A 56,585-nucleotide genomic window follows, 5' to 3' on the forward strand; every position below is an offset into this window, starting at 1 on the left:
GAGCAGGTCAACCTCTTCTACGAACGCCTCCTGAAGCTTACCGGCAACGAAAATATCGCACGTGAAGCAGGGCGCTACGCGGCCTCCCCCGACGCCATCGGGATACTCAGGCTCTATTTTCTCGGGCTCGTCGGCCTTGCGCGCGCATTCAGCCTCATCGGGGATACCGTCAACTGCAACCTCGTCCGCTCCTCCACTTACACCTCGAGGCAGATCAGCAGCAACAGCTATGAAATCATCGTGACCCCAAGGCCCGGCACCCAGGAAGAGCCGTTCCAGTGCCAGAACAGGATGGGCTTTTTCGAGGCGGTGGCGAGCCTGTTCCAGGCAAAGCTTCCCCGCATCGAGCATCCTGAGTGCATCTTCAATGGCGATCCCGTGTGCCGTTACATCGTCACCTGGGAGAAGTCGAGCATCAACTTTTGGCGCTACACGAGAAACTACGCCTTCGTCGTCATCCTACTCGTGATGGGCCTTTGCTTCCGCGCCGGCCAGATGAGGTCGATCTACCTGTTCGCCCCTTGGGCGCTTTCCCTGCTCCTCGCCCTGAAGATCGGCTCCCTGCGCAGCGAGAAGACCGCCCTCTTCACCAGCCAGAAAAGCCTCAAGGACCTGAGCGACAACCTCTTCAAGAAGATGGAGATCAACTACACCAACGCTCTTGTCACCAACGAGATCGGGCAGGTGATCAGCAGACAGACCGCGGTCAACGACATCCTGCAGAACGTGGTGCAGATCCTCGAGAAACGCCTCGACTACAGCCGCGGCCTCATCCTGCTCTCCAACCCCGAGAAGACGCGCCTCGTGTTCCAGGCCGGCTTCGGCTACCACGACGAGCAACTCGCCTTCCTCGGGAAGACCACCTTCCACCTGGACCGCCCCGATTCCAAGGGGGTCTTCGTCATCTCCTTCCGTGAACAGCGCCCCTTCCTGGTCGCCGACGTGAAAGAAATCGAGGGGGCTTTGTCAGGCAAGAGCCAGAACTTCGCGAAGCAACTTCTTTCCCAGACCTTCATCTGCTGCCCGATCATATGCGAGGGGGAATCGCTCGGGATCATCGCCGTCGACAACCTGAAGTCGAAGCGGCCGCTCGTGCAAAGCGACGTCTCCCTTTTGATGGGGATCGCCCCGGTGATCGGCATCAGCATACGCAACGCAAAGCTGCACGAGGCGAAGTCAAACCAGTTCAGCTCGTTTCTCAAGGTCATGGCGGCATCGATTGACGCCAGGGACCCGCTCACCGCCGGTCACTCCGAAAAGGTCACCGAGTACTCGGAGGAGATCTGTGAAGAGCTGGGCCTTGAGCCGGAACAGCGGGAGATGATCAGGGTTGCGGCGCTTCTGCATGACTACGGCAAGATCGGGGTCCCCGACGCGATACTGAAGAAAAACGGACGTCTCTCGGAGATGGAGTACGAGATCGTCAAGACCCACTGCCACAAGACGCGCGACATCCTGGAACAGGTAAACTTCGAAGGGATCTACCGCGAGGTGCCGGAAATAGCCGGCGCCCATCACGAAAAGATCGACGGGACCGGCTATCCAAAAGGATTAAGGGGAAAGGACATACCGCTGGGCGCGAAGATCATCGCCGTCGCCGATTTCTACGAGGCGGTCACTTCGCAGCGCCACTACCGGGATCCGATGAAGACCGAAGAGGCATTCCGGCTGCTCAGAGAGGGGGCCGGAAGCCATTTCGACAGGAACATCGTCGACGCGCTCATCACATGCCGCACGAGAGCGGCAGAGCAGGAAGAGGGTTGCGAGGCTCAGGAGGCCTGAGGTTTGCGTCCCCGGCAGGAGATGATCGGTGTGTAGGTGAAGCGGCGCGGGTTGGCGAAGAAGCTGCGGAATTCCTCTAGAAACTCCTCGTATCCCCCGGCGTACTCGTCGAAACCGTATCCGGACCTCTTGGCGGCGACCTCGACCTTCTTGGTCCAGTTGAACTCGTCGACCTGCTTCAACTCTCCGAAGATCTGGTGATGCGCCCCGACCTGCACGTCGATGTCCTCGTAGCCCAGGTCGTACAGGAAGGAGTAGAGCTTGCGGCCGACGTAGGGGTCGAAGTCGTCGTTCACCTCAAGGCTCCTGATCGTCGCGGCGACGGCCCGCTCCATGCGGGGTGAGTGGCCGAAATGGCTGAGACAGTTGTAATCAAGATCGACGAGACAGAGGATGCCCCCAGGCTTCACCGCCTCGGACATGTTCTGCACCAGTTGGAAGCAGTTGGAGAGGTGGTATTCGAGGAAGAACCTGCACCAGGCGAAGTCGAACTGCCCCAGGTAGTTGAGCGGCTGGTAAAGGTCGCAACGTTCGAAACTCACGGTGTCCGAGCCGTAGTGTTCCCGGGCGTAGGCGATGCGCTCCTCGGAGAAGTCCACGCCGACCGCCCTCCCCCCGGGCTGTACCAGTTCGCCGAACATCGCGGTGGTCTTGCCCGGGCCGCAGCCGATATCGATGACGCTCATCCCCGGTGCGAGCCCCGCCCAGCGTGCCTGCTCCCCGGTAACGGCGTTGTCGGTCTTCATGTCGAGCCGCAGCGATTCTTCCGCGTGCTCCATCAGGTACTTCCGGTCTGACTGCATCAAACGCTCCTGTTAAGTTTTTCGAATTATTAGGGTTTAGCACATCTGCCGCTGATTCGTCAATCGCGCAGATGGGTATGTCCCCTACTGGTCAGCGCACATTCCCGACAAAGCACGGCACATGCAAGCTTTACAAGATTGGTAGGCTATGGTATTTGGAATGCCGCCTGCCCTCGGGCGGAGCAGAAGGTACCGTCGAATGAAATAAATCCTTGAGGAGGATCCATGAACTACAGGAAGAGCCTGATCGCCGGCGTGTTTGCATCGGCGGTCACCCTCGGAGCCGGAGCCTTATCCGCAGCGCACGCCGCCGGTTACGCAGTCTTCACCCACGGCGCGTCCGCGCTGGGACAGGGGAACGCGGTCACCGCCCACACGAGCGACCCGAGCACCATTTTCTACAACCCCGCACTTATGAACAAACTGGAGGGTACCCAGCTCCAGGTCGGCACCACGGCCATAATCTCTTCCCGCGAGTACACGAGTTCCGTCGGCAGCAACTCCACCTCCGATGAGGCGGTCTTCTTTCCGAGCACCTTCTACGTGACCCACAAGTTCAACGACAAACTGAGCGCGGGCTTCGGCGTCTTCAACCCCTTCGGCCTCGGCACCGAGTGGGGCAGCGGCTGGGACGGCCGCTACATCGCGACCAAGTCCGAACTCACCACCTTCGACTTCAACCCGGTCGTCTCCTACCGCGTACTCCCCTCACTCACCGTTGCCGCAGGTTTGGACGTCTTCTATCTCGACGCCACGCTGCAGCGAATGATGCCGTCTTCCGCTCTGTCCGCATATGGGATACCGGGGGGGTACGACATCGGCGTGAAATTCAAAGGTGACGGTACCGGCATAGGATACAACCTTGCCGCAGCCTATGACATCTGTGAGCACCTCACGGTGGGGGCCTCGTACCGCAGCCAGGTACATGTCGACATCTCAGGCGACGCCACCCTCTCCAGCTCGGTGTTGCCGGTAAGCGCCTTTAACAGCGGCGGGAAGACCGACCTCACGTTGCCGCCGCAATTCACCGCCGGTGTCGCCTTCAAGGGTATCGACAAGCTGACCCTAGAGGCGGGGATGCGCTGGGAGGGGTGGTCCAAATTCAAGGAGCTCAGCATCCAGCAAGACAATGGCGTCACGACCGCGACGCCTAGAAACTGGAGGGACAGCTGGGGACTCAACCTCGGCGGCAGGTACCAGTATGACGACACCGTCGCTCTCCTGGCCGGCTACGTGTACGGCGACACCGCGGTACCCGACAGCACCTTCGACCCCTCCATTCCCGATGCCAAGACCCACGTCTTCTGCGTTGGTACGGACCTGAACCTGAAGCCGGTCACCATCGCTCTCTCCTACGCCTATCAGCTCTACGAGAACCGGAGTAAGCACAACACGCTCTACGGAGTTGACGAAACGTCAGCCAACGGCAAGTACGAAAATGACGCGCACCTTGTGGCGGTCTCCCTCGGCTACAAGTTCTAGAGAAACACCTGCTTGAAAGTAAAAAGGCCTCTTCCCTGACGGGAGAGGCCTTTTTTGCATTCAATAAATCTCCAGCGGTCGACGCCATCGCCCCGCCCCTCTCTCAGAGGGAGAGGGAGGGAAGGTCAGACGGTGTCTTAGGCGGGATAGTGCGCCGTCGTCCCAGTTACTTCGCCTTGGCGAGCTTCGGCTCCATGCTGCGCACCAGGTCATCGTAGGCGACCAGCGCCTTGATCTGCGGCGAGGTCTTCTTGACCGTCGAGTCGAAAAACTGGAGCTTCGTATTGAACACCTGGGCCTTGTTCCTGAGGGCCGCAGTGCTCTCGGCGAGGAAACTCTTCTCCGCCTTGTCGTCGCTTTTAAGAAGCGCCTTCGTCTTGTTCCAGTATTCGTCCGTTGTGCCTACGTAGTGGTTCAAGCTCTCCAGGAACGAGAGCGAAGAAGTGGAAAGCTGGGAGGTGGTGGCCAGGCGCTCCTGCACGTCCCCCATCCCCTTAAGAAGATCCTGGTCCGCGAAACGGACGAGGTCGGAGACTTCCTGGTTGTAGTTCGGCTTGTTCGGGTCGAGGGCGTCGGCGCGGTTCAGGAACTGCTGCGAAGTCCCCAGGTACTTGTTGATGGAAACCGATGTGGCCCCGAGTGAAACCGCTGCGTCGGAGACGAACTTGGTGAAGAGCGAGGCCTGTCCCGCGTAGGGGATGGGCAATACCCTGGCGAAGCGCGCCGCGACCGAGCCGGCCTGAATGTACTTGGAATATCCGGCGACGTGTCCGGACATCCACTTGACGTAGCTCTCGAAGTCGGCCATTGACTGACGCTGGGCACGCACGTCAGCGGTGATCTCTTTTAGCCTCTTGCTGTTGCGCGCGGCGAGATCGGTCGAGGTGATGCTGCAGCTTTGCAGCGCCTTGAGCTTTTCCTGGAGGAGCACGTTCTCCTGGGTTAATGCGGCTATTGTTGCGGTCTGGTCGACGGACTGCGGCATGACAACGGCGGCCGGGGTTGCAACTGCAGGGGAAGCGGCCGGGGCTTCGGAAGCCATGGCATGGGACGCGATGAAGCCGGCGCCGAGGATGGATGCGGCGATAACGATGCGGATTTGCACAGGTAAGCTCCTTGGACAAAATCGGACAAACAGTATGGGAAGATACATCAATCGCACCGGACAGACAAACAAAAAAGGGGCCGCGCAGAGGAGTGCGCGGCCCAAGTTCAAGACTGAGGTAACTTCTTTATCTATTTTTCCTTGTAGCTTATGCGGTAGCTAAACCCTTTCGGATCGTACCAGTTGAGCACCTGACCGCCGACCTCGGCATAGGGATAGCCGAAGGTGTTGAGCTGAGCGCCGGCCTGGGGCGGGTTGAGGACAACGTCACGTCCCGAGGCGATCTTGAATCGGTAGGGATCGATGCCACCCCAGAAATATTCGCGGTAAGCGCGGGTCTTGGCGTCGCCAAGCTCGAGCTTCTCGACGAGCATCGCCTTTCTCACGTCGGCAGGGTCCACCGGGACCCAGCCGGTGCCGGGGAGGAAGAACTCGACCCAGCAGTGCTGCCAGGTGGTGATGTCCTCCTCCGCCTTCTTGCCGAGGCGCACGCCGAATACTTCGCGCGCCGGCACCCCAGCGGCACGGGCAAGGGCGATGTAGACCGAGGAAATGTCGGTGCACTTGCCGCCCGGCTTCTTCAGGAGTTCGCAGACATCCCCCTTGCCGCAGCCGACCGTCGCCGGGTCGCGGTACATGTTCTCGCAGGTCCAGTCATAGATCGCCTTCGCCTTCTCAAGAACGGTCTTTTTGCCTTTGACGATCGATTGGGCTAGCTTCTTCACCTCGCCGTCCACCGGTCCCATCGAGGTGGGGGCCAGGTACTCCGCGTAATCGGCGGGGTTCCATGCCGGTTCCTTGCCCGACAGGTTCTTCATCTGGATTTCCTCGCGCTCCACCTTGAAGGTGTAGGTGAGCTTGCGGCTCTTCGCGTCCTTGTCCCACTGAGCAAAAAGCATCGGCGTACCGTTCACCTTGTCGGTGTAGACCGCAGAAGCGGAGAAATCACCGGAAACCTTGACGTCGGTGACGTTCTGGTACCGGTCGGATACGGCGTAGGGTACCCAGAGTTTCGTCTCCTTGCCCGCTTCCTGGCGGGACAGATCGACTTCGACGCTCACGATACCGCTGCGGCTCTGGGCCCAGGCGGCGGGAGCGAGGCAGAGGGAAAGGGTCACTAGCGGCAACAACAACCTTTTCATTACGACTCCTTGCTCAGACAGATATTCAACGGCACGACGCCGTGCCTAAAGCTGCGACTTGACCACAGGCAGGCCCGCCTCTTTCCATTCGGAAAGGATGGCCTGGTAAATGGAGGGATAGGCGAGTTTCATAAGCTTGCGATAGGCGGAGTAGCTGCGACCGCCGCTGTTACAGTAGACGATGATCCCCTTCTCCTTGGGAAGAACGCCCGACTTCGATGCGAAGGTTTCGGCAGGGATGTTTATCGCACCCTCGATGTGCCCCTCGGCGAACTCGAACTCGTCACGTACGTCGACGAGGACGTAGGCGTCCTTTTTCTCTTTCAATATCACGCTCAGTTGCGCCGGCGTAAACTTTGTCGTCTCTATCTTCTTCGCATAATCGGCTCCTGCGACGATCGGGTACCCCTTCTCTTCCCAGACCGGGAAACCGTCCGCGTAGACGACCAGGTTGGTGTAGCCAACGGATTTTGCCTTTGCGGCGACCTTCTTGCTCTTGCCGCATTTCACCCCGTTGCAGTAGAGCACCACGAGGGCTCCCTTCTCCTTGGGAAGGAGTGCAAGGTTCTTATCGAAATCCTTTTCGGTGATGTTCACAGCGGTAACCAGATGTGCGACCTGGTATTCGTCGGCCGTGCGGGCGTCCACCAGGGTGAAGCTTTTCTTTTCATCCAGCATGTCCTTCAGGGCCTCGCTGGAGATGGTCTTGAAGTCGGCGTCCGCGGCAAATATCGGCAGCGCGGTAGCCATCATCAGAAAAAGGACCAATAGCGAGATCACCGACCTGCCCGTTAAACGAGTGATGCTGTTCATTGTTTCCTCCCATTGACTTGCATGAAATTAAAAAATCGACATGGCATCTCTGGTTGTCGAACATCGCGGTCAGACGATACCGTCTCATCGGTCAGCCTCCAAGCCTCGCGCCGATCATCTCCAGGAAAGCCTCGATCCTCACCCTGAGCTGCTCGGTGTCCGACTCCGAATAGTCGGTTTCGATCTGCAGGAACGGAGTCCCGGCCCCCTGCTGCAGGTGGTGCTTCACGCTGAGCGACTCCACGTTGTAGGTATGGCACCCCTGCCAGGTGAGGTCGATGACGCCGTCGACCTGAAACTCGTCGACAAGCCGCTCCAGAAGGGAGAGCCTGCCGTGGTTGGGGGACATGCACGAGCAGGGTATGCGCAGGTACTTCTCCGCGATGCTGCGAAGCAGGTCCGCGCCGGGGACGACGGGGTCCACCTTCTTGTAGGCCCCGCAGCTCTCGAAGCAGACCACTGAACCACCAAGTTCCTCGACCAGGCGAACCACCTTGTCCGACCCGACGCCGACAGGTACGCCGGTGAGGAGGATGCGCGGGGTGGTGTTGTCGAAGGGGGAAACGCCTCGCTCGGCCAGCTCGGTGAGCTCGGCGGTCAAACGGTTCACGAGTTCGATCGCCTCGCGCTTGTCCACCGTGAAGCCGCGGTTGTGAAGCACGGTCAAAAGATCGATCCCGGTGATCGGTGCGGGCTTACGTTTCATCACGTCCTGGAGCGCCTTGAGGGAGCGGCGCTCCTCGTTCAGGAGCATGACGGCGGATGCGAGACGCTCCGGGGTGATCTGCACCGAGAACTCTTGCTCGAGTCGACTTATCAGGCGCTTGAGCTCAAGGATCCAGTACTCAAGTGCCGCCTCATCCTGCACCTGTGGCAGCTGCATCAGGTGCAAGGGCTTCATCTTGCCGAGCAGTTCATACATCTTCTTCTTGCCGTCGCAGGTCGTTTCCGCGAGCAGCAGGTCGGAAAAATGAAAGAACGGGCAGGTATCGGTGAGGGCGAATCCGTAGCTCGACTTGATCAGAGGGCAGAGCGAGCGCGGCAATACCTTCTCGGCCGCCGGTATCGGCGTGGGGCTTGTGCCGCACAGGGAAACCGGGATCGCGCCGGCAGCGACGATGAGCTCTACCGGCGAAAACAGGCAATATGTGCCGACCACCTTCCTGCCGTGATCCTTGGCGACCTTGAGGGCTATCGCATTTCTTTCCCGGAGGGCGTTGATCTTCAGTAGCGTCGGAGTGCAGGGTTCACTCATGCTTCGTATCCAACGAGGGCGGCGCCGAGTGCGCCCACCAGTTGCGGAGCGGCTGGGACGCGGATTTCGACTGCCAGCCCGGAACCGATGGCGCGGCAGATGGCAGGGTTCAGCGCCACACCGCCGCTGAAGGTAATGTCACCCGAGACCGATACTTTCCCCGCAAGCCCTTGAACCCTTGTGGCAATGGCATGAAAGACACCGGCGGCGATGCGTCCCTTGTCTACGCCCTGGGCGAGAAGTCCGATTATCTCCGACTCCGCGAAAACGGCGCACATGCTCGAGATGCGTGCCGGTTCGGCGCCCGCAGCGATGAGCCCAAGCTCTTCAAGGGACAAGCCGAGCACGCCGGCCATGACTTGCAGGAAACGACCAGTTCCGGCGGCGCATTTGTCGTTCATGGCGAATTCGACGACTTTCCCACCGGCGTCGACGCTGATCACCTTGCTGTCCTGTCCGCCGATGTCCAGGACGGTACGGGTTTCCGGGTGGAGGAAATGGGCGCCACGGGCGTGGCAGGTAATCTCGGTCACCTTCTTATCGAACAATGGTAGCGATACCCGTCCGTAACCGGTGCCGACCACCCTTCCGACCGCCTCCTCGGCGATACCAGCGGCGTCGAGAGCCTGGCGAAATGCGGCAAGTCCCGCGCCGGCCGGGTCCCAGCCGGTAGGAACTACCGCGGTGGCGCGGATCTCACCGTCAAAGAGAACGGCCTTGGTACCTGTCGATCCTATATCGATTCCTGCTGCGATCATGGTGCCTCTTTTTTACGTTTCTCTCAGGCGGCCGAAGGAGAATAAGGGCCTGACATCAATAACCAATTGACCATCAAGAGTCAAATTGATAAATTCGATAAAATAGATACTATGGATCGCATCAACCAATAAGGAGGGGGCCGTGAACCTGAAACAGCTCGAAGTGTTCATAAAGGTCGCTGAAAGCGGGAGTTTCTCGAAGGGAGCGGAGGCCACCTTCATCACCCAGTCCACGGTCAGCCAGCACATATCCGCACTGGAAGGCGAGTTCGGCGTGAAGCTTCTGGACCGCACCGGCAAGGGGGCACTACCGACCGAGGGGGGGAAGATACTGCTCGATCGTGCACGCAAGCTCATAGATTATGCGAAGGAGATTCCGGTCGCCATGGCGCGTTTCAAGGGTGTCGAGGAGGCCGAGCTGAATATCGCCGGGAGCAGCATCCCGGGGGAGTACATGATCCCGGCGGCCCTGCCGCTTCTCATCAGCCGTTTCCCCGGGGTCACCATCGTGCTGCGCCAGGGTGACAGCCGCGATGTGCTGGGAAAGCTGATCTCAGAAGAAGTGGAGCTGGGTGTGGTAGGTGGGCGTTTCGAGGAGGAGAGCCTCGAGTTCATGCCGCTTGCCGACGACGAACTCGTCCTGATCGCGCCCGCAGGGCATCGCTGGAGCGGCAAGAAGGGAATCAGCAAGGAGGATTTGCTGGGCGAGCAGGTCGTGCTTAGGGAAACAGGTTCCGGCACCGGAAAGGCTGCCGCTCAGGCCCTGCGCGAGGCGGGGATAGACCCCGCGCGTCTCAATGTGGCGGCGCATCTTGGCAGCAACGAGGCGGTGAAGCGTGCGGTGATTGCCGGAATCGGGGTATCCTTCGTCTCGGCGGTTTCGGTACAACACGAACTGGAGCAGAAGTCACTTGTGCAGGTTCCTGTCGACGGCGTCAGCATAAAGAGGCAGTTTTTCCTCGTGGGCCGCAGAGGTAGGGAACTCTCCCCCGCCGCCCTCGCATTCAGGACCATCATGACGGAGATGTATAAAGGCAATTGACAATCAGCTAATCGTCAATTCTTCTCCCCCTCCCCTTCTTCCTTTCGGATATCGCCTTCTTGTCGGAAAGCCGTTTTTCCTTGGCGCTTCTCGGCACCTTGGTCTTTATCCACTTCTTCGCCTTCTGCGCGCGCCTGCGCAGCAACTCGGCCAGCCGCTCCAGCGCCTTTTCCCGGTTTTGGGCCTGCGAGCGGCTTTCACTTGCCTGCGCCACGATCCCGGTCGGGAGATGACGTATGCGCACCGCGGAGTCGGTCGTGTTGCGGTGCTGCCCGCCAGGCCCGGAGGCGCGGTAGAATTCCACCTTTATGTCTGCTTCCCTGATCTCGATCATATACTCTTCAATCCTTCCAACTTACTGTCACTGCCGCGCGTTGCGCTGTAGTTGCAACAGTCGTAACTTCAGCAACTAACGCCGAGATACTCATATTTACCGCTTTACCAGATTACATACCCACAAAGCCGTAAGGTATATACCTTCAGCCCGTGTTGAACTGTCGTGTGATATCTGTTACAGTGCCACCCTTCAGAAAAACACTGCCTCAAGGAGGAGCACCTGTATGCCCGTCATCACCATCGACCTTGGAACCATGGCGAACAAAGAGAAGAAAGGCGAACTGGTTCAGGCTTTGACCGAAGCCGCCAGCACTGTAACACAGATCCCCGCCGAAAAGTTCATCGTCTTCATCAAGGAAATGGAGCGCGACAACATCGGCGTCGGCGGCAAGCTCCTGTCCGACATCATCAAATAATTCCACGGAGGACCTATGAAAAAGAGCCTGGGCAAAGCAACCCACGCCATGCCGACGCCGGTCTGGCTGGTCGGTACCTACGACAGTGAAGGAAAAGCGAACCTGGCGACGGTCGCCTGGGGGGGCGTGTGCAGCTCCGACCCGGCCGCGGTCACCGTCTCCCTGAGAAAGGCACGGCACAGCTACGACGCCATCATGGAGCGCCAGGCCTTCACGGTGAATATCCCCTCCCGCGACTTCGTAGTCGCCGCCGACTACGCCGGTATCGCCTCTGGCAAAAACGCCGACAAATTTGCAACTGCAGGCCTCACGCCGGTGAAAAGCGATCTGGTCGACGCACCGTACGTTGCCGAGTTCCCGCTCGTGATCGAGTGCAGGCTGCTGCAGACCGTGGAGATCGGGGTACACACCCAGTTCATCGGTGAGATCGTCGACGTCAAGGCCGATGCATCGGTGCTCGACGAAGCAGGCCTCCCCGATCCGACCAAGGTGCAGCCCATTGTCTACAGCCCGACCAACCGCGGCTATTACGCACTGGGCGAAAAAGTGGGCCAGGGTTTCGACATCGGGAAACAGTTGATGAAGTAACTGGAGCCTCGCCGCTCCTACGGTATACTCCTTCCCGTTATCTCATCTGGGCTGGGGGAGTGCTATGGACGACGAAACCTTCAAGAAGGAAGTGCTGGACCGGCTGCAACAGATCATCGAGATGCTCACCTCGATCCTGCCTGAGGCATGCATCGAGGAGCCGGAAGAGACAACAGCGACAGCAGATATAGTGATGCTAAACAGAGCGGACGAAGCTTATTCCATGCTTGAGGAAATGCAGGATAACTACCAGTACGCCGTTGAGAAATGGCAACGGGAGCACGGCGCCTGACACCTCTTATCCCCGCACCTTAAAAGGCTGGTTGACCGATGGTCGACCAGCCTTTGCCGTTTCAGCGCTCAGCTTTTTGCAGCAGCAAAGCGCCACGCCACGAAGCGCGCTTCGAAAGCGACAGTCACCCGCCTCAACCGGTCATCAAGAAAACCCATGGCCTGCTCTGCAATGCGAGCCGGGACCCCACCGTAAAAGGCCTCGGCGATCGCGCCGGTGATGCAGGCCAGGGTGTCTGAGTCCCCGCCTAGGGAGACGGCGAGGCGGATGGCGCCTTCGAAATCGTTTGATTCAAGAAACGCAGTGACGGCCTGCGGAACCGTCCCCTGACAGGAGATGTCGAAACGGTACGACGGCCTGATCTCATCGCAGCTGAGCGCGAGATCGTAGCCGAATTCTCCGGTGATGAAGCTGCGCAGCTCGTCTTTTGAAGCGCCGCTGCGCCCAAGAAAGACCGCACCGGCAACGGCCTGCGCCCCCTTTACCCCTTCGGGGTGCCCGTGGGTTGGGAGGGTGTAGTTCCGCGCCAGGGACAAAGCGTCAGCGAGCGTATCGCAGGCCCACCCCACCGGGCTCACGCGCATCGCGGCCCCATTGCCCCAGCTGTTGTAGGGTTTAGGGGCGTCCGCCTCGGCCCACGCGACGAAGCCCCTGCCGTACCCCGCGTCCGGGTAGCTGCGGTAGTAATGCCTCATGGTGTCGTCGTACGGCGCGCCGGTCATGATCGCGTCGGCGAGCGCCACGGTGAGTACGGAGTCGTCGGTAAAGCGGCAGCTGTCCTGGAAGAGCGGGAATTCCGTGCTCTTTATGTTGTTCCACTCGTAGATGGAACCGACGATGTCTCCGGTCAGAGCACCCAGCATGGCGCTTTACCCCCTACCCCGTTCCGGGCGGTTCTGGTATCATCCCTTCTCATGAACTACCTGTTCCATCTATACCTCTCCGGCGACGACCCCGACATCCTCACCGGCAACTTCATGGGGGACTTCGTGAAGGGGCGCCTCACCGACGCCTATCCGTACAAGCTGCGACGCGGCATCGAACTGCACCGTCGCATCGATTCCTTCGCCCAGAACCATGCCGCTTTCACCGCGAGCAGAAAGCGCCTGGGGGCCGACTTCGGCCTGTACCGCGGCATCATGGTCGACATCTTCTATGATCACTTCCTCGCCGTAGGATGGCGGCAGTGCAGCACTGAAGCGCTCCCGGACTACCTAAAGCGCGTACGCGCAAGCGTCGAGGCGCGCCGCGACCAGCTCCCCGAGCGTCTCAAGGGACTGGTGCCGGTGATCTTCGAGGAGATGATCCCTTCCTACCTGAACGCCGAAGGGGTGGCCGACGCGCTGCGGCGCATGTCGCGGCGCGTGCCGAGGGCGAACCCGCTCGCTTCGGGCGGCGTGGAGCTTACCCGCCACTACCGCTTCTTGCAAGAGGATTTCCACGCCTTCCTGCCAGACATTCGCGGTTTTGCCGAGGAAACGCTCCGGCGCTGACCTTTCTTGCGGCGCGGCAACCTTTCAGATGATGCGCGTGAATTTTTCCTTCGGGTAGATGGAGCGCGCGAAGAAGTCGACGAAATCGTCGACCACCTGTTCCACGAGGGCCGGTTCGAGTACTTCGGGGCACTCCTCCTTCGGTGGACCATCGAACTGCATGGTAAACTTCCGCATTTCCAGTTCCGCGCTTATCGCACTGCCGCGCAGGCCGTCGCCACCAGGTTCGCGCTCCCAGTAGACGCGCGCGTATGGCAGGGCCTCTCTCAGCCTCAACATGATCTGCCTGCCGATATCGTGCATCGGTTCACCTCCCGCTAACGTTCCGATTTGGCAAAAACAGCTGCAATACTAGCGGCACCCTTCGGATTTGCAATCGCTAACGACTGCAAGTTCTCAAAGCGCACCTCCCCCTTTTTTTAGCCGAATAATCCTACAATACGCTTGAATCCGAGCCCTGCACAAGGTACATTAGAGCGCCGCATAGACGCCGCTAATTGGAGAAGACCGATCGACACGATTCAACTGCTCATCTTCACCCTTGACGACCAGCGTTACGCGTTGCGTCTGGACCACGTAAAACGGGTGGTCCGGGCGGCGGCCCTCACCCAGCTCCCCAAGGCCCCGGACGTGGTAATGGGCATCCTGGACCTGCACGGAGAGATCGTTCCCGTCATAAATCTGAGGAGACGCTTCAGGCTCCCCGAGCGCCCCGTCGCCCTGAGCGACCAGTTCGTCATCGCGCGCACCGGCAGGCTCACCCTTGCCCTGGTTGTGGACGGTTCCGAAGGGGTCATCGAGCCGCCTGCGGCCGGCATCCTTGCCGCCGACGAAATCGTGGCGGGAGCCGGGTTCGTCGCCGGAGTGGCGCGGACCGCGGACGGACTGGTACTGATCCACGACCTCGACGCCCTGCTCTTCCCTCACGAAGAGGTGCAGATAGCCGCGGCGCTGGAACGCACCTGACATGGCGGTTTCGCAGACAAGCGCGACGCTGCAGATGTTCGCCGCGTTCGTAGCAAAAGAACTTGGGCTTCACTTCCGCAAGGAACGCTTCGCCGAACTGGCGCAGAAGATGGCTACCCTTGCGCAACAGGAAGGGGTTGAGGACCTGGAGCGCTACCTGCTGCAGCTCATGTCCGCGCCCCTGGGAAAGGAGCGGCTGCGGCTTTTGGCCAGCGCCCTCACCATCGGCGAGACCTATTTCCTGCGCGACCCGAAGAGCTACCAGGTGCTCGAGGAACGGGTGCTCCCGGGACTGATCGCGGCCAGGCGGCGCGGCAACCGCACCATCCGGATCTGGAGCGCCGGATGCTCCACCGGTGAGGAACCGTACAGCATCGCCATCATCCTGAGCCGTGTACTCCGGGACACGACCGGCTGGAAGATCACCATCCTCGGCACGGACCTTAACGAGCACGCCCTTGAGCGAGCCCGGCTGGGGGTGTACGGCAAATGGTCCTTCCGGAACGCCCCCGGGTGGCTCATGAATTATTTCACCCAGCGGCCGGACGGCAGCTTCGAGATCGCAAACGGCATCAGGGAGATGGTCCGCTTCGGGCATCTGAACCTCGCCGAGAACGCCGATACCCCTTCCCCCATTGCCGGGGGTGCGGATGTCATCTTCTGCCGCAACGTGATGCTCTATTTTCACGAGGAGCAGATCGAGAAGACCGTCGCCAGGTTCCGCGCCGCGCTGAGGCCTGGCGGCTGGCTCTTCATGGGACCGACCGAGGTGGACCACCACAAGGTGGAAGGTTTCACCTGTCACATCTTCGATGGCGCCCTCGCGCTGAAAAGAAGCGACCCACGCCAGAAAGCGACGCGAGCCGAGTTTCGGGTTCCTGCTGACGCGCCGACGCCCCAACCGGGTGCACACCCCGGGCGTGTGGTCGGGCGAACCGTGACATCGGCCGCGGGAAAGCAGCCCCCGGCCAATAAAACGGCGGGCGGGCCGGAATTCCATGCGGCGCCGGCATCAGCAGACGCGCCGCAGGGCCCGGACCTGCTGCAGCAGGCGCTTTCGCTCTTCGACACGGGCGCCTATGAAAAGGCCGCAGAGGTTGCGCTCGCCGGGGCACAGCACGCCGAGCACCTAGCCCTCGCGGCCCGCTGTCATGCAAACCTCGGGCGCTACGACCAGGCTCGCGAGCTCTGCGAAAGATCGATCCGCCTCGAGCGGCTGAATCCGCACAACCACTACCTCCTCTCCATGATCCGCGAGCAGACGGGAGATGAAGAAGGCGCCGTCACTTCGCTGAAGCACGCGCTCTACCTCGACCACGACTACCTGCTCGCCTATTTCGCGCTCGGAAACCTCTTTAGAAAGCGCGGTGAGCGGCAGGAGGCGGAACAGAGTTTCGGCAACGCCCTGCGCCTTTTGCAGCGGCTCGACCCGAACGAGGCCATCCCCGACACCGAGGGGATGACGGCCGGCATGTTGATCCATCTGATCAAGGGGATCAGCAGGCGGTAATGCAGCACGTTTTCCACGCTTAGGAGAAGAAGCATGTCGCAGAGAAGTTCCGCCATAGACTGGGCCTCACTGCTCACCCGCCAGCAGGCGGCCTTCGACGCCGTTCTCCAGAACCGGCACGACCATGAGCGCGAGCAGGCACTCCTTAAGGAACGCGCCCGGCTCATGAGCCAAAAAACTGCCGAGGACGCCGGGAGCGTTGCCTGCGTCGACTGCCTGGAGTTCACCCTTTCCGGCGAGCACTACGCCATCGAGCTTTCCTTCATCGCGGCCACGATTCCCCTGGCCGATTTCACCCCTTTGTTCTGCACCCCGCCCTTCGTCCTGGGGATCACCAGCGTGCGCGGCAAGATCATCTCCATCGTGGACCTGCGCCGCTTTTTCGAACTCCCGGCAGCCGGACTTTCCGACCTGAATCGGGTGATCGTCGTAAGCGACGGCACCATGGAATTCGGCGTCCTTGCCGACCGGGTCGAGGGGATGCGCTCTCTACCCCTGTCGGAACTACACCCGACACCCGATACCTTTACCGGGGTGAGAGGCGAGTTCCTTGCCGGGGTAACCGCCGAGCGGCTCGCCCTGCTCGACATGGCCAGGATCCTGGCCGACCCGCGCCTCATCGTGCACGAAGAGGTCGGGTAGACATTGAAATCAAGATCAAGGTTGAGGTCGCCATCCCAACCTGACTTTTGGAGGTTCCATGCTCAGCAACCTTAAAATCCGTTCCAGGCTGATCGCAGGCTTTTCCGTGCTGCTCGTGTTCCTAGTCCTGATCGGCACGCTCTCCCTCAAAAACCTCGCAGCCGAAGGACGCCTGCTCAGCGAGTTCTACGAGCACCCTTTCACGGTAACCAACGCGATCCAGCAGGTTGACACCAACATCGCCCGGATGCACCGCGGCATGAAGGACGTGGTCCTCTATGCAGCCGACCGTGAAGACCTGGAAGCGACCATCGCGGAGATCGCCAAGTATGAGCAGGAGGTCTACCGCGGACTGGCACTCGCCCGCGAGCGCTTCCCCGGCGACCAGGCGAAGATCGACCGGATCAAGGAGTCGATGGATCAGTGGAAGGAGGTCCGCGCCAAGACCATCGCGCTCACCCGGCAGGGTAAGGTGAAGGAGGCGGTCGCCTTCCACAAGAACTACGCCCGCCGCACCGTGGCCCAGATCGATGCCCAGGTGGAAGAGGTGCTGAAGGCATCCCACACTACGGCCAGCAATTTCGCCGCCGAATCCGCGAGGAACCAGCGCTTAACCTTCGCGATCACCGCGGTCCTCGTGGCACTCGCCTGCATCATCGCCGCCATGATCGCCTTCGCCATCACCGCATCCATCACAAGACCCCTAAACGACGCCGTGCAGGCCGCCGACCGCCTGGCCCAGGGGGACGTCTCCGTCGAGCTCGACAGCGCCTCTCCCGACGAATTGGGACAGCTTTTACGGGCTATGAGGAAGATGGTGCTCTCCCTGCGCCGCATGGGAGAGAACGCGAACCGGATCGCGATCGGCGACCTCGATCTCGAGGTGGTTCCCCTCTCCGAGCGCGACGTCTTCGGCAACGCCATGAGCAACATGGTTGCCTCCCTGAAGAGGCTCGCCGCCAGCGCCGACCGCATCGCGGCCGGGGATCTCACCATCGAAGTGATCCCCGCCTCGGACAAGGACCGCCTGGGCAATTCCTTCAGCGTGATGACCAGGAATTTGAGGGACTTGAGCCTCGAAATCTCCGAGGTGGTGAGCGTCCTCGCCGGGAGCGCCGCCGAGATCATGACCACGGTGAGCGAGCTTGCCTCCAGCTCGGCCCAGACCGCCACCTCCATCTCCGAGACCAACGCGACGGTCCAGGAGATCCGCCAGACCACCGACCTCACCTCGCAGAAGTCGCGCCAGGTTTACGAGGGGGCGCACCGCTCCGCGCAGATCGCCAAGACCGGCCGTGACTCGGTGAACAGTACTCTGGACGGCATGCAGGGGATCGACGAGCGCATGGGCTTCATCGCCGAGCGCATCGTGAACCTCTCCGAGCAGAGCCAGGCCATCGGCGAGATCATCGCCACGGTAGCGGACCTCGCCGAGCAGTCGAACCTCCTCGCGGTGAACGCCGCCATCGAGGCAGCCAAGGCTGGTGAGCACGGCAAAGGGTTCGCCGTGGTGGCCCAGGAGGTGAAGAACCTCGCCACCCAGTCGAAGCAGGCGACCTCCCAGGTGCGCAGCATCATAGGCCAGATCCAGAAGGCCACCACCGCGGCCGTCCTCGCCACCGAGCAAGGGAGCAAGGCGGTCGAGGCGGGGATGAAGCAGTCAAGCGAAGCGGGCGAGTCGATCCGCCAGCTCGCCGCGAGCATCGAGGACTCCTCGAACGCCACGTTGCAGATCGTCACCTCGACCCAGGAGCAGGCGATCGGCATGGACCAGATCGCCATCGCCATCCAGAGTATCAACCAGGCAAGCGATCAGAACGTGGAGGGGTCGCGCCAGATCGAGGCGGCCGCGAAAAACCTCTACGAGCTGAACCAGAAGCTGCAGAAACTGGTGAGCGGCTACCGGCTCGCCTGATCCCCCTCAGCGGCGGGAGATCACGAATTAAGGTGACTATTACGACATGAGCGACCACGAGGCGCTGTTAAAAGAACTGCTCGCGACCTTCGCGATAGAGGCACAGGAACACCTGGACGCCCTCTCCTCCCATCTCCTCGCCCTGGAGCGCGAAGAGGAGGAGGCCGGGCGGCAGCGCCTGCTCGAAGGGGTATTCCGCCGCGTGCACACCCTGAAAGGGGCGGCGCACGCCGTGAACCTCGCCGACGTCGCCCACGACTGCCAGGAGCTGGAGGAGGTGCTGGCAGAGATCAAGCGTGGCGAAGCGGAGTTCGGGGTGGAGATCTTCGACCTCCTGCACCGCGAGATAAACCGGCTTTCGGCCCGCATTTTTCCGGCAGGCGCCCCCACGGCCGTACCTGCAGCGGCGCAACAGTGCGCTTCCCAAACCGTCCCCCCCACTTCTCTTCCGATGGCGCCCACGCCCCCTGTTGTTGCCGTTACGACCGCCCAGGCGCCTACCCCGGCGCGGCCACGCCCTGCGGCGCCTATCCATGCCACCGACGAAACGGTGCGGGTCTCCGCGCGGCTTCTAGAGACGCTCCTTTTGCACTCCGAGGAACTCGTATCCGCGAAACTCGCCGCCTCGGTACTGCAGGAGGAACTCTCCACACTCGTCAGCGAGGTTGCCAACCGGTGCGCCGATCGCGACCGTGCTCTCGCGGCAGCAAGGCGCGCGGTCAAGAAGGGTACCGGTGGCGAGGCTTCGCTGGCCGGACTTCTCGAACAGGGGTGCCTGCATGAACGTACCGTAGAGGGACGTCTGCGCCTTCTGGAGAAAAGCGCGGAAAAGCACACCCGTTCACTGCAGGCACTCGTCGACCCGCTCCTCGAGGAGATGAAGAAACTGCAGCTCCTCCCCTGTTCCTCGATCCTCGACCCCTTCGCGAAGCTGGTGCGCGACCTTACCCGCGAGCTCGGCAAGGAGGCCGACTTCTCCCTCTCCGGTGGAGAGCTGGAGTTCGACCGCCGCATCCTGGCCGAGCTGAAGGAACCGCTTCTGCACCTCGTGCGCAACACGGTGGACCACGGCATCGAGCTGCCGCAGGCAAGGGAAGCCTCGGGCAAGCCCCGCCGCGGCATGGTGAGCGTCGAGGTGAGGCTGCAGGACGCGAACCGCGCCGAGCTCATCCTAACCGACGACGGCTACGGCATAGACCTCGAGCAGGTGAAACGTTCGGCGCTGCGCCGGGAACTCGCGACCGAGGAGACTCTCGCACGCATGCCCGACGCCGAGGCGCTTCAGTTCATCTTCGAGTCCGGGCTTTCCACCAGCGGCACCATCAGCAGCATCTCCGGACGCGGGGTCGGCCTCGCCATCGTACGCGAGACGCTGGAGCGGCTGGGGGGGCACGTCTCCGTCACCAGCACGCCCGGCGCGGGAACGAGCTTCCGGCTCGTCTTCCCGCTCTCATTCGCCCGGATGCGCGCGCTCTTGGTACAGGTCGCCGGCCGCGACTGCGCCATCCCGGCGGCGGTGGTCGAACTGAGCGCACGCGTGCCGCTCTCGGAGGTGAAACGGGTGAAAAACCGCGACACCGTAGTCGCCGCGGGGGAGGTACTTCCCCTCGTCTCGCTGGCCGGCATCCTGGAAACGGGGCGCCGGAGCATCGAGCCCGACGTTACCGTCTCTTACGTCATCTTGCGTGCCGCCGACCGGCGCATCGCCTTCGCCGTGGATCAGGTGCTCGGGGTGCAGGAGATACTGGTGAAGCCGCTCGGGCGCCAGCTCTCGCGGGTGCGTAACGTGGCCGGCGCCACCGTGCTCGGTTCGGGGCGCGTGGTCCCGGTTTTGAACGTGGCCGACCTCTTCCGCTCCGCTTTAGGGGGTGGTGCCGCCGTCGCCTCACTGCCGGTAGCAAACACCCCGGCACGCCAGGCGCGCGTATCCGTGCTGGTGGCGGAAGACTCGATCACCTCGCGGACCTTGCTGAAGAACATCCTGGAGGCCTCCGGCTTCCTCGTGCGCACCGCGGTCGACGGGGCGGACGCCATGGCGCAGCTTAAAACCGACCCCTGCGACGTGGTGGTCTCCGACATCGAGATGCCGCGCATGGACGGCTTCGAGCTCACCCGGTCGATCCGCGCCGACGCGAAGCTTGCCTCGCTCCCCGTGATCCTCGTCACCGGGCTCGAGTCGCGTACCGACCGGGAGCGCGGCATCGACGTCGGCGCGAGCGCCTATCTGGTCAAGAGCAGCTTCGACCAGACAAACCTCATCGAGGTCATCCAGAAACTCACCTGACAAGGAATCCGCGTGATCAGAGTTCTCGTAGTTGAAGATTCCAAAACCGTGCAGCAGGCGCTGGTGGCCGCTTTCGACGCGGACCCCGAACTGACCGTGATCGGCACCGCGGAGAGCGGCGAGTCCGCCGTGGAGGCCGCAAAGAGCCTCAAACCAGACATCATCACCATGGACGTCAACCTCCCAGGCATGGACGGGTTCGACGCCACCCGCGCCATCATGTCGAGTTGCCCGGTCCCCATCGTGATCGTCACCGGGAAGATGAACCCGAAGGATTCGGCCACCCTGTTCCGAGTCATGGAGGCGGGAGCCCTCATGGTGCTTGCCAAGCCCGCCGCGCCAGGCTCTCCCGGTTACCGCGAGTCGGTGGCGGACCTCGTCCGCCACGTGAAGCTCATGTCCGAGATCAAGGTGGTGCGCCGCGTTTTCCCGACCGGCAAGATCGCCCCCACACAAGCCGCAGTCCCGGCGCCCCGGACCGCCCCCGCCGCCCCGGTAAAGGTGGTGGCCATCGGTGCATCCACCGGCGGTCCTCCCCTTTTGCGCCGCATACTCTCGGCGCTCCCGGAATCCTTTTCCGCCGCGGTCCTCGTCGTACAGCACATGGCCACGGGCTTCACGGAAAACTTCGTGCACTGGCTGAACCAACACTCCACCATGCCGGTGCTCCTCGCTGCCGACGGCATGACCGTGGAGCCGGGGCGGGTCTACGTGGCGCCCGACTGCTACCACATGGAAGTCGCCCCTCAAGGGCGCATCCGCCTCACCAGCACGGACCCTGAAAACGGCGTGCGTCCCGCCGTGTCGGCGCTTTTTCGCACCGTGGCTCAGCACTACGGTCGGCACGCGGTCGGGGTGCTCTTGACCGGCATGGGGAAGGACGGGGCCCTGGAACTCAAGACGATCCGCAACAGTGGAGGCGTCACCGTCGCGCAGGACAAGGAGACCTCCATGGTCTTCGGGATGCCGGGCGAAGCGATCCAGATCGACGCGGCCCAGCACGTCCTTTCCCCCGACGGCATCATCGATCTGCTGACCACGCTGGCGGCAAAAGGCGCCGCCGCTTTGAAATGAAGGAGTTGGCAACGAACATGAATCAAAGCAGCGCGACAGCGGTTCCGCACCGCATCCTCATCGTAGATGACAGCCCCACCCAGGCGAAGCTCCTCGAGCAGATGCTCGCCGAACAGGGATACCGGGTCATCGTGGCTAGAAACGGAGACGAAGCGCTCGAGGCCCTCCCGCAAATGCCGGATCTGGTCATCAGCGACATCCTTATGCCGGGGATGGACGGCTTCGAGCTCTGCCGCCGCATCAGGGAGTCGAAGACAGGGGGTGAAACACCGATCATCCTGCTCACCCACCTGAACGACCCAGCCGACGTGCTGCACAGCCTCGAAGTGGGCGCCAACTACTTCGTGTCGAAGCCGTACAGCAAGAAACTGCTCCTATCCCACATCAGCGCCGTGTTGAACGGCGAGCGGGTTTGCCGCCAGGGTGACAACGACGGCGAGGTGGCCGTCAGCTACCGCGGCAAAAACTACCGTGTTCAGGCCGATTGTGCCCACACCATCGAACTGCTCCTCGCCACCTACGAGATGGCTGCAGAAAAGAACCAAGAACTCCTTGGGGCTAAGGCGTCCCTGTCGAGCCTCAATCGAGAGCTCGAGCAGCGCGTCGTGGAACGGACCGCGGCCCTCACCCAGGAAACCGCGGAACGCCTGCAGGCTATGGACGAACTGAGGAAGAAGGACGAAGTGCTCATGCAGCAAAGCCGCCAGGCTGCGATGGGCGAGATGATCGGCAACATCGCGCACCAGTGGCGCCAGCCGCTGAACGCTGTAGGGCTGCTGGTCCAGGACCTCACCCTCTCCTACGAGTACGGCAATTTCAGCCGAGAATACCTGGAGACGAGCACCGGGAAGATCATGCAGATGGTCCGGCACATGTCGCAGACCATCGACGACTTCAGGAACTTCTTCACGCCGGACCGGGAGAAGAGCGCGTTTGAACTGAAGAAGGTGGTCCGTCGCACCCTAGCCCTCATGGAGGGAAGCCTCGCCGACAAGGGGATTCAGGTCGAGGTCTCGGATGGCGACGTCCCTCCCATCTTCGGGCACCCCAACGAGTTTTCCCAGGTACTGCTGAACATCATCAACAACGCCGCCGACGCCTTGTGCGAAAAAAGGATACCTGGGCCGAAGATCAAGGTCATCGTGGCCCGCGAGAGGGAAAAATCCGTCATTACCATCGCCGACAACGCAGGCGGCATCCCGGCAAACATCATGGGACGGATCTTCGAACCCTATTTCACCACCAAGGAGCAGGGGAAAGGAACCGGCATCGGCCTGTTCATGGCAAAGAACATCGTGGAAAAAAGCATGAACGGCTCACTCTCGGCGCGAAACACCGGGAACGGAGCCGAGTTCAGGATCGAGGTCTAGCATGTCAACGAAACCAGGGGCGGGGTTCACCCTGCTCTACGTAGAGGACGAGGAAGTCACGCGTGAAACGGTGCTGGGCCTTCTCGCGCGCCGTTTTCCCGGCCTGACCATCCGTGGCGCAGAAAACGGGGCAAAGGGGCTTGAGCTTTTTGGCAGGATATCCCCTGACCTCGTGGTCACCGACATAAAGATGCCAGCCATGAGCGGCATCGAGATGTCACGGCAGCTTCTAGCGATCAAACCGTCCCTGCCGGTCATCATCACGAGCGCGCACAGCGACATGGAGTACCTGATCGAGGCGATCGAGCTCGGCGTGTCACGCTACGTTTTGAAACCGATCGACTCCGGGAAACTCTTCGCCGCCATCGAGGCCTGCCTCGGCGCCCTGGCCATAGAGCGGGAGCTCGCCGCGCAGCAGGCATTCGTGCGGAAGCTGTCCAGGGCCGTGCAGCAAAGCCCGAGTAGCATCGTGATCACCGATCCACGTGGCTTCATCGAATACGTGAACCCGAAGTTCGTCGAGCTGACCGAGCGCCCGGAGTCGGAAGTCAAGGGACGACACCTCGCCACCATTTTGCAAGGTGGAGATGCCATCTGGTCCTCGGTCGCACCCGGTAACCAGTGGCACGGAGAGCTGACCGGAGAGCGCAAGCACGGCGCCCCCTTCCACGAGGCCGCATCCATCTCGCCCGTCTTCGACGAGGCCGGCACCATCAGCAACTTTGTGGCGGTGCTGGAGGACATCACCGATCGGGTGCAAAACGAGCGCGAGATCAGGCAACTGAACGAATCCCTCTCCACTCGCGCCAAGGAGCTGGAGATCGCCAACCGCGACCTGGAAGGGTTCAGCTACACAGTCTCACACGACCTGCGCGCTCCCCTCACCAATATCAACGGCTACTGTCAGGTTATTCTGGAGCTTTACGGGGAAAAGCTCGAGCCGGGGTGCAAGGAGTTCATCGACATCATCTTCAACGAGACGGTGAACATGAACCAGTTGATCCGCACCCTGCTTGAGTTCTCCCGCGTGTCGCGCTCCGAGCTCTCGAAGCAGCCGGTCGACCTGAGCGACATGGCGCTTCTCATCGCCGCGGCGCAGCAGTTGTCCGAGCCTGGACGGCGCTTCTCCTTCTCCATCGCGCCGGACCTGACCGCCTACGGAGACCCGGACCTCCTGAAGGTAGTGCTGCAAAACCTCATCTCCAACGCCTGCAAATACTCGGCGCAGAAAGATGAAGCGCGCATCGAGTTCCTTAAGACGGAAGTGGACGGTACAGAGGCCTTCGTCGTGCGCGACAACGGTGCCGGGTTCAACATGGAGTACGCGGGCAAGCTATTCAGCCCTTTCCAGCGGCTACACACCGACCGGGAGTTCAAAGGTTTCGGTGTCGGGCTCGCCACCGTGCAGCGCATCGTGCAGCGGCATGGCGGCCGAGTGTGGGCGGAAGGAGAAGTCGACAAAGGGGCAAGTTTCTTCTTCACCCTGCCCGCACTCGAACCTGGGCGTGACGGAACCGGTTCATAGGAAATACCCTGGAAGGCTTGTGCAGCACCCTCACGAAGCTCTGCGCGAGCCCTGGTTCCCCCCTTTGCGAAGGGGGAGCCTGCCCCCCGTAGCGCTTTTGCGAAGGGGGGACAGGGGGGATTTGCCTTGGTGAGACCGCACCGAAACTGCTGAATAATTTTGTCGAGTCAATTGTGCTGGAGGTTTTACTGTTGTGAAAAGACGCAACACGCAACGGATCTTGCTGGTAGACGACGAACTGGACATCCTCGACGGCTGCCGCTCCTGCCTCAAAAACAGCGGTTTCGGCGACATCCTCACCGAAAGCGACAGTCGCCTTGTGCTGCCGCTTCTGGAGCGCGAAGAGGTTGATGTCATCGTGCTCGACCTGCACATGCCCAACCTATCCGGCGTCGCCCTGCTGCCGCAGATCGTAAACCGGTACCCGCAGATCAAGGTGATCGTCTCCACCGCCAGCAATGAGGTGGAGACGGTGGTGAGTTGCATGAAGGGGGGCGCCTTCGATTACATGGTGAAGCCGATCGACGTGAAGCGCCTGCTCACCTCGGTCCGAAAGGCGCTCGAGCTGAAAAGCCTCTCCAGCGAGCTTTCCACCCTGAAACAGTACATGTTCACCGACCGCCTGGACCACCCGGAGGCCTTTTCGAGCATCGTCTCCTCGAACAAGGCAATGCGCGCCGTCTTCCAGTACATCGAGGTGGTCGCCGGGACCAGACAGCCGGTCACCATCACCGGTGAGACCGGCACGGGAAAAGAACTCGCCGCCCGCGCCATTCACGACCTGAGCGGACGCAGCGGTCCCTTCGTTCCTCTGAACGTTGCGGGGCTGGACGACAACATGTTTTCCGACACCCTTTTCGGCCACGTAAAGGGAGCCTTCACCGGTGCCGACGTGGCGCGTGACGGGCTCATAACCCGCGCGTCCGGCGGGACCCTCTTCCTCGACGAGATCGGTGACCTGGGCGAGATGTCGCAGATCAAGCTCCTTCGACTTTTACAGGAGCAGGAGTACTACCCGGTCGGCTCCGACTTCGTGAAGAAGAGCGACGCCCGCATCGTCATGGCGACGAACCGGGACCTACAGGAGCTCATCAAACAGGGAAAGTTCAGAAACGACCTCTACTACAGACTATGCGCGCACCGGGTACACCTCCCCCCCCTGCGCGACAGGCTGGACGATGTCCCGCTTTTGCTCGACCATTTCCTCGAGAAGGCCGCGGCCCAACTGGATAAGAAGAAGCCTACCCCGCCCCCCGAGCTTGCTGTCATGCTGACCCTCTACCGTTTCCCGGGGAACGTGCGCGAGATGGAGGCGCTCGTCTCCGAAGCGGTCCTGCGGCATAAAGGAGGCGTTCTCTCCATGGAAACCTTCCGAAGCGCCATGGGGTCCGAGGTGCAGAGCGTACCGGAGGCACCGGCGCCACGGACGGAGAGCCTGGAGCAGGCCTTGGACGCGGTTTTCGGCCGGTTCCCGACCATAGCAGAGGTTGAGGAGCAGATGATCGCCGAGGCAATGCGGAAGGCGAAGGGGAACCAGGGGATGGCGGCGAACATGCTTGGCGTTGCGCGCCAGACCCTCAACAAGCGTCTCAAGTCGCAGCCCGCTTGAAGTAAAGGAAGGGCGCCTAAATAACAAAAACCGCCGGTAGCCCAAAGGCCCCGGCGGTTTCTTTTTTTTGCCTTCCGTAACGTAGAACGTAGAACGTTCTCTAGAAATATTGCGCCACGATCCCCTGTGCCAGATCCATGGACGAGGTGAAGGCAGGTGAGATGGGGTTCAGGACGTGCACCCCCTCCCCTTCGGCCACCACCAAGAAGTCCATCACCAGCTCCTTTTTCTCCCAATCCACCAGTTGCGGCCTGATCCCCACCTTGGAGGCGGGCACCACGTCTTCGGGCTTGAGCTCCTTCACGAGCCTCGCGGCATCCTTGAAGAAAACCGAAGGGAGGTACTTGGCAGGCTCGCTAAGCGCCACGTTGCGAAACGGCTTGTTGGTCATGAAGAGGATGAGGTCTTCCCAGGCGATGGATAGCGCTTCAGCATCGATCCCGGCGATGATGCCGTAGTTCTCCCTGCCGAAAGCGGGGATGGCGGTGGGCCCTAGATAGACGTCGCCGTGGACGCTGCGGGTGAAATGGACCCCGAGGAATGGGTTACGGATATCCGGCACCGGGTAGATGCTGGAGTTGACCGTGTAGGGAGCGTCCTTTTTGAGCAGTCGGTACACCCCCTTGAAGGGTATGAGACGGTACTGTTCCCCCACCCCGAAGAAGCCCGCCACCTTGTCGCAGAAGGCCCCAGCGGCGTTCACGAACCGGTTGAAGCGGATCTCCCCGCGGCTCGTCAACGCGACACCGCTCCCTTTGATCCCGGTCAGGCGGCACCCCATGACGAAGGTGACCCGGCCGCTCTCCTCCAGGTCCTTTCTGAGGCTCTTCAGCACCGCCTTCGGATCGACCACGGCGGTGTAGTGGGAAAACAAGGCGCGCTCGACGGTGCGAGCGTTGGGCTCGATGGCGGCCAGCTGCCGTTCGTCGATCATCTCCACCTTGGCGCCGTTCGCGGTGGCACGGCGGAAGAGTTCGTCCAGGACGGGGAGTTCCGCCGGGGTGCGGGTGACTATGACCTTGCCGTTTTCCAGCAGGGGGAGCCCCTTCTCCTTGCAGTACGCCCGCATCAGGAAGTTGCCGTTCAGGCAGGACTTCGCCTTCATGCTGTCCGGCGAGTAGTAGATCCCGGCGTGCAGAACTCCACTGTTTCGTCCCGAGGCGTGCACCCCGAGTTCCGTCTCCTTCTCGATGATGACGATGTCGCCGTGACCGGTACGCGCCAGCTCGCGTGCTATGGTGAGGCCGATGATGCCCGCCCCGACGATGAGGATGTCGGCTTTGTCGAAGCTCATATATCACACCTCCGGATGATTTTCGGGGAAGATACCGCTATCCCCTCCCCTCAGGGTGGTTAATTCGAGAATTCAGCTGAACAAGCGATTAGCCCCTTACATTGCTGCAAAAAGGGGCCTTTAAGCTCCCCCCTTTGCGAAGGGGGGCTGGGGGGGATTTGCTTTTGTTACTCAACTCCCGTTGGTTGAACGGGGGGCCTCCGGGACGAGCCTAAGCGGTTGTCGATATCGTTCAGCTTCTGGTGGAGCTTTTGTGATTGTAGTGGCAGCAGGTGCTGTATGGTCCGACGAAGGCAAATCCCCCCTGTCCCCCCTTCGCAAAGGGGGGAACCTTGCGCTCATGCAGCGCTGCGTGGACGCACTGTGCCCCTTAGCTCTCCCCTTCCCTCTATCCCCCGGGACTTCGACGCTACTCGCGGATGGAGAAACGTGCTAGGGCGTCGCAGCGTACCACCTGCACGGCACTCGTGTTCCCGCGGGGGTAGATCTCCCGGGCAAGGTAGGCAAGCTCCTTGTGCTCCTCGTCAGCGGGAACGTCGCGCCACCACGCTTTGTTTCCCCCCTGCGAGCCGTCACTCCAGCGATAGCCGCGCTCTTTGAGAATGTCCTTCTTATCGAAGGGAGCGGAGACGGCGAAGATGCGCGAGGTGATCTCGTGGGCACGCTTCAAAAGGGTCATAAAAATGGAAGCGCCGGTCACCGGGAGCCGCTCGAGAAGGAGCCCAAGCACCCCCTCGGCGTCGTCCAGCGCGCGGTGCGCGTTGATGGTGAGCGAACCGGTCTTGAAGAGCAGGAACTCCAGGGTTCGCGAGGAAAGCCGCTCAGAACCCCAGTCGATCTGCGACACGGTGCAGGCCCAGGGGAGTTTAGCATAGGCGGGATAACGCGACTCGACGAATTTCCGGTCAAAAGCGGCATTGTGTGCGATTACCAGGTCGGCCTTGGCGGCAAGGGCGTTCATGAACGCATCGTCGAAGGCCTGACCACGCACCATCTCGTCCGAAATCCCGGTGATCTCCTGCACCTCCGGCGGAATGGGGAAGCCGGGATCCTCAAAGCCTGAGTAGCGGTCCGTGATGCGGTATATCTCGCCGGTCTCGGCATCGTACTCGAAGGCAACCACACCAAGCTCGATGATCCGGTCGCGCCGGAAATCAAGCCCGGTGGTCTCGGTATCGAGGCAAAGGGCCACGCGCGAGTGCTCCGGCCCCGGTCGCCCGAGCCTTGCATCGCGCGCCAGATTCAGGCGGCGCAGCACCTGGTAGTCCCCGGTGGAGTGCAGCGAAGCGATGGCGATCTCGATCTCCAGCGGGTTCATCTCCACTACCCTCTTTTTCTGTGGCGTCTTGGCCATCATCACCTCAAAAGCGCCCGATCAGGAGAGGTACTTCTCCCTGAGCGCAACCTTGTTGATCTTCCCGACACTCGTCTTGTCGATAGCTTCGACGAACTTCACCTTGACGAGCACAACCTGCTTGCTCACCACCCCCTTGTCGGCATACGCGCGGACGTGATGGGCGATATCCTTCTCGGTCACGTTGGTGGAAGGCTTCGGAACGACCAGGGCCAGTGGGCGCTCACCCCACTTCTCGTCCGCCTTACCGATGACAGCCACCTCGGCGACCAGCGGGTGATGCGTGATGATATCCTCAAGTTCCAGCGAAGAAACCCACTCACCGGCCACCTTGATGACGTCCTTGCTCCGGTCGGTGATGCGCAGGTACCCGAGTTCGTCGCGCACCGCCACGTCGCCGGTGTGGAGGTATCCGCCAGTCCAGAGACGCTCCGAAGCCTTGTGATCCTTCAGGTACCCCTGGCTGAGCCACGGCGAGCGGACCACCACATTGCCGGCGCTCGCGCCGTCGCGGGGAAGTTCCTTCAGATCGTTGTCGACGACACGAAGGTCGACCAGCGGCAGGGTAAGCCCGGTCTTGCATCGAACGTCCGCCTGTTCCGGGTGGGATAGCTCCAGCATGGCAGGGGTCAGCTGCGAGATGGTGAGAATGGGGCAGGTTTCCGACATGCCGTAGCCTGTAAAGACATCGATACCCGCTTTGAGCGCCTCGACGCAGAGGTTGCGCGACATGGCGGCCCCGCCGATGATGAGCTTCCATCCCCTGAGGTCCATCCTCTCGGCATGAGGGTGCTTCAGCATCATGTGCAGGATGGTCGGGACGCAGTGCGAGAACGTGACACCTTCTTTATCCTTCAACTCAAGCAGTGTCTCCGGGAGATAGCGGCCGGGGTAGACCTGCTTCAGCCCGAGCATGGTGGCGACGTAGGGAAGCCCCCAGGCATGCACGTGGAACATCGGGGTGATCGGCATGTAGACGTCGTCGCGGTGCAGTCCGCCGTGCGCGGTAATCGACCCAAGCGTCGCGAGCAGCCCGAAGGTGTGCAGCACGAGCTGTCGGTGGCTGAAGTAGACCCCCTTGGGCATGCCGGTGGTGCCGGTCGTGTAGAAGGTGGTCGCCCGCGTGTTCTCGTCCAGGTCGGGGAAATCCGACATCGGGGCGGCCTTCGCGAGAAGCTCCTCGTACTCTCCGGCGAAGGGGACGGTACCGTCGTGCTTTTCGCAGTCGTCGCTGATGAGGATGTAGGTGCGCACGTTATCGATCCTGCCGCGGATCTGCTCCAGAATCGGGAGGAATTCGGCGTTCACGAGGAGCACGTCGTCCTCGGCATGGTCGATGGTGTAGAGGATCTGCTCGGCCGAGAGGCGGACGTTGATCGTGTGCAGCACCGCCCCGATCATCGGCACAGCGAAGAAGAGCTCCAGGTAGCGGTGGCTGTCCCAGTCCATGACCGCGACGGTCTGCCCGGGACGGACGCCGAGTTCGGTCAGCATCCCTGCCGCACGACGCACCCGTTCCCTTAAGTCGCGATAAGAGCCACGGTAGAGGTCGCGGTAGATGATCTCCTGCTCGGGGTTATCGACCACCGGGTAGAGCAGCATGTTCTTTATCAGCAGCGGGTAATCATAGGCGGACGGGGTGCGAGGGATCAGCAATTCACTCATCGTTGAGTTCTCCTGTATCTGTCAATTACATCTTGCGGCAGTCGTCGAGGAAATCCTGAAGCACCTCCTCCTCGACGCCGGCCAAAGCGGCGATGCGAGAAAGGCGCGGAAAGGACCAGTTGGTGCGCCCCTCGGCCAAGCGCTGCCCATCGGCGTCGTAGATCGCCATGGCGACCTCGGCCTGGGGAGGATCGAAGCTGACGATCTCGCCAACGACGCGGATCTCGGTGGCGGTCGGCACCGGCTTCAGGAAACGGATCGTGATGTCGCGGGTGACGCCGAGCTTGCCGTGGCGGGCGAAGATCGCATAGGCGGCGGCCTCATCCATGAGGGCGGATATGATGCCGCCGTGGACCATGCCGTCGAAGCCGCAATAGGTTGCGGGGATGCTCGTCACGCAGGCTACGCCGTCGGTGGTGTGATGGAAGCGAAGGCCTAGACCGTGAGGGTGACCTTCGGAACAAACGAAACAGGAGCCGGGCCAGCGCCCCTGCACCTTGGGCAGGTTGAGAACGGACGCGTGGTCCGGGCAGCAGGATTCTTTCATCTCTCCTCCTTCAACGCGGCTGACGCCGCGATTTAATAGCAGCCAAAGCAAGCTCTGGCTCTTGAGCGCGGCTGATATTACACGTTTTTTTCAGGGTGTGCCAGAAGTTGTTGACGAAGAAGAATCAGCATTTAAGGCAGCGCACGTTACCCTTTTCGCCCCAGCGGCGAACTGCGCGGGCCAATTCTTCCAACCCAGAGGCGGCGGGCCGGTTCAGTGCGAGGCAGAAAAGGGGGGCGAAAAGGCCGGTGAATTCGGAGCGCTGCTTGAAGAGAAGTCGGTCGGGCGTCTCAGCGATAATGTGTAAAGAGAAAGTCCAGGTGAGTAGCGCAGGTAGGAAAAGACTACTTTGCCATGAAACATGCCCGGGCTCGGCGACGATGTTTGAAGCGGTTACGTGGAAGATTTCCATTCCGGGGAGATGCACAACGAGGTCGTGACGCCCATCGTCGCCGACAGGGGTCACCCTGGGGAAAACCGGGTTCCAATGCGAGTAGAGCGAGAAATCGGTGAGAAGCGGGGCGACCCTGTCGAACGAGGTTTGCAGCGGGGTTTCCAAGGTTACTGGTTTCATGTTCACCTGCCGGACAAAAAGTAGAGGGTCAGCACTCTACAACCTTTTGCCCACGATCGCCACTTCTTAAAAAAAATGGCCGCCCGTGAGGGGCGGCCATTTCTACATGAATTATGAACCTCAGGCGGTCTTCGCCTTGGCCGTCTCCTTCGGAGCCTTGGACGCCTTGGCTGCCCTGGGCTTCACGGGGGTCGATTTCTTGGCCTCGATGTTGGCCATACGCACACCGCGGGCCTTGGCGAGGTTGTCGGCAAGACCGCGGTCGAGGGCCATCTTGCGGCGCGCCTCGGAATAGTTCTTGGCGGCTAGTGGCTGCTTGCCCGGGATGCCGAACTGTTTCTTGTACTCGCCCGGTTTCATGCCATGGGCGGTATTGAGATGCCGCGCGAGCGTCTTGAATCCCCCCTTGCCACACAGCATGCAAACAACTTCACCCTTCTTGAATGCATCCTTCACAGAAACGGAAGGCTTCGCTTCCTCTAATCCCTCGACTGGTTCACCCGCTTCAAGGTTTTTGAGCGCGTTGTGCACTTTGCTGATTTCGAATATAAGCTGATCCGAGGTCATGGGAGTACTCGACGCATGCGAAGCTACGATCTGTGCCGCGATCTCTACCAAAGTGGCCATTTATTTTCCCTCCATTGATCATTACTTGCTGGGATTATAGTGGCAGGTTTCTTTGCATTGTCAAATTGGTATTTTCAATTATATTACAGAACGTCTTTAGCTAAGAGACTGAAGCAGCACTTGATGCCCAATGACAGCGGTTTTGTTTTATCTGCCAGTACTGTGACCAAAGAGGAATTCACAAACTCAAAGCATTGCTGCAGCAAAGACTGGCGTGCATCGCAAGATGCTCATGAAACAGGACAGGAAGCCACCACAAGGCATCACAACGATAACGCTATGACTTCGAAACGCACACGCGCCGCCACCCCAGCCAGGTGCGAGGAAAACATTGGCCGCAAATAACTTTTACTTTAGTCAAGAAGTAGACTTTTTGCGTTGACAGAACTGCACCACTCTTGTATTTGTATCCTCACTTGTATTCAAGGATTGACCCCTTACAACCGAATAGCATGACTTATCCAGAGCGATCGAGGGACTGGCCCTATGACATCGCGGCAACCTCCCCTCAGGGGGGAAGGTGCCAAATCCTGCGGAACGAAATGTTCCGGAAGATAAGGAAGTGCGGACCGATACCAACGAAGTCCCCTTCCCCCCCCGGAAGGGGACTTTTTGCATTGGAGGCAGACATGAACATCGCGACAACTGCAGCACAGATCGGCCTGGAGCGCGAGACGAGAACCGGCGCGGTAACGGTTCCGATTTACCAGACGGCAACCTTCCGCCATCCCGGCCTTGGACAGAGCACCGGCTACGACTACAGCCGTTCGGGTAACCCCACCCGCCAGGCCCTCGAGGAGGGAATGGCACGCCTGGAAGGGGGGAGCCGCGGTTTTGCCTACGCCTCCGGCATGGCGGCAATCACGAGCCTCATGTTCCTTTTCGAACGCGGCGATCACCTTGTGGTCACCGAGGACCTCTACGGCGGGAGCTACCGGCTCTTCGAAAAACTGTTCCAGCAGTTCGGCCTGAGCTTCAGCTACGTCGACACGAGCGACGTCGAGCTGGTTAGGCAGGCGATACGCCCCAACACGCGTGCCCTCTTCGTCGAGTCGCTCACCAACCCGCTTCTAAAAGTGGCCGACGTGGCGGCGCTCGCGGCGCTCTGCAAGGAAAAGGGGATGCTCTGCATCGTCGACAACACCTTCCTTACGCCGTACCTTGTCCGTTGTCTCGATCTCGGCGCCGACATCACGGTCTACTCGGGTAGCAAGTACCTCTCCGGCCACAACGACACGGTGTGCGGTCTCGTCGCCGTGAAGGACGCCGCCCTCGCCGAAAAGGTGTACTTCCACCAAAACGGCGCCGGCGCGGTGCTCGGTCCCCAGGATTCCTGGCTCACCATACGCGGCATCAAGACGCTCACCATCCGGATGGAGCGCCAGCAGGAGAATGCGCTCGCCCTCGCCTTGTGGCTGAAGGAGCACCCAGGCGTCGGGCGAGTCTATTACCCGGGGCTGCCAGAGCATCCCGGCCACGACCTCATGCAGCGCCAGTGCACCGGTTTCGGTGCGATGATCGCCTTCGAGGTGGCCCGTCCCGAACTGGTCGAGCGGCTGCTTATGAAGACACGGCTCATCTCCTTCGCGGAAAGCCTCGGCGGCGTCGAGAGCCTGATCACCTTCCCGAAGGTGCAGACCCACGCGGATATCGAGCCGGAGACGCTGCAGCGCTTAGGCATCAACGACCTGCTGCTGCGGCTTTCGGTAGGCATAGAAGACAAGGACGACCTGATCGCCGACCTGGCGCAGGCATTCGCATAAGGAGAGCACGCATGAAATTCGCAACCGAACTGATCCATGGCGGCGACCCCATCGATCCCCAGCACGGCTCGGTGAGCCACCCCATCTACCACACCTCCACCTTCGCCCAGCAGTCGATGGATCATTTCGGCCGCTACGACTACGCACGATCCGGCAACCCGACCAGGGAGGCGCTGGAAGAAGCGGTCGCCGGACTCGAGAAGGGTGCCACCGGGCTTGCCTTCGCCTCGGGAATGGCGGCCATCGCATCCACCATCCTCCTCTTCGCCCCGGGGGACCACCTCGTCGTGTGCGAGGACGTCTACGGCGGGACCTTCAGGCTCCTGTCCACCCTGTTCAAGGGGTGGGGACTCGAGGCCACCTTCGTGGACGCCACCGACACGGCGGCCCTTGCCGCCGCGATCCGCCCGGAGACCAAGGCGCTCTACCTAGAGACCCCGTCGAACCCGCTCATCAAGATCACCGACCTTGCCGCCGCGGTTGCGCTGGCGGCGGAGCACGGCATCCTGACCATCGTGGACAACACCTTCATGACCCCGTACCTGCAGCGGCCGCTCGAGCTTGGCTGCGACATCGTGCTGCACAGCGGCACCAAGTTTCTTAACGGTCACTCCGACGTGATCTGCGGTTTCGCCGTCGCCCGCGAGCCCGAACTCGGCAAGAGGCTCCGCTTCATCCAGAACGCCTTCGGCGCGGTGCTTGGCCCACAGGACTGCTGGCTCGTGTTGCGCGGCCTGAAAACACTCAAGGTTCGCATGGAAGAACACCAGGCAAGTGCGCAAAAGATAGCGCTATGGCTGAAGGAGCAGAAGCAGGTGGAGCGGGTGTACTACCCCGGGCTCCCGGAGCACCCGGGCTACGAGGTGCACAAGCGCCAGTCGAGCGGCCCGGGCGCTGTGCTCTCCTTCGAACTTGCGAGCTTCGAACTCACCACGCGCCTGCTTGAGGGAGTGAAACTCGCCGCCTTTGCCGTCAGCCTCGGTGGTGTGGAGAGCATCCTCTCCTACCCCGCGAAGATGTCCCACGCCGCGATGCCCCCTGCCGAGAGGGAAGCTCGCGGCATCAAGGACACCCTGGTGCGTCTCTCCGTAGGCCTCGAGGACCCGGACGACCTGATCGCCGACATGGCGCGCTTCCTGAACATCTAATTTCCAGCCCGCAAAGGCCCAACGCAAGAAAGCCCGGGAGAATCGTCTCCCGGGCTTTCTTCTTTCAAATACCTGGCAGCGCCTGTTACCTCAGCGCTTCCACTTGAAACTCACCGTCTTCACCCCGGGGAAGGCCCTCTGGAACCCGGCCAGTCCCTCGTCCGTGATGCTGTTGCCGCTGCTGGTAAGCCCCTGCAGCCCCTGCATCCCCTGCAGGTAGACGAGGCCGCGATCGGAGATGCTGGTCTGGTACAGGTAGATCCTCTTCAATGCGGTAAGCGTCGAGATCCCGAGGAGCGCGGCGTCGGTCAGGGCGGTCCCGCAGAGGTAGAGTTCCTCCAGGCCGGTCAGATGCACGATGTGGTCTAGATCGGCGTCGAGCGCGTCGTAAAGAAAGAGCGCCTGCAGATCCTCCGGGTTCAGCCCCTGCAAAAGCTTAAGCTTCACCCCTACCCCGTCCTTCACGTCCAGGCGCAGCGCCTGGTCGAGATACACCCGCACCGGACCGATGGCCGGCCCGCCCTTTTTCCAGTCGCTGAAGTTCGCAGAACGCAGGTCGCGCAGGTAAAGGTCGCCGCACGCGGCATCGGCCGGGAAGGAGACGATGCGCGCCTGCCTCGTCGCACCGCGCACGGAGCTGCGTACCTTTTCCCCCTTGAGCGCGGCCAGACGCCTCAGCGCTCGGGCGATGTTGATCTCGGCCGCCGCCACCATCTCGGCGAAGAGATCGCTCCCCGCCGCCATGCTCTCGTCGACCCGCAGCTTGAAGCGGTGCACGTAACTGGCACGGAGTTCCTCGATCTGCTCGTTCACCTCGCGGATCGCCTCCATCTCCACAGCGATCTGCCGCTTCACCCGGGCAAGCTCCGCCCGGATGTCGCTCTGCTCGGCCTGCTCGGGGAAGTGCCGCCGCCAGTTCCTCAGGATCTCCCTGAGGGTGCGGTGATCCTCCTCGGCGTAAGCGCGGTTCGCCTTCAGCATCAGTTCGTGCCGCACCGAATTGGGACCGTCACCGGCGAGATCGGGATGGATCGCCTTGGCGACCTCACGATACAGGGCCTTGATGTCCTGCTCATCCGCCTTCCAGACCCGACCGCGGCTTCCGTGCGCATCGCCGCCCCGGAAGGCCTTGCCGCTTTGGTAGGTGCGGCCGTCCAGGTAGTCGTCCTGGTCGTCTGGTGCGGAAGCGGTCCCCTCGCAGAAGTCATCTTCCACGGCGCTAGCGGTTCCGGTGAGTCGGTCGATCTCGGCTTCGATCCCTTCCAGTTCGGCCATCCGTTTGCCCAGCGTCTCCTGGTAGTTCCGCTCGAAGCCCGCGATCTCCTGGCGCAACTGGTGCAGCACGGCACTCGCCTCGGCATGGCGTGCGCGCAGCGAAGCGAGCTCGGCGCGCCTCTGCTCGAGTTCTATTTCCTCAGGTGATCTCTGTTGATAACGGGCGGTCATGGATTGTCACGCAGTTCAGGATTGTTTTAAAAACGGATTTTTATCATAGCACCTTAACACGACCCGGCGCTCTGAGACAAAAGGATTTTATCAGATGAAAGGGAAATTGTCTGAGGGAAGTAAACCACTGTCATGGGCACCAGCACCGACAGGATGCGCCGCCAACAGAGACGTATACGTCGAGACATGAGATTTTGGCATCCTCATGCAGTGAGAGTAAATGCACCCGCGACACGACACAGACTTACCGTATCATCGGCATAAGTACCCGAAGCGTCGTGGCTCTCCTGACAAAGCAGGCAGCACGGCAAAGCCAAGGCCAGTACAGGCAGATCCTGTATACTAAGCAGAACACTTTAAACCGATCTTAAAAAAAGATTGACACGGAGTATGCAGACTGGTATGGTTACGCACCCGCGAATTCCCGCAGGTTATAACAAAACGGAAGTACAGGGAGAAGTAAGTAAATGGTAAACGGCACGGTAAAATGGTTCAACGACAGCAAGGGGTTTGGTTTTCTTGAGCAGGAGAACGGCGAGGATGTCTTCGTTCACTTCTCCGCCATCAACAGCGACGGCTTCAAATCCCTCACCGAGGGTGACTCCGTGACCTTCGAGATCGTCAAGGGACCGAAAGGTCTTCAGGCGGCCAACGTTTCCAGGGTCTAAGTCCGACATATAGCGTAGAACTTTATCAAAAGCCCCGGAGCGATCCGGGGCTTTTTTCGTTTCCCCTCACCCGCCGCAGACCGGGCATCCCTGCATGGATAACGGCTTCTCAAGACGGCACTCCCTCAAAAGCCGCTCGTCCCTGAATATCTCCCTCGTCGGACCGTCCGCGCGCACCGCCCCGCCTGAGAGGACGATGGTCCGCTCGCACACCTCAAGCACCATGTCGAGATCGTGGCTCGTGATGATCTTGCTGTGCCGGAAATCCTTTAAAAGCCCGATCAGCTGCCTGCGGGCGTAAGGGTCCAGGCCGTTTGTCGGCTCATCCATCACCAGCACGTTTGGGGACATGGAAAGCACCGTCGCGATGGCCACCCTGCGCTTCTCGCCTGCGGAGAGATGATACGGCGCCTTCTCTGCGAGATGCTCTGCGTCCACCCGGCACAGCGCATCGGCCACGCATCGCTTCAGCTCCTCGCCGGTGATCCCCAGGTTCATGGGACCAAAGGCGACGTCCTCGCGGACCGTGGGCATGAAGAGCTGGTCATCGGGGTCCTGGAACACCATCCCGACGGTGCGCCGCACCTGGTCGAGGCTCGCGCGGCTGACCGGTACGTGGCCTATGCGCACCTCTCCCGACTCGGAAAGCAGGTGCCCGTTCAGGTGGGCTAGGAGCGTCGATTTTCCCGCCCCGTTCGCGCCGATGACGGCGACGGACTCGCCGTGGGTTACGCTGAAGGTTACGTCGTGCAGCGCCTCGGTGCCGTCCGGGTAAACGTGGCGCAGGTGTTCGATCTCGATGATGTGATGGCTCATGACAGGGTTCCCGTTACCAGCGCCCCGAGGAGACGGGGAAGGTTGCACAGCCTAAGGGTGATGAGGAGGCCGCCCCAGAAAAGGATGAAAAGAAAGTCCGAAAGCCCCGGGCGCCTGGATTCGGCAGCGGGAAGCATGCCGTTGTAACCGCGGGCCAGCATCGCCATGTGGGTCCGCTCCGCGCGCTGCCAGGTGCGCAAGAGTAGGTGCCCGAGCAGGGGAGCGTAGCTCGCAAGCCCTCTCCCCTTGCCGCCAAAGGAGCGCATCTCCCTTGCCCGGGCCGCACGCCCCCCCTCATCGGCCAGCACGAAGAGGTAGCGGTAGAGAAAAAGGAGCTGCATGGCGAACACCTTGGGCATGCCAAGCCCGACAAGGGCGCGGCAGATGGGGACGAAGCCGGTAAGCGCGGTCAAGGTGAGTGCGGCGGCCACGGTGAGCGCGGTTCTCAGCATGATGGAGGCGAAGGAGATCCAGCCGCCGGTCACCCCGATGTCGCCGAGACGGAAGAGTACCTCCCGATCGAGAAACGGGTTGAAGATGCCGACCGCGACGACGAAGGGGAAGACCAGGAAAACCCGCGATGCGAGGTACCCGGCGGGAAGCCGTCCGATGGCGATGAGCACGGCGGGGTAAATCAGGAAGGGAACCAAAGCGGAAAGCTCGTACCTCCCGAAGGAGACGACGCAGAGGATGAAGATTAAGGTGGCGAGCACCTTGGCACGGGGATCCAGGCGGTGCAGCACGGTATCTCCCCCCGCGAGCCGATCCAGCCGTTTCAAATCAAGCAGTGCCCCATGTACCGATGCCATGCCCTTTTCCTCGCCGGAACCACAGCCGAGCGCGCCTACGCCTCGGGAGTGGCCCCTCCCCTTTTCGCCCGGCGCAGAAGCGCCGCCACCGCGACCACGATGATCAGGGTTATGAGCGTGCCGACCACACCGGCGGCACCCGGTCCCGCCTGTTGAGCGGCCACCCCTTCCCCTGCCGGCACGCGATACTCGGCGAACCACGCGAACCGTCCCTGCAGCGCGTGCAGATAAGCGGTCACGCCATGCAGGGCAACCGGCGCAGCGCTACCGGACGCACCGGCTACGGACCATTCAAGCCCGTCAGGCTTAGCGGAGGCGAAACGGGAGATCCCGCCTGCAACCAGCAGGGCGCAGACAAGGGCAGCGGCGAGAAACGGCTTGAGCGAAGGTGCGGCCTCTGCGTGAGTCCGACGGGCGAGCAGCTCCGGACGGGCCTTGCGCATGAAGGAGACCACGGCGAGGGTAACCGCCCCCTCGACAGCGCCGATGGCGAGGTGGATGGGGAGCATGAGCGCGAGGAACTTCACAAACTGCAGCTCGGATACCCCGGAGAGCGCCGTCTCCAGCACCACGCAGAGAGCGCCAAGTTCCATGGCGCAAAGCGCTGAGAAAATCGTCACCGCAGCCTCGCGGCGGGGCCCCGGTGCTGTGCCGATCAGCCTTTTGTACAAAAGCGGGTAGATGATGAAGGCAGGGATTACCCCGAGGTTGAAGATGTTACACCCGAGGGCCAAGAGGCCGCCGTCGGCGAAGAAGAGCGCCTGCACGACGAGCACCGACGCCACGGTGAGAAAGGCGGCGCTCGGGCCGAGCAGGATGGCAAGGAGCAGCCCGCCGGTTAGATGCCCGCTCGAGCCGGTGCCGGGGATGGAGAAGTTGATCATCTGGGCGGCGAAGAGAAAGCCGCCCAGCACCCCCATAAGCGGGGCGATGCGATCGTCGCTCTCGCGGCCAAGGCGTGCCGATCCCCAGGCGATGGCGCCTGCGGAGACGGCCCACATGGTCCCCCCGACCAACGGGGATAGCAGAGCGTCCGCCATATGCATCTAGTTTCCTCCGCGTGCTTCCCGGTCGAGACCGCGTAGCACGAATTTCAATTCAGTGACACGGTTTTTATACAGGATGCCCTCTACCCTGTCAACGCATATCCCCCGGGAACGCGGCCGTCACGGCAACGATCGCGTATACGTTCCACCAACCCTCTTCCGTGAGGTTTTTTCCTACAAATCGCTTCTCTTTTTATTAATACAATGCTAATCTGCGCGCCGAGGTGCAGATGGGCCGGGCAACGATACCGGACAACGAAGTCCCGCACCTGGTTGATGCGCAAGGAGCGCTCCCAATGAACGGTTCCGAGAAGCAGACAGGCCATTTCACCATCAACTGCACGGTTGTTCTCGCCCTTCTCGTAACCCTCTTCTTCCCGTTCGGCTATTTTGCGGTCAGCTACCAGCATGCGCTGGGCAGCCTCGAGACCGAGACCGAGATCAACGCCCGCATCATCACCTCCCTTGGCAATATCAGCCCGGACTCCTGGCATGAGGAGGCGCACCGACTGGACGCCATCCTCTCCAGTCAAGGCAGCACCACCACCGCCGAAAGGCACCGCATCCTCGACGCCGGGGGAAGGGAACTGGCCGCAAGCGGGGGGCAGCTCGCAGCACCGGTTATCCAGCGTACCCACCCCATCCTCTACGGCGACAAGGTCATCGGGAGCGTCGAAATCACCCGGTCGCTGCGCCCCATCATCAAAAGGGCCGCCCTGGTAGCGGTCGCAGGTTTCAGCGTCTCCCTCATCGTCTTCGTACTACTCCCCTTCCGCGTCATCAACCAGGCCAACCGTCAACTGCAGGACTCCTACACCTTCCTGAAAAAAGTCATGGAAAGTAGCGCCAATGCACTCATCGTCCTCAACCTTGACGGCACCGTGGACATGGCCAACGCACGCTGTACTGAGCTCTCAGGATTTCAGCCCCCGGAATTCATCGGGCACGACATCGGCGCATTCGTCTGTCCCTACTGCATCGACATGGTGCGGCAACAGCTGCATCTCGTCACGTCCGGCACCGCTGAGATAGTCAAGTTCGAAGCCGAATTTCTCACCAAAAACGGCGATACCGTATCGATAGCCTGCGGCGCCACGCCGGTCTACCAGGAGGGGCGCATCGCCTGCACCGTGCTCTCCATCGAAAACATCACCGAGCGCAGGCAGTCGGTGGAGGCACTTACCGCTGCAAAGGAGTACACCGAGAACCTGATCCAGGCAGCCTGCGTGATGATCCTGGGGCTTAACCTTAAAGGGGAGGTAACCCTCATCAACCGTGCCGGCGAGGAGATGACCGGCTATCGGCAGGAGGAGCTCCTTGGAAGGAGCTGGTTCGAAACCGCGATGGGTGCCGAGGCCTTCCACAAGATGTGCTGCATCCCGCAGGAGGCTGGCGCCGGCACCGGAGGTTGCGCCTGCGAGGGGCAGATCGTGACCAAAGCGGCGGCCATGCGCACCATTTCGTGGCGCAACAGCGCAATCGTGGAAAAGGGAACCGTAGTCGGCACCCTCTGCTTTGGCATCGACATAACCGAGCACAGGAAGGTAGAGGCACAGTTAAGGCACTCGCAGAAAATGGAGTCCATCGGCCAGTTGGCCGGCGGGGTCGCGCACGACTTCAACAACATGCTGAGCGTCATGCTTGGTTACGCCCAGCTCTGCCAGCTCGAAGCGGCCGGGGCGTCCCCGCTCTCCCTGTACCTCGATGAGGTCATCAAGGCCGGTGAGCGCTCCCGTGACATGGTGCGCAAGCTCCTCGCTTTCTCCCGCAAGGAAATCATCTCCCCGAGACGCGTGAACCTAAACGATCACTGCCTGGAGATGAATAAGACGCTAAGCCGCCTGATCGGTGAGGAGATCCGCTTCGATTTCGTCCCGGACGACGCGCTCTGGCCGGTACGCATCGACCCCTCCCAGGTAGACCAGATCCTCATGAACCTGGCGGTAAACGCCCGCGACGCCATGCCCGAAGGAGGCACGCTTACCGTTGCGACCGGTAACATCACCGTCGATACCGAGTTCTGCGACTTCCGCCTCGATGCGAAGCCCGGCCCCTATGCGTGCCTGAGCGTCATCGACACCGGCACCGGGATGGAGCGCGAGGTGGTACGGCGCATCTTCGAACCCTTTTTCACCACCAAAGAGGTGGGACGCGGCACCGGCCTCGGCCTTGCAACGGTCTACGGCATCGTCACCCAAAACGGCGGCTTCATCGACGTGGAGAGCGAACCGGGACGGGGCACCTGTTTCAAGATCTACCTACCGAAACTAACCGGCGACGTCGTAGTCCAGCAGGAGAGCAAGCCGACAGCGATGACCGGATCGGGCACCGTGCTCGTTGTCGAGGATGACGACATGCTGCGCCTCATGGCTACGCAGATGCTAGAGAAGATAGGCTACCAGGTGATCCAGGCAGCCAGCCCCCATCTCGCCCTCGCCATCTGCGGCGACACAAGCAAAAAGATCGACATGGTGCTATCCGACGTGATCATGCCGGAGATGAACGGCTTCGATATGGCCCGTGGCATAGCGAACATGCGCCCGGAGACCAAGGTACTTTTCATGACCGGCTACTCCGATGAGATGATCGCAAGACGCGGCATCCAACCAGAGAAAGAACTGCATTACATACAGAAGCCCTTCAACATGGAAGGGCTGCACGAGAAGATCATGGCCATGCAGTCCGGCTGCTGACCAGCCCCACACCAGTTTTGCCATCGTCGCGCGACTTTGATAGACTGGGACGGTAAGCCTTGACAGTAGATCCCACCGGGAGAAACCATGAAAAGATCCTATATACCGTTGATGCTGGCCCTGCTGTTTTCCCTTTCCTTCGCAGTCACCCCGCTCAGAGCTCAATCAGAACCCGGGTACTACACCGCTTCCGATCAATACCAGTACGAGGAGGATCTCCTCTACCCGGAAGAACTTGACGACCTGCTCGCCCCCGTCGCACTCTACGCGGACCCGCTTATCGCCCAGATCCTCCCGGCCGCGACCTTCGTGGACCAGATCCACGATGCAGCCCGATACTTGAGGTTCTACGGCAACACGCCGGACATCGACTACCAGCCCTGGGACATAAGCGTGCGTGCCGTCGCCCACTACCCTCAGATCCTCTACATGATGGACCGGGAGTACCAGTGGACCGCTTCGCTCGGGCAGGCCTACATAGAGCAGCCCCAGGACGTGATGGATTCCATCCAGCGGCTGCGCCGATGGGCGTACGACCAGGGGAACCTCTATTCGACACGCGAACAGGAGGTGTTCTTCGATGGTGACATGCTCAGGATCGTCCCGGCTAGACCTCAGTACGTCTACGTTCCGGTGTACGACCCTTACGTGGTCTACGTGGAACGCTTCTATCCAGCTACGCCGGCCATCTCCTTCGGAGTCGCCTTTACCCTTGGTCCATGGCTCAACCGTGACTGCGACTGGCGCGGGCATCGCGTGTACTACCACGGCTGGCGGGGTTCCGGGTGGGTCCGGCGCTCACGTCCCTACGTGCATGACCGACGCAACATCTACATAAACCGCAGGGCCGCCGTGATAAGCGTGAACGAGCGGGTGGTCCAGCGCGACACGCGCATGTACCGCGAGCAGCTTCGCGTTGAGACCAAAAGGCATCGTGACGAGAGAAGGATGCCGCCGCTGCCGGCGGCGGGCGTGTCACGTCAGCCGAGACCTTCGGCGCCTCGCCCCGGCGGCGTACAAGCGCCGCGCCCGAGAACCGAAAGACGCAGTGAGCCCTGGACCGGTAGAGAGCCGTTACGCCCGGGCGTGATGACACCAACGGCACCCGCAACGAAACCCGGTGTCACCCCGCCGACCACGAAACAACGGGAGCCTGGGGCCACGCAGCCGCGCGCCCCTCAGGCGCCGAAAGGGCAGGTGGTTCCGCAGCAAGGCCAACCGACCCGCGTGCAGCCTGTCGCTCCCGGCAAGCCGTCACCGTCGTCTGCAACGCCCCCAACCGGGAAGCCGCAGCCTTCCGCCACCACCGGCGAGCGTGGTGCTGAGCGAGGCAAGGGAGAGCAAAGGCGCAGGGGCCCGCGTCCTGCCGTCAAGCCGCAACCGCAAGCCCCCGCGGCGACACCCCAGGCTCCCGCGTCAGCGCCCCAGACACCCGCAACGCAGCCAGTCATCGCGCCTACGCCAGTTAAACCGGCCGAGCGCGGTACCGCGCCACGCGGAGTAAGGCATCCCCCCGCAGCCGAGCCTGCGGTAAAAGAACCAGCCGTTGTCCCCGCGCCCCAGACGCGTCCCGCGGTGCCCCATCCGGCCGCAACGCGACCCGCACCCGTTGTCAAACCGCCGCAGCCGCAGAGCGTCAAACCGCCTCAGCCGCAGGGCGTGGAACCTGCATCAAAACGCGCAGAGCCCCCCGCGCGTGAGGCCGAGCCTCCCCGTGGACGCGGCCGTGAAGATGCACCCGCCCGGCAAAGGGAAGATCGTTAACGCGACATGGCAGCGAAGAGTGGTCACAAAACGCCGTCAAGAGCGCATAACAGGAAATAAGACGGCCGAAGGCAATAAAGAAGGGGCGCACCGCACGGTGCGCCCCTTCTCTTTTGGTTCTACCCGAAATGTTCCACGAAGCAGCCTGTGTGTATCACAACGGCGCTGCACTAGTCCTCGCGTCCCCCCCTTTGCGAAGGGGGAGCCTGCCGCCCGTAGCAGCCTCCGCGAAGGGGGAAGAGGAGGGATTTGCCNCCCCTTCTCTTTTGGTTCTACCCGAAATGTTCCACGAAGCAGCCTGTGTGTATCACAACGGCGCTGCACTAGTCCTCGCGTCCCCCCCTTTGCGAAGGGGGAGCCTGCCGCCCGTAGCAGCCTCCGCGAAGGGGGAAGAGGAGGGATTTGCCTTATAGAACCTCTACCTACTTCCCCCCTGCAGCAGCTCGCACACCGCCGTAGCTAACGCCATCACCCCGCCCCGCAAGGTCGGCTCCGGAGCCGGAGCGTAGAGCGGCGAATGCTGCGATGGAAGCGCCCCTCCAGAAGCCGCGCATTCCTCAAAACGGCTCGGGTCCGCAGCACCCAGCCAGAACATGCAGATGGGAATCTCCCCGCCGAGCCCCCAGGAACCGAAATCCTCGCTCACCATACGCGCCGCCGACCGGACCACGTTTTCCTCCCCAAGCGCCACGCGCAAGGCACCGGCCAGGCGCTCAGCGAGCTCCGGGTCGTTGCAGGTCGCCGGATGCGCGGCAAGCACCCGCACCACGGGCGAAAGCTCCTGCGGCACCCCGGCGGCAAGCGCAGTCCCCTCGCAGATGCGCCGCACCGACTCGATAATGCGGTCGCGCACCCGGTCGTCGAAGCTCCGTATGGAAAGCTGCAGCACGACCTCTTCGGGGATGACGTTGCAGGCGGCTCCTCCGTGAATCGCCCCCACGGTGAGTACCGCAGGTTCGTGCGGCGATATCTCTCGACTCACGATGGTCTGGAAGGCAAGTACAAGCTGCGCGGCGAGCACCACCGGGTCCTTGCCGCATTCGGGTGCCGAACCGTGCGCCCCGACCCCGCGCACCACCACCTCGACCTCGGTGAAACTAGCCAGGAAATTCCCCGGCGCCCAGCCGGCGGTCCCAGCCTTCAGAAACAGCGTGCTGTGCAGCGCAAGGGCGAAATCGGGTCTCGGGCAGAGCCGATACGCACCGTCGTCGATCATAGCCTGTGCCCCGTCGCCCCCCTCTTCTCCCGGCTGAGCCACCAGCACGAGCGTACCGGACCAGTTCGCGCGGCAGCGGGAAAGCACGCGCGCCGCCCCCAGCAGGCAGGACATGTGCACGTCATGCCCGCAGGCATGCATGACCGCCCCTTCGCTACCGTCGCGATAGGTCCCCCTTGCCCTGCTCGCATAGGGAAGCCCCGTCTTTTCCTCCACCGGAAGCGCGTCCATGTCGGCGCGGAGAAGGACCGTCGGCCCGTCCCCGTTCTCCAGCACCGCCACGATACCGTAGCCGGGCCAGTCGAAGCGCTGGTACCTGCCGATTCCCTCAGTGACCGTGAAACCGAGCGTGCGGAACTCACCCGCCAGGAAAGCGGCGGTTTCCCGCTCCTGACCCGAGAGCTCGGGATGGGCGTGCAGTTTCTTGTACGACTCGACCAGCGAAGGGAGTTCGGCCTCGACCAGCGTCTCCAGGGAGTCGCGTAGCGATTTTGTCAGCATAAAGTCTCTCGGACGTGGCGATGAAAATACCGCCGCAGGTTACTATGTTCCGCCGACGTTATCAACCGCCAACTGCACCCGCCGCCGCAGCCACAAAGGAGACTGGCACCGAAGGTGCCTGTCTCCTTTACCCCTGCGTTGCGCCCTTTGTGAAGATTCTTCAGCCCCCCCCTGAGAAAGCATGAGTGCGTTAGCCTCGAGGCAGTGAGCGTGGCCTTACGTCCCCCCCTTTGCGAAGGGGGGACAGAGGGGATTTGCCTCACCCAGAACAGCCATCAACAACCGTTCGCTCTGCTGAATGGAGTGCCCCATGCAGAGCATCGTGGCTATTAAATCAGCAACAGACTTAAAGCCATACAGAGCGCTTAACCGCTAACACCCTGAAATACCATCCCTACGCCCAAAGAAGCTTGACTGGCATGCTCCGTGTAAAGTCCCAAATTCAAGGAGGGACTGCCATGACCGAGATGATCGACGGGAAGGAACACGTCACAGCCGCCGAAGCCGCGGCGGAGCTCTCAACCACCGAGACGAAGATCCTCATGCTGCTGAAGCAAAAAGCCCTGCAGGGAACCCTCTCAGAACAAGGGTGGTTCATCACCAGGGAGTCCCTGGACTGTTTCGACCAACACGCCGAAAACCCGCAAGCGCAACTCACCTGCAGGACGAGCTGCAGCAGTTCCACCTGCGGGTGCCGCTAGGAGGCGCCATGAGGATCACCGTTCACCCCTCAGACCTTAAGTACCGGTATCCGAAAGTGACGGAGCAGAAGTACGAGGCCAAATTCGCAGGCCCCTGTGATCCCTCACCCTTCAACCGCGACGACCTCTACGACATCGTTCCGATGCTGACCGCAGTTATGGACGAGTTACAGTGCGATGACGCAGACACCCTGCACTTTCTCGAGGACCTTATGAACCGCGACCTGCCGCGTTTTCTGGAGAGCCGTGGCGAGGTCTTCGCCTTTCTCGCAGGATGCGGCAGAGAGATGCTGCAGCACAGACCATGAGCACCCTGACGGCGCTCAAACAACGGACAGAGAAGCCCAAAAACACCTGACGCGCAGCCCCCTCCCTGCCCCTCACCCTCCGGGTGCGGGACTCGCAGATATCTCGCGTCACTGAAAATAAAGGAGCGGCAATGAACAGCTTAGCCATGAAAAGAGAGTCAATGACCGACACAACACTTACCGACTTCGCGCGGGCCGGCTTCACCATCGTACCGATGACTGCCAGGCCGAACGGCTACCTGCTGGAACTCTCCGGCTTTCTGGCCCCCGGCTGGACCGGCAGGCTTGCAGCGGGCCTTGCAGATCACCGCGTCAGCATCATAAACGGATCCGCCGAAAAGGTGAACGCCAGCCACTGGCGCTCGCGCTTTGAACTTAAGAGTGCCCTCTTCGCCAAGAGCCCGGAGGGCATCGACTTCCTCGCCCTCGCCGGTACCGAACCGGACCACAAGGCGGCACGGATCGAGTTGCTCGCATTCAGGATGGAACCGGCCGCACGCCACGAAGGAAGCGTGTTCATCGAGATCAAGGGAATCGACCGGCTCGGCTTCCTGGGCGACCTGTTGGATCACTTCAGCATGCGTTGCCTGTTCCCGGTCAAGATGACCATCGACACACTGGGCGATACCGCGGTAGACCGTTTCTGGCTCAGAGGCGTAGGCGGCTCCCTTCCTTCCGAAGCCATCACCGACTCTGTCAGGCAGAGCCTGGCACAGCTTCTGGTCGAAAAGCGCTAACCACCTACCTCAATCAGTCCCTCCCCCGACGGGGAGGGTCCCTGCAAGCACCTCTCTCCCACACCATCCCTTCCCGGTGCGCTTACTGCACTAAAATAAAAGGACCGGTTGCAAAACCAGAGAGATTGGTTAAAGTCTTTAGCGTTGCCTAATCTATGGAGAAAGCCATGATCATCCATATCGTGCGCCACGCAGAAGCAATTGAGAGAACACCTGAGATACAGGAAGAGCATCGCTTCCTCACCCGCCGCGGCAGACGACGTTTCAGGAAAGCGGCAAAAAGCCTGGCCACCCTGGGTATATCTCCTGACCTCATCCTCACCAGCCCACTCATCCGCGCCGTGCAGACGGCGGACATCCTCGCAGAGAAACTCTCCTACAAGCGAGAACTGATCGTCGCCACGCAGCTCGCCCCCGGTTTTCGCCCGGAGGCGCTGGATGAGCTTTTGGGGCTCTACCCGCAGGCCGGTGAAGTGGCGCTGGTTGGGCACGAGCCGGACCTGGGTCTCGTGACACAGGCGCTTTTGGGCGAGACCGACTCCCTCACCCTACCCAAGGGAGGAACGGTTTCCTTCAAGCGGGCCGCGGACGGAACGGGCGACGCACATTTCCTGCAAATGGTGACCGGTGGGGGACGCATCGTCACCTCGCGCGGCAAGGCGGTGGACCGCCTGCGCCAAGGCGGATAACAGTACGCATAAAAGGAGCACTTACGATGGTTCAGACGGCAGCAGACTTCAGACAGTTGAAAGGGGTCGGCGCGATCCTCGGCAAACGGTTGTACGATGCAGGTTATGACAGCTTCGCCAAGATCGCCCAGGCCGGAGAGGATGGGCTGCGCAAGGTGCGCGGCATCAATACGCGCCACATCCAGTCCATATTGCAACAGGCGACAGAGCTGGCCGGGATGGCTGAAGAGCATCAAAATGCCTCGGCACAGCAGATGCTCGCGCGCGTGAGCGAGGTGCGCGAGAAGGTGGAAAACCTGGCACAGACCACGCGCGACAGGTTTGCCGAGCAGATGTCGGAGAAATGCGGCAGAAAGCTCGGCTCGGACCTGGAGCGGATCGAAAACGCGCTGGCGCAGATGCAGGACGTAGGGCAGAAGCGCTCCAAGCGCCTTGCAAAGGCGCTTCAAAAGGCCGGCAAGAAGGTGACGGGCCTGGAAGAGGCAAGCCTCAAGAAAGTGCGCAAGGGTTTCAAGAAAGCGAGAAAGGTTGTGCTGAGGGCCCTCGCCTAGCGATCCACCCTCCCCTCCTACCGCAGTCCAAGGAGCAGCAGTTGAAACAGACCAGGCTCGCCGCAATAGACATCGGCACCAACTCCATCCGCAGCATCGTCATAGAGACCTCGGGAAACGGTAAATACAGGATCCTGGACGACGAGAAGGTCCTGGCACGCCTGGGCGAAGGACTGCACCAGACCGGGGCCATCGCGCCTGCGGCGTGGGAGCGCGCCATCGAGGCCCTCACCCGCCAGAAAAAAATCATCGACGGCTACAAGGTAAGCGCCATCGATGCGGTCGCCACCAGCGCCGTGCGCAAGGCGTCCAACGGTGCCGAGCTGGTTCGGGCGATAAAGAAAAGCACCGGTCTCGAGATCGAGGTGGTCAGCGGCGAGGAGGAAGCGGAGCTTGCCGCGCTCTCGGCGCAGCACAACTTCGAACTCGAAGGGGTGCGGCACCTGATCTTCGACATCGGCGGCGGCAGCCTGGAACTCATATCCGCCCTCGGCACGCATACCGAGGAGATGCTCTCCCTTGAGCTTGGCGCCGTGTTCCTCACCGAGAGCTTTTTAAAAAGCGACCCGGTACTAGGCACGGAGCACCAGAAACTCCGCAAGCACATCCGCAAGTCGCTGAAAACCGCCTACACCGGCGAGCGGACGGGGATGCAATGCCTCGTCGGCTCCGGGGGTACCGTCACCGCGATCGCCGCCATGGTCGCGGCAGCGCGCAAGGAGAAGTTCGACTCGCTGCACGGCTACGAGCTGCTGCGCTCGGAAATCGTGCACCTGCTGGCCATGCTCGCCAGAAAGAGCGACAAGGAGAGGCGCGCCATCCCGGGGCTTAACCCAGAGCGCTCCGACATCATTGTCGCGGGCGTGACCGTGGTGGACGAGCTGATGGACTTCTTCCAGGTGAACCACCTGAAGGTGAACGAGCGTGGCATCCGCGAGGGGCTCATCCTGCGCGGACTGCGCAGGCGGAACCTCCTGCCCGAAAAGAAACTGCGCTCCTGGCGCGACAGCGCGCTCGAATTCGCCCACTCCTGTCACATCGACGAAGGACACGCCGAGCATGTGGCGCGGCTCTCCTTGCAGCTCTTCAAGGCACTTGCCCCACGCTACGGCTGGGGTCCCAAGGAGATGCGGCTTTTAGATGCCGCCGCCATCATGCACGACGTCGGCTACTTCATAAGCTATTCAAGCCACCACAAGCACTCCTACCACCTGATCCGCCACGCCGACCTCTTAGGCTTCACGCCGCGCGAGCGCGAGCTGATGGCCAATATCGCGCGGTACCACCGCAAATCGGCCCCGAAGAAGAAGCACGAGGAGTTCACCCGGTTATCCCCGGACGACCAGCTACTGGTAGCCCGCCTGGGCGGCATCCTGCGCCTGTGCGACGGCCTCGACCGCCGCCGCAACGCCGTGGTGCAGGGAGTTGACTGCGCCCTCACCCAGGACACCTTGGAACTCACCCTGAACGGTGATGAAGAGATGTCCGTCGAGCTTTACGGTGCCAAGGCGAAGAGCGATCTGCTGCAAGAAGCCTGCAAGGTGAGGCTCGTGCTGCATTGCGGAGTCTGCGACCAGCAGCAATGAACCTTCCGGCTACCGGCCCGTCGTTTCTGAGGTTTACACCAGCCCCACCTTGTCATATAGTCGGCAAGTCCGAGATTCTGCGGCCAGAGCCATTCTCATCCCCCGCAAGCAACAAGGCCCCTCATGATCTGCCCGAAATGCGCCCATGCACAGCCCGACGGCACCGAGGTATGTCTGCGCTGCGGCGTCATCTTCGCCAAGGTGCGTGTCGACCACTCAGCTTCCGAGCCCCCCCCGATCCATGAAGGGACGATCGAAGAAAAACCAGGGGACATGGATACCCTTCAGCTTGCGGGTAGGCTGGTGATCTGGGCGATACTACTTGTGTGGGGCGGCAAGTTCATTTTCATGCCGATCAGTGGCGAAGATTTTTCACGCTCGTACATGCACCTTGTAAACCTCCCCTTCCACGAAGCCGGGCACGTCATCTTTGCTCCGCTCGGGCGCTTCATCCAGGTACTGGGTGGGACACTAGGCCAATGGCTTATGCCTGCGGTGGTAACCGCTTCCTTTCTGCGCAGGAAGGATCACTTCGCCGCGACGGTAGGTGTTTGGTGGCTCGGCCAGAGTTTCATGGACATAGCGCCGTACATGGACGACGCTAGGGCTGGGCAATTGATGCTGCTCGGCGGGGTAACGGGGAGCGAAGTCGAAGACTACCATGACTGGGAAATTATCCTGACGCGCTTGGGGCTCCTTCAATACGACCATGTCATCGCGCGGATCTCTTTCTTCTGCGGTACGCTCTTCATGATCGGCGGGCTCGCCTGGGGAGCCGGCATCCTGTACCGGCAGATTCAGTCGAGGCGCCGCCCGATTTAGCGGACTCGGCCCCGCCCCTAAGCTCAAATAAACACGAAAGCCGGAAGGTCGCTGAATGACCCATCCGGCTTTAGTTTTAGGTGGCAGAACTCTTCGCCAGTTTCATGCAAGGGAGCGTACTGCGAGACTGCTACGCACCCTTACAGCAGGAAGAAGGCGGCGATGATGATGACGAGCCCGCTGGTTATTCTCACCGGTGTAGATGCGAACAACAGGCGCACGCGGCTATAAAGCATCGGCAGCAGATCCAGAACGAAATGCAGAACCACCAGCAGTAAGACAATCGATAGTATGAACTCGTGGCCATAGCTTAAGTATCCCATTGGCCACCTCCTTCTCTTGGCGGAAACGGTGTCTGACCCGCCCCCGTTTCGGGGTCCGCCGTCTGTTGCCAAACATGTAGCATAGAAGATGCCATGGCAGCATTGGCGTACAGGTTTATTCGCTGCGTTGAAAAGGTCGTAAATACGGCCATCAAGGCCCTGCGCCCGTTCATCGGCGGCGACCTTTATACTCAACTGAGTAAAGTGTAAAACATTTCGACACTTTTTTTGAACAGAAGTGTCGATAAATTGAACAGATGCCCCGCTATATGCCCGCCTTCCTACGTGCGGTGACGGACTCGCCGCCGATCCCCCAGTTATCCGTATCCACCTCCTCGATGACCACGACCGTAGTAGCCGGGTTCTTGCCGAGGGTGTCCACCAGCAACTGAGTTACCCCCTTTATCAGTGTCGCCTTCTGTTCCGCTGTCGCGCCGTCCCTGGTTATCTTGATGTTGACAAATGGCATGTCCCCCCCTTTTCTCACGAAATCCCCCCAGCCGCGGGGAAGCGCCACTCTACCACACAATGCACCTGAGCACACCCCAAAGTTGGTCCTTCAAAACTCAGGCGGAAAGCCGTAGTCACTGAATGACCTGTATGATATCGCCACCTTCGAAGCTCAGTGTCCCCACCCTGCCGGTGACATGCACGGGCACCTTCTCGCCGACAGATAGCAGCCTTCAGAATGTGATCGTCCGAGGCAACGAGAAAGGAGACATCTTCTACGATGACAAGGACAGGAGAGCCTTTCTCGACCGGCTCTCTTCGATGCTGCTCAAGACCATTCGGGCAAAATCGTAGTCATCCGCCAATTTAGCAGGGAAATCGACAGTTACAGGATCAAATCAACAAAGAGAGGGGGTCAACCGTCATATCAGAGCGCAAATCGACGAAGTAGCACTACAATAGTCAAATTGGATGACCAAAACGACAAATTAAGGGGTCAAAGTGACGAATCAGAAGGGTTAAATTGCAAATTAGAGGGGTAAATCTTCAAATTAGAGGGGTAATTTGCAAATTAGAGAGGTAAAAGTGCAAATTAGAGTGCAAAGTGACAAATTAAGGAGTCAAAGTGACAGATTGGCGAAGCTACGCGCTCGAACGGGACAAAGGGTTCTGCCTCCGCTCCGCAACGTTGGGAGTCGGTGAACGGTTATTTAAACCATAAGGGGAAGAAGGGCCGGAGCCGTTCTTCCCCTTCATTTTTGAGAGTTCCCCCCTCCCCTGCCCTCCCCCTCCGGGGGAGGGAGCGCTTGAAGGGGCGGGTGTGAAATACGATTGGCTAAGCGAAGCTCGAGAAGGCTTCCTGCTCGGCGCCGGTGAACATGCGGTCGAGCTGCAACATGAGAAGCAGCTGCTCGCCGTGCTTGATGACGCCGCAGATGAAGTCCTGGTCGACGCCGCCGGCGGCGATGCTCGGCGGGGGCTGGATCTCACCGCTGGATATCCTGATCACCTCGGATACACCGTCGACGATGAAACCCATCAGTTTGCCGTCGATGTCCATGACCATGATACGCGTGTGCTGGTCGTCCTCGGTGCTGTTCATGCCGAACCTGCTCCTGAGTGACACGATAGGTATCACCTTGCCGCGCAGGTTGATGATCCCTTCCACGCTCGGAGGGGTGTTAGGGATATGGGTGATGGGGGTCATCCTGATGATCTCGCGTACCTTGAGCACCTCGACGGCGTACTCCTCCGCGCCGAGATTGAAGCTCACCAGCTGGATCAGCTCGCTGCTGGACTCACCCTTTTTAACCGGTAAATTTGCCGTAGACATCGCTTCCTCCGCAGTTGCCATGTATGTGTCGACCACTCTTCCACTACTTTGTCTCACGTATCGGCACCTCTGCGCTTATCTTAAGGAGAAGTTATCGTAATCCTGCGCAGATACCGTTTACCGCTTCGGTTGCACCGGCCGCAGGTGCCATATCCCCTCGTTGTATTCCGAGATGGTCCGGTCCGTGGAGAACTTGCCGCTGCGCGCACTGTTGATGATGCTCATCCTGGTCCACCCCTCGCGGTCACGGTACTTCTCGGCGGCCTTGCGTTGCGCCTTCACGTAGCTGCGGAAGTCTGCGGCTACCATCCAGGGATCGTCAGGGCTCATGATGGCGGCGATGATCGGGTCGAAGATTCCCTTTTCGAACATGTTGAAGCGGCCGCTGGCGAGAAGCTGCATGACCCGCTCCAGGTCGGGATAGGAGGCGACGATGCCAGCCGGGTTGTAGCTTTTGCGCAGCCCCTCCACCTCTTCGGCGGTGAGCCCGAAGACGAAGAAGTTGTCGTCCCCCACCTCCTCGCGTATCTCGATGTTGGCGCCGTCCAGGGTGCCGATGGTGATGGCGCCGTTCATCATGAACTTCATGTTGCCGGTGCCGGATGCCTCTTTGCCGGCGGTGGAGATCTGTTCGGAGAGGTCGGTCCCGGGGCAGATCACCTCCATCGCGGTGACTCGGTAGTTGGGTAAGAAGGCGACCTTCAAGCGGTCGCCCACCTCGGGGTCGTCGTTCACCACCCGCGCCACGTTGTTGATCAGCTTGATGATCAGCTTTGCCATGTAATAGCCGGGGGCCGCCTTGCCGCCGATGAGCACGCAGCGGTTGGTCCAGTCGACGGTGTCGCCGCGCTTGATACGGTCGTAGAGGTGTATCACGTGCAGCACGTTCAAAAGCTGGCGCTTGTACTCGTGGATGCGCTTCACCTGGACGTCGAAGAGGCCTTCCGTGTTGAAGGCGACACCGCACTGCTCACGCACGAGGGCAGCCAGCCGCTCCTTGTTCGCCTGCTTCACCTTGTGCCACGCTGCACGGAATTCGGGATCATCGGCAAGGGGCGCGGCCCCGGAGATTTTGGCGAGGTCGGCCACGAAGCCGTCGCCGATTCGAGAGGCGAGGAGCGTGGTGAGGCCCGGGTTGCAGCGCGCAAGCCAGCGGCGCGGCGTGACGCCGTTGGTCTTGTTGTTGAACTTCTCGGGCCAAAGTTCGTAGAAGTCACGGAAGAGCCCCTGCACCAGCAGTTCCGAGTGCAGCGCGGCGACACCGTTAACCGAGAAGCTCCCGACGATAGCGAGGTAGGCCATGCGGACCTGCTGCACCTCCCCTTCCTCGATGATGGACATCCTGGCCAAACGCTCCCCGTCGCCGGGCCAGCGCGCCGCCACCTCGGCTAAGAAGCGCGCGTTGATCTCGAGGATGATATCGAGAAGCCGCGGCATGAGCTGCCTGAAAAGCGGTACCGACCACTTCTCCAGCGCCTCGGGGAGCAGGGTGTGGTTCGTGTAGGCCATGGTGCTCGTGGTGATGACCCAGGCCTCGTCCCAGCCGAGCCCCTGTTCGTCCATGAGTAGCCGCATGAGTTCGGGCACGGCGCAGCTTGGATGGGTGTCGTTTAGTTGGAAGCAGTTGCGCTCGGCGAAGTGGTCAAAGACCTTCCCCTGGCGGTAGATCCAACGCTCCATGACGTCCTGCAGGCTCGCCGAGGCGAGGAAGTACTGCTGCCTCAGACGCAGGGCCTTGCCGTTCTCGCTCGCGTCGTTGGGGTAGAGCACCATGGTGATGTTCTCCGCCTCGTTCTTCATCGCGACCGATTCGGTGTAGCTTCCCGCGTTGAACTCGTCGAGGTCGAAGACATCGGTTGCCGCCGCCTTCCAGAGCCTCAGGGTGTTGACGGTGCCGTTTCGGTACCCGGGGATCGGGATGTCGTAGGGAACGGCGAGGACGTCATGCGTGTCGAGCCAGCAGTAGCTCTGCGTGCCGTCGTCGTTGCGCCGTATCTCGCAGCGACCGCCGAAACGCACCCGCTGGGTGTACTCGGGGCGTTCCATCTCCCACGGGTTGCCGTCTCTAAGCCAGTGATCGGGCTCCTCGACCTGGCGGCCGTCCTTGATGTCCTGCCGGAACATGCCGTATTCATAGCGGATGCCGTAACCCATCACCGGCAGCTGCAGTGTTGCGCAACTATCCAGGAAGCAGGCAGCGAGGCGCCCAAGGCCACCGTTGCCGAGTCCCGCGTCCACCTCCTCTTCTGCCAGTTCCTCGAGATCCATCCCGAGTTGATGCATCGCTTCGCCGGTCGGACCGCAGATGCCGAGGTTCAAAAGGGCGTTTCCCATGGCGCGCCCCATCAGGAACTCGAGGGAGAGGTAATAACCTGTTTTGCAGTCGGCGTTTATGTAGGCGTAGCGCGTGTTGTTCCAGCGCTCTATGAGGCGCTCACGGATGGTGTGGGCTATGGCCTGGTAACGGTAGCGCATGCTGCTGCAGTACTTGTCGCGCCCCAGGTGATGGCAGTAGTGGTGTATGAAATCATCCACGAGCCCCTGCCGGTCCATGGAAAGAGGGGAAAGGTCACAGAAATCTAGCGAAGAAAGCGCCTTGGATTTCTTCTGTTTCATGTCGGATACTCCTTTTGCTGAGAAAGCTGGTCCGAAAAAACCGGTCCGGCACGTGGTACTTCATTCGGTTGGAGATGGATAAACTTGAAGAAGGAAGGCAATCACCCCGGCTCAAAGAGCCTGGCGGCGACGCGCATCTGCTCGGGAGTGGCAAGCAGCAGTGCGATGTCGTCGGTTTGGAACTCCCAGATGGGGTCGGGATTGGCGGTGATCTGGTCTCCACGCTTGATGGCGACCACCGTGGCACCGGACTGGGTGCGCAGCAGCCCTCCCCTCAGGCTCTCCCCCTCGAGCGGGGCGTTCTTGCGCACCCGGAAGCTGCCGATCTCGGCTCCG

The 56,585-nt window shown here is 61.2% G+C and carries 53 protein-coding genes and 1 riboswitch (2 of these 54 running past the window's edge); of the genes, 28 read left to right on the forward strand and 25 right to left on the reverse strand.

Translation table 11 applies throughout. The features are described from left to right. On the forward strand, positions 1-1,782 hold the 3' portion of the coding sequence (locus E8K79_RS03415; RefSeq protein ID WP_136513487.1) for an HD domain-containing phosphohydrolase. Its footprint begins 153 nt before the window's first position; only the last 1,782 of its 1,935 coding nucleotides appear in the window; the start codon falls outside the window, past its left edge; it ends in the stop codon at positions 1,780-1,782. On the opposite strand, the gene E8K79_RS03420 is transcribed toward E8K79_RS03415, so the two are convergent. Continuing rightward, positions 1,770-2,585 carry a class I SAM-dependent methyltransferase gene (locus E8K79_RS03420; RefSeq protein WP_136513488.1) on the reverse strand — a complete coding sequence of 272 codons (816 nt, stop codon included), beginning with the start codon at positions 2,583-2,585 and terminating at the stop codon, positions 1,770-1,772. The two genes, E8K79_RS03415 and E8K79_RS03420, sit on opposite strands and share 13 nt — an antisense overlap. Positions 2,586-2,810: 225 nt before the next feature. Between E8K79_RS03420 and E8K79_RS03425 the strand changes: the two genes are divergently transcribed. Continuing rightward, a complete protein-coding gene (locus tag E8K79_RS03425; protein WP_136513489.1) occupies positions 2,811-4,067 on the forward strand; it encodes an OmpP1/FadL family transporter in 1,257 nt (418 codons plus the stop codon). A gap of 166 nt (positions 4,068-4,233) precedes the next feature. On the opposite strand, the gene E8K79_RS03430 is transcribed toward E8K79_RS03425, so the two are convergent. The 5 genes from E8K79_RS03430 to E8K79_RS03450 all read right to left on the reverse strand — a co-directional run bounded on the left by E8K79_RS03430 (position 4,234) and on the right by E8K79_RS03450 (position 9,140). Further along, positions 4,234-5,172, reverse strand: a complete 939-nt coding sequence (locus E8K79_RS03430; RefSeq protein WP_136513490.1) for a hypothetical protein — start codon at positions 5,170-5,172, stop codon at positions 4,234-4,236. Between the two features lie 131 nt (positions 5,173-5,303). Continuing rightward, entirely contained in the window at positions 5,304-6,314 is a 1,011-nt protein-coding gene (locus E8K79_RS03435) for a transglutaminase-like domain-containing protein (RefSeq protein WP_136513491.1), read from the reverse strand. A gap of 45 nt (positions 6,315-6,359) precedes the next feature. Beyond that, complete coding sequence (locus E8K79_RS03440; protein WP_136513492.1) at positions 6,360-7,127, reverse strand: rhodanese-like domain-containing protein; 768 nt, start codon at positions 7,125-7,127, stop codon at positions 6,360-6,362. A 91-nt stretch (positions 7,128-7,218) separates the two neighbouring features. Continuing rightward, positions 7,219-8,382 (reverse strand): double-cubane-cluster-containing anaerobic reductase, encoded by a 1,164-nt coding sequence (locus E8K79_RS03445; RefSeq protein WP_136513493.1) that lies wholly within the window; start codon positions 8,380-8,382, stop codon positions 7,219-7,221. Beyond that, complete coding sequence (locus E8K79_RS03450) at positions 8,379-9,140, reverse strand: acyl-CoA dehydratase activase (protein WP_136513494.1); 762 nt, start codon at positions 9,138-9,140, stop codon at positions 8,379-8,381. The genes E8K79_RS03445 and E8K79_RS03450 overlap by 4 nt, the downstream gene beginning before the upstream one ends. A 142-nt stretch (positions 9,141-9,282) precedes the next feature. Between E8K79_RS03450 and E8K79_RS03455 the strand changes: the two genes are divergently transcribed. Beyond that, positions 9,283-10,182, forward strand: a complete 900-nt coding sequence (locus E8K79_RS03455; RefSeq protein ID WP_136513495.1) for a selenium metabolism-associated LysR family transcriptional regulator — start codon at positions 9,283-9,285, stop codon at positions 10,180-10,182. Positions 10,183-10,189: 7 nt separating this feature from the next. Here E8K79_RS03455 and E8K79_RS03460 read toward each other — a convergent pair whose 3' ends face one another. Next, positions 10,190-10,516, reverse strand: a complete 327-nt coding sequence (locus E8K79_RS03460; RefSeq protein WP_246043699.1) for a peptide chain release factor family protein — start codon at positions 10,514-10,516, stop codon at positions 10,190-10,192. A 226-nt stretch (positions 10,517-10,742) separates the two neighbouring features. Between E8K79_RS03460 and dmpI the strand changes: the two genes are divergently transcribed. From dmpI to E8K79_RS03475, 3 genes are all read left to right on the forward strand, one after another. Further along, positions 10,743-10,934 (forward strand): 4-oxalocrotonate tautomerase DmpI, encoded by a 192-nt coding sequence (dmpI, locus tag E8K79_RS03465; protein ID WP_136513496.1) that lies wholly within the window; start codon positions 10,743-10,745, stop codon positions 10,932-10,934. A gap of 15 nt (positions 10,935-10,949) precedes the next feature. After that, a complete protein-coding gene (locus tag E8K79_RS03470; RefSeq protein WP_136513497.1) occupies positions 10,950-11,522 on the forward strand; it encodes a flavin reductase family protein in 573 nt (190 codons plus the stop codon). Positions 11,523-11,586: 64 nt separating this feature from the next. Next, positions 11,587-11,814: a hypothetical protein gene (locus E8K79_RS03475; protein ID WP_136513498.1), complete on the forward strand. Its 228-nt coding sequence runs from the start codon at positions 11,587-11,589 to the stop codon at positions 11,812-11,814. 68 nt (positions 11,815-11,882) lie between these two features. Here E8K79_RS03475 and E8K79_RS03480 read toward each other — a convergent pair whose 3' ends face one another. Beyond that, positions 11,883-12,677: an ADP-ribosylglycohydrolase family protein gene (locus E8K79_RS03480; RefSeq protein WP_136513499.1), complete on the reverse strand. Its 795-nt coding sequence runs from the start codon at positions 12,675-12,677 to the stop codon at positions 11,883-11,885. A 51-nt stretch (positions 12,678-12,728) separates the two neighbouring features. Here E8K79_RS03480 and E8K79_RS03485 point away from each other — a divergent pair, with 51 nt between their 5' ends. Continuing rightward, entirely contained in the window at positions 12,729-13,307 is a 579-nt protein-coding gene (locus tag E8K79_RS03485) for an acyl carrier protein phosphodiesterase (protein WP_136513500.1), read from the forward strand. A 24-nt stretch (positions 13,308-13,331) separates the two neighbouring features. On the opposite strand, the gene E8K79_RS03490 is transcribed toward E8K79_RS03485, so the two are convergent. After that, positions 13,332-13,610 (reverse strand): hypothetical protein, encoded by a 279-nt coding sequence (locus tag E8K79_RS03490; RefSeq protein WP_136513501.1) that lies wholly within the window; start codon positions 13,608-13,610, stop codon positions 13,332-13,334. A gap of 141 nt (positions 13,611-13,751) precedes the next feature. Between E8K79_RS03490 and E8K79_RS03495 the strand changes: the two genes are divergently transcribed. The 9 genes from E8K79_RS03495 (at position 13,752) to E8K79_RS03535 (ending at position 26,202) form a co-directional block, all read left to right on the forward strand. After that, on the forward strand, positions 13,752-14,273 hold the full coding sequence (locus E8K79_RS03495; protein ID WP_246043701.1) for a chemotaxis protein CheW: 522 nt from the start codon (positions 13,752-13,754) through the stop codon (positions 14,271-14,273). A 1-nt stretch (position 14,274) separates the two neighbouring features. Then, positions 14,275-15,783, forward strand: coding sequence for a CheR family methyltransferase (locus tag E8K79_RS03500; protein WP_198419766.1), 1,509 nt, complete (start codon positions 14,275-14,277; stop codon positions 15,781-15,783). A gap of 33 nt (positions 15,784-15,816) precedes the next feature. Then, complete coding sequence (locus E8K79_RS03505; RefSeq protein ID WP_136513502.1) at positions 15,817-16,425, forward strand: chemotaxis protein CheW; 609 nt, start codon at positions 15,817-15,819, stop codon at positions 16,423-16,425. A 58-nt stretch (positions 16,426-16,483) separates the two neighbouring features. Then, positions 16,484-18,340, forward strand: coding sequence for a HAMP domain-containing methyl-accepting chemotaxis protein (locus E8K79_RS03510; RefSeq protein ID WP_136513503.1), 1,857 nt, complete (start codon positions 16,484-16,486; stop codon positions 18,338-18,340). A 46-nt stretch (positions 18,341-18,386) separates the two neighbouring features. Then, positions 18,387-20,624 (forward strand): hybrid sensor histidine kinase/response regulator, encoded by a 2,238-nt coding sequence (locus E8K79_RS03515; RefSeq protein ID WP_136513504.1) that lies wholly within the window; start codon positions 18,387-18,389, stop codon positions 20,622-20,624. A 12-nt stretch (positions 20,625-20,636) separates the two neighbouring features. Continuing rightward, entirely contained in the window at positions 20,637-21,698 is a 1,062-nt protein-coding gene (gene cheB, locus E8K79_RS03520; RefSeq protein WP_136513505.1) for a chemotaxis-specific protein-glutamate methyltransferase CheB, read from the forward strand. Between the two features lie 17 nt (positions 21,699-21,715). After that, the gene (locus tag E8K79_RS03525; protein ID WP_136513506.1) at positions 21,716-23,068 is read left to right on the forward strand and encodes a hybrid sensor histidine kinase/response regulator; all 1,353 of its coding nucleotides are present in this window, start codon (positions 21,716-21,718) and stop codon (positions 23,066-23,068) included. A gap of 1 nt (position 23,069) precedes the next feature. Further along, positions 23,070-24,593, forward strand: a complete 1,524-nt coding sequence (locus E8K79_RS03530) for a sensor histidine kinase (RefSeq protein WP_136513507.1) — start codon at positions 23,070-23,072, stop codon at positions 24,591-24,593. Positions 24,594-24,786: 193 nt separating this feature from the next. Continuing rightward, entirely contained in the window at positions 24,787-26,202 is a 1,416-nt protein-coding gene (locus tag E8K79_RS03535; protein ID WP_136513508.1) for a sigma-54-dependent transcriptional regulator, read from the forward strand. Between the two features lie 100 nt (positions 26,203-26,302). On the opposite strand, the gene lhgO is transcribed toward E8K79_RS03535, so the two are convergent. From lhgO to E8K79_RS03565, 6 genes are all read right to left on the reverse strand, one after another. Further along, positions 26,303-27,496 carry an L-2-hydroxyglutarate oxidase gene (gene lhgO / locus E8K79_RS03540; RefSeq protein ID WP_136513509.1) on the reverse strand — a complete coding sequence of 398 codons (1,194 nt, stop codon included), beginning with the start codon at positions 27,494-27,496 and terminating at the stop codon, positions 26,303-26,305. 409 nt (positions 27,497-27,905) lie between these two features. Beyond that, positions 27,906-28,850, reverse strand: coding sequence for a 3'-5' exonuclease (locus tag E8K79_RS03545; RefSeq protein WP_136513510.1), 945 nt, complete (start codon positions 28,848-28,850; stop codon positions 27,906-27,908). A gap of 21 nt (positions 28,851-28,871) precedes the next feature. Next, on the reverse strand, positions 28,872-30,515 hold the full coding sequence (locus E8K79_RS03550; protein WP_136513511.1) for a fatty acid--CoA ligase: 1,644 nt from the start codon (positions 30,513-30,515) through the stop codon (positions 28,872-28,874). A gap of 25 nt (positions 30,516-30,540) precedes the next feature. After that, positions 30,541-31,062, reverse strand: coding sequence for a PaaI family thioesterase (locus E8K79_RS03555; protein WP_136513512.1), 522 nt, complete (start codon positions 31,060-31,062; stop codon positions 30,541-30,543). 124 nt (positions 31,063-31,186) lie between these two features. Continuing rightward, entirely contained in the window at positions 31,187-31,636 is a 450-nt protein-coding gene (locus E8K79_RS03560) for an SRPBCC family protein (RefSeq protein WP_136513513.1), read from the reverse strand. Positions 31,637-31,756: 120 nt separating this feature from the next. After that, entirely contained in the window at positions 31,757-32,263 is a 507-nt protein-coding gene (locus E8K79_RS03565) for a MucR family transcriptional regulator (protein ID WP_135869735.1), read from the reverse strand. 454 nt (positions 32,264-32,717) lie between these two features. Next, positions 32,718-32,824: riboswitch (SAM riboswitch) on the forward strand. Between the two features lie 68 nt (positions 32,825-32,892). Between E8K79_RS03565 and E8K79_RS03570 the strand changes: the two genes are divergently transcribed. Together E8K79_RS03570 and E8K79_RS03575 are read left to right on the forward strand one after the other, a co-directional pair. Continuing rightward, entirely contained in the window at positions 32,893-34,026 is a 1,134-nt protein-coding gene (locus tag E8K79_RS03570) for a trans-sulfuration enzyme family protein (protein WP_135869734.1), read from the forward strand. An 11-nt stretch (positions 34,027-34,037) separates the two neighbouring features. Next, positions 34,038-35,174 (forward strand): trans-sulfuration enzyme family protein, encoded by a 1,137-nt coding sequence (locus E8K79_RS03575; protein WP_136513514.1) that lies wholly within the window; start codon positions 34,038-34,040, stop codon positions 35,172-35,174. 90 nt (positions 35,175-35,264) lie between these two features. Here the strand turns inward: E8K79_RS03575 and E8K79_RS03580 are convergent, their stop codons facing one another. Next, positions 35,265-36,620: a J domain-containing protein gene (locus tag E8K79_RS03580; protein WP_136513515.1), complete on the reverse strand. Its 1,356-nt coding sequence runs from the start codon at positions 36,618-36,620 to the stop codon at positions 35,265-35,267. A gap of 467 nt (positions 36,621-37,087) precedes the next feature. Here E8K79_RS03580 and E8K79_RS03585 point away from each other — a divergent pair, with 467 nt between their 5' ends. Next, the gene (locus tag E8K79_RS03585; RefSeq protein WP_129126184.1) at positions 37,088-37,288 is read left to right on the forward strand and encodes a cold-shock protein; all 201 of its coding nucleotides are present in this window, start codon (positions 37,088-37,090) and stop codon (positions 37,286-37,288) included. Positions 37,289-37,354: 66 nt separating this feature from the next. On the opposite strand, the gene E8K79_RS03590 is transcribed toward E8K79_RS03585, so the two are convergent. Genes E8K79_RS03590 through E8K79_RS03600 form a run of 3 tightly spaced genes read right to left on the reverse strand, consistent with a single transcriptional unit; the run spans position 37,355 to position 39,959 of the window. Then, positions 37,355-38,104, reverse strand: a complete 750-nt coding sequence (locus E8K79_RS03590; protein ID WP_136513516.1) for an energy-coupling factor ABC transporter ATP-binding protein — start codon at positions 38,102-38,104, stop codon at positions 37,355-37,357. Beyond that, positions 38,101-38,913, reverse strand: coding sequence for a cobalt ECF transporter T component CbiQ (gene cbiQ / locus E8K79_RS03595; protein WP_136513517.1), 813 nt, complete (start codon positions 38,911-38,913; stop codon positions 38,101-38,103). The genes E8K79_RS03590 and cbiQ overlap by 4 nt, the downstream gene beginning before the upstream one ends. Before the next feature lie 35 nt (positions 38,914-38,948). Further along, a complete protein-coding gene (locus E8K79_RS03600) occupies positions 38,949-39,959 on the reverse strand; it encodes an energy-coupling factor ABC transporter permease (RefSeq protein ID WP_136513518.1) in 1,011 nt (336 codons plus the stop codon). Positions 39,960-40,255: 296 nt separating this feature from the next. Between E8K79_RS03600 and E8K79_RS03605 the strand changes: the two genes are divergently transcribed. Both E8K79_RS03605 and E8K79_RS03610 read left to right on the forward strand, forming a co-directional pair. Beyond that, complete coding sequence (locus tag E8K79_RS03605; RefSeq protein ID WP_136513519.1) at positions 40,256-42,652, forward strand: hybrid sensor histidine kinase/response regulator; 2,397 nt, start codon at positions 40,256-40,258, stop codon at positions 42,650-42,652. 87 nt (positions 42,653-42,739) lie between these two features. Beyond that, complete coding sequence (locus E8K79_RS03610) at positions 42,740-44,416, forward strand: DUF3300 domain-containing protein (protein WP_136513520.1); 1,677 nt, start codon at positions 42,740-42,742, stop codon at positions 44,414-44,416. Positions 44,417-44,834: 418 nt separating this feature from the next. Here the strand turns inward: E8K79_RS03610 and E8K79_RS03615 are convergent, their stop codons facing one another. Continuing rightward, positions 44,835-46,133, reverse strand: a complete 1,299-nt coding sequence (locus E8K79_RS03615; protein WP_136513521.1) for an amidohydrolase — start codon at positions 46,131-46,133, stop codon at positions 44,835-44,837. A gap of 458 nt (positions 46,134-46,591) precedes the next feature. Here E8K79_RS03615 and E8K79_RS03620 point away from each other — a divergent pair, with 458 nt between their 5' ends. The 7 genes from E8K79_RS03620 (at position 46,592) to E8K79_RS03650 (ending at position 51,527) form a co-directional block, all read left to right on the forward strand. Next, the gene (locus E8K79_RS03620) at positions 46,592-46,834 is read left to right on the forward strand and encodes a hypothetical protein (protein ID WP_136513522.1); all 243 of its coding nucleotides are present in this window, start codon (positions 46,592-46,594) and stop codon (positions 46,832-46,834) included. A gap of 8 nt (positions 46,835-46,842) precedes the next feature. Further along, the gene (locus tag E8K79_RS03625; RefSeq protein ID WP_136513523.1) at positions 46,843-47,142 is read left to right on the forward strand and encodes a hypothetical protein; all 300 of its coding nucleotides are present in this window, start codon (positions 46,843-46,845) and stop codon (positions 47,140-47,142) included. Positions 47,143-47,303: 161 nt separating this feature from the next. Further along, on the forward strand, positions 47,304-47,879 hold the full coding sequence (locus E8K79_RS03630; RefSeq protein WP_136513524.1) for a hypothetical protein: 576 nt from the start codon (positions 47,304-47,306) through the stop codon (positions 47,877-47,879). 167 nt (positions 47,880-48,046) lie between these two features. Further along, complete coding sequence (locus tag E8K79_RS03635; RefSeq protein ID WP_136513525.1) at positions 48,047-48,568, forward strand: SixA phosphatase family protein; 522 nt, start codon at positions 48,047-48,049, stop codon at positions 48,566-48,568. Between the two features lie 26 nt (positions 48,569-48,594). Continuing rightward, positions 48,595-49,119, forward strand: coding sequence for a helix-hairpin-helix domain-containing protein (locus E8K79_RS03640; protein ID WP_136513526.1), 525 nt, complete (start codon positions 48,595-48,597; stop codon positions 49,117-49,119). Positions 49,120-49,160: 41 nt separating this feature from the next. Continuing rightward, complete coding sequence (locus E8K79_RS03645) at positions 49,161-50,705, forward strand: Ppx/GppA phosphatase family protein (RefSeq protein WP_136513527.1); 1,545 nt, start codon at positions 49,161-49,163, stop codon at positions 50,703-50,705. A gap of 123 nt (positions 50,706-50,828) precedes the next feature. Further along, positions 50,829-51,527 (forward strand): zinc ribbon domain-containing protein, encoded by a 699-nt coding sequence (locus tag E8K79_RS03650; protein ID WP_136513528.1) that lies wholly within the window; start codon positions 50,829-50,831, stop codon positions 51,525-51,527. Positions 51,528-51,667: 140 nt separating this feature from the next. On the opposite strand, the gene E8K79_RS03655 is transcribed toward E8K79_RS03650, so the two are convergent. From E8K79_RS03655 to E8K79_RS03675, 5 genes are all read right to left on the reverse strand, one after another. After that, the gene (locus tag E8K79_RS03655) at positions 51,668-51,850 is read right to left on the reverse strand and encodes a hypothetical protein (RefSeq protein ID WP_135869719.1); all 183 of its coding nucleotides are present in this window, start codon (positions 51,848-51,850) and stop codon (positions 51,668-51,670) included. Between the two features lie 265 nt (positions 51,851-52,115). After that, positions 52,116-52,319: a 2-hydroxymuconate tautomerase family protein gene (locus E8K79_RS03660; protein WP_136513529.1), complete on the reverse strand. Its 204-nt coding sequence runs from the start codon at positions 52,317-52,319 to the stop codon at positions 52,116-52,118. An 816-nt stretch (positions 52,320-53,135) separates the two neighbouring features. Continuing rightward, on the reverse strand, positions 53,136-53,633 hold the full coding sequence (locus E8K79_RS03665) for a chemotaxis protein CheW (RefSeq protein ID WP_129126199.1): 498 nt from the start codon (positions 53,631-53,633) through the stop codon (positions 53,136-53,138). A gap of 117 nt (positions 53,634-53,750) precedes the next feature. Next, the gene (locus tag E8K79_RS03670) at positions 53,751-56,249 is read right to left on the reverse strand and encodes a glycogen/starch/alpha-glucan phosphorylase (RefSeq protein WP_136513530.1); all 2,499 of its coding nucleotides are present in this window, start codon (positions 56,247-56,249) and stop codon (positions 53,751-53,753) included. A 101-nt stretch (positions 56,250-56,350) separates the two neighbouring features. Further along, positions 56,351-56,585, reverse strand: partial view of a monovalent cation:proton antiporter family protein gene (locus E8K79_RS03675; RefSeq protein ID WP_135869715.1) — the end only. 1,745 nt of this gene lie beyond the right edge of the window; the window shows 235 of its 1,980 coding nt (coding positions 1,746-1,980); the start codon falls outside the window, past its right edge; it ends in the stop codon at positions 56,351-56,353.

This window comes from Geomonas edaphica, from assembly GCF_004917075.1.
GTDB lineage: Bacteria > Desulfobacterota > Desulfuromonadia > Geobacterales > Geobacteraceae > Geomonas > Geomonas edaphica.

What these genes read in the sequence shown, in the direction of transcription:
- E8K79_RS03435 (WP_136513491.1), bottom strand. Translation starts at nt 6,314, where the DNA reads ATGAAAAGGTTGTTGTTGCCGCTAGTGACCCTTTCCCTCTGCCTCGCT.
- E8K79_RS03670 (WP_136513530.1), bottom strand. Translation starts at nt 56,249, where the DNA reads ATGAAACAGAAGAAATCCAAGGCGCTTTCTTCGCTAGATTTCTGTGAC.
- E8K79_RS03655 (WP_135869719.1), bottom strand. Translation starts at nt 51,850, where the DNA reads ATGGGATACTTAAGCTATGGCCACGAGTTCATACTATCGATTGTCTTA.
- E8K79_RS03555 (WP_136513512.1), bottom strand. Translation starts at nt 31,062, where the DNA reads ATGAAAGAATCCTGCTGCCCGGACCACGCGTCCGTTCTCAACCTGCCC.
- E8K79_RS03425 (WP_136513489.1), top strand. Translation starts at nt 2,811, where the DNA reads ATGAACTACAGGAAGAGCCTGATCGCCGGCGTGTTTGCATCGGCGGTC.
- E8K79_RS03440 (WP_136513492.1), bottom strand. Translation starts at nt 7,127, where the DNA reads ATGAACAGCATCACTCGTTTAACGGGCAGGTCGGTGATCTCGCTATTG.
- E8K79_RS03550 (WP_136513511.1), bottom strand. Translation starts at nt 30,515, where the DNA reads ATGAGTGAATTGCTGATCCCTCGCACCCCGTCCGCCTATGATTACCCG.
- E8K79_RS03565 (WP_135869735.1), bottom strand. Translation starts at nt 32,263, where the DNA reads ATGGCCACTTTGGTAGAGATCGCGGCACAGATCGTAGCTTCGCATGCG.
- E8K79_RS03545 (WP_136513510.1), bottom strand. Translation starts at nt 28,850, where the DNA reads ATGGCCAAGACGCCACAGAAAAAGAGGGTAGTGGAGATGAACCCGCTG.
- E8K79_RS03585 (WP_129126184.1), top strand. Translation starts at nt 37,088, where the DNA reads ATGGTAAACGGCACGGTAAAATGGTTCAACGACAGCAAGGGGTTTGGT.
- E8K79_RS03620 (WP_136513522.1), top strand. Translation starts at nt 46,592, where the DNA reads ATGACCGAGATGATCGACGGGAAGGAACACGTCACAGCCGCCGAAGCC.
- cbiQ (WP_136513517.1), bottom strand. Translation starts at nt 38,913, where the DNA reads ATGGCATCGGTACATGGGGCACTGCTTGATTTGAAACGGCTGGATCGG.
- E8K79_RS03485 (WP_136513500.1), top strand. Translation starts at nt 12,729, where the DNA reads ATGAACTACCTGTTCCATCTATACCTCTCCGGCGACGACCCCGACATC.
- E8K79_RS03505 (WP_136513502.1), top strand. Translation starts at nt 15,817, where the DNA reads ATGTCGCAGAGAAGTTCCGCCATAGACTGGGCCTCACTGCTCACCCGC.
- lhgO (WP_136513509.1), bottom strand. Translation starts at nt 27,496, where the DNA reads ATGAGCTTCGACAAAGCCGACATCCTCATCGTCGGGGCGGGCATCATC.
- E8K79_RS03450 (WP_136513494.1), bottom strand. Translation starts at nt 9,140, where the DNA reads ATGATCGCAGCAGGAATCGATATAGGATCGACAGGTACCAAGGCCGTT.
- E8K79_RS03530 (WP_136513507.1), top strand. Translation starts at nt 23,070, where the DNA reads ATGTCAACGAAACCAGGGGCGGGGTTCACCCTGCTCTACGTAGAGGAC.
- E8K79_RS03665 (WP_129126199.1), bottom strand. Translation starts at nt 53,633, where the DNA reads ATGTCTACGGCAAATTTACCGGTTAAAAAGGGTGAGTCCAGCAGCGAG.
- E8K79_RS03480 (WP_136513499.1), bottom strand. Translation starts at nt 12,677, where the DNA reads ATGCTGGGTGCTCTGACCGGAGACATCGTCGGTTCCATCTACGAGTGG.
- E8K79_RS03625 (WP_136513523.1), top strand. Translation starts at nt 46,843, where the DNA reads ATGAGGATCACCGTTCACCCCTCAGACCTTAAGTACCGGTATCCGAAA.
- E8K79_RS03660 (WP_136513529.1), bottom strand. Translation starts at nt 52,319, where the DNA reads ATGCCATTTGTCAACATCAAGATAACCAGGGACGGCGCGACAGCGGAA.
- E8K79_RS03570 (WP_135869734.1), top strand. Translation starts at nt 32,893, where the DNA reads ATGAACATCGCGACAACTGCAGCACAGATCGGCCTGGAGCGCGAGACG.
- E8K79_RS03445 (WP_136513493.1), bottom strand. Translation starts at nt 8,382, where the DNA reads ATGAGTGAACCCTGCACTCCGACGCTACTGAAGATCAACGCCCTCCGG.
- E8K79_RS03460 (WP_246043699.1), bottom strand. Translation starts at nt 10,516, where the DNA reads ATGATCGAGATCAGGGAAGCAGACATAAAGGTGGAATTCTACCGCGCC.
- E8K79_RS03515 (WP_136513504.1), top strand. Translation starts at nt 18,387, where the DNA reads ATGAGCGACCACGAGGCGCTGTTAAAAGAACTGCTCGCGACCTTCGCG.
- dmpI (WP_136513496.1), top strand. Translation starts at nt 10,743, where the DNA reads ATGCCCGTCATCACCATCGACCTTGGAACCATGGCGAACAAAGAGAAG.
- E8K79_RS03630 (WP_136513524.1), top strand. Translation starts at nt 47,304, where the DNA reads ATGACCGACACAACACTTACCGACTTCGCGCGGGCCGGCTTCACCATC.
- E8K79_RS03580 (WP_136513515.1), bottom strand. Translation starts at nt 36,620, where the DNA reads ATGACCGCCCGTTATCAACAGAGATCACCTGAGGAAATAGAACTCGAG.
- E8K79_RS03500 (WP_198419766.1), top strand. Translation starts at nt 14,275, where the DNA reads ATGGCGGTTTCGCAGACAAGCGCGACGCTGCAGATGTTCGCCGCGTTC.
- E8K79_RS03605 (WP_136513519.1), top strand. Translation starts at nt 40,256, where the DNA reads ATGAACGGTTCCGAGAAGCAGACAGGCCATTTCACCATCAACTGCACG.
- E8K79_RS03420 (WP_136513488.1), bottom strand. Translation starts at nt 2,585, where the DNA reads ATGCAGTCAGACCGGAAGTACCTGATGGAGCACGCGGAAGAATCGCTG.
- E8K79_RS03650 (WP_136513528.1), top strand. Translation starts at nt 50,829, where the DNA reads ATGATCTGCCCGAAATGCGCCCATGCACAGCCCGACGGCACCGAGGTA.
- E8K79_RS03640 (WP_136513526.1), top strand. Translation starts at nt 48,595, where the DNA reads ATGGTTCAGACGGCAGCAGACTTCAGACAGTTGAAAGGGGTCGGCGCG.
- E8K79_RS03615 (WP_136513521.1), bottom strand. Translation starts at nt 46,133, where the DNA reads ATGCTGACAAAATCGCTACGCGACTCCCTGGAGACGCTGGTCGAGGCC.
- E8K79_RS03525 (WP_136513506.1), top strand. Translation starts at nt 21,716, where the DNA reads ATGAATCAAAGCAGCGCGACAGCGGTTCCGCACCGCATCCTCATCGTA.
- E8K79_RS03575 (WP_136513514.1), top strand. Translation starts at nt 34,038, where the DNA reads ATGAAATTCGCAACCGAACTGATCCATGGCGGCGACCCCATCGATCCC.
- E8K79_RS03610 (WP_136513520.1), top strand. Translation starts at nt 42,740, where the DNA reads ATGAAAAGATCCTATATACCGTTGATGCTGGCCCTGCTGTTTTCCCTT.
- E8K79_RS03590 (WP_136513516.1), bottom strand. Translation starts at nt 38,104, where the DNA reads ATGAGCCATCACATCATCGAGATCGAACACCTGCGCCACGTTTACCCG.
- E8K79_RS03560 (WP_136513513.1), bottom strand. Translation starts at nt 31,636, where the DNA reads ATGAAACCAGTAACCTTGGAAACCCCGCTGCAAACCTCGTTCGACAGG.
- E8K79_RS03510 (WP_136513503.1), top strand. Translation starts at nt 16,484, where the DNA reads ATGCTCAGCAACCTTAAAATCCGTTCCAGGCTGATCGCAGGCTTTTCC.
- E8K79_RS03470 (WP_136513497.1), top strand. Translation starts at nt 10,950, where the DNA reads ATGAAAAAGAGCCTGGGCAAAGCAACCCACGCCATGCCGACGCCGGTC.
- E8K79_RS03490 (WP_136513501.1), bottom strand. Translation starts at nt 13,610, where the DNA reads ATGCACGATATCGGCAGGCAGATCATGTTGAGGCTGAGAGAGGCCCTG.
- E8K79_RS03475 (WP_136513498.1), top strand. Translation starts at nt 11,587, where the DNA reads ATGGACGACGAAACCTTCAAGAAGGAAGTGCTGGACCGGCTGCAACAG.
- E8K79_RS03600 (WP_136513518.1), bottom strand. Translation starts at nt 39,959, where the DNA reads ATGCATATGGCGGACGCTCTGCTATCCCCGTTGGTCGGGGGGACCATG.
- E8K79_RS03635 (WP_136513525.1), top strand. Translation starts at nt 48,047, where the DNA reads ATGATCATCCATATCGTGCGCCACGCAGAAGCAATTGAGAGAACACCT.